Here is a 49,194-nt window from a genome sequence, read left to right as displayed (position 1 = left end):
AAAGGAATCGAACCTCTTCTTCTCTCGCCCAACCAAGGGATTTTATTTTTGTTATTTTAAGAACTCTTAACACTTGTTGTGTTAGCGGCTGCAAATGTAAAACCTTTTTTTCTTTCTGGCAAATAAAAAATGAAATAATTTATTTTTTATTTTCCAGAAAGCCAATCTCACAATGAACACACTCAACTCTATTTCGCTAAGCGGATGCAAAACTAATACTTATTTTTAATTAAACAAGCCTTTTTTGAAAATTAATTTTTTTTTATTTTTAACTCTCAAAAACAATCCTTAAAACTCAATGAACTACCGCGCTAAGCGGGGTGCAAATATACAACCCTTTTTCTCTAACCAACAAACAAAATCGCAACTTTTATTTAATATTTTCTTAATGCATTGATAATGAAAAGTGTGTAAGTGAAAAATTATTTTTCCCACCTCTCCTATAATTAAACTAAAGCTAGAATACTCCTATATATTATAAGAAAACTTAAAATCAAATAATGTCTACCACCAACCAATACTTATAGTATATACTATATAGTAGAAGTAATTAAATTTTAGTTCTTATTATATAAACTTAATTCTGTACAGTAATATTTATCTGAAAATAAAATTGACATTTCTAGAATTATTGCAACAGGTTACGGAGAGAAGTTTCCTATTATTTACTGTGAGACTGAAGAATCTTGTACATAAGAACAACATGAAATCAATAGAAGGTGTGAGTTTAAGATTTTAAATTTTGAGTAGAAATCAATTCCAACGTTTCATACTCTTAGAAAAATCAATATCAATGGCAGGCTCGCTTCTATTCAACTCGTTTTTTTGAAAACTCCTTCTCAATATATGTTCAATATAATAATCTTCTTTTACGTTTAAAGGATCATAAGTTTCTTTTAATGATATATTAAAAAGACTTGCTGTGGTGTTATACCAAAAAGCCCTCCATCCACTCTTTAACTCCTTAACTACATCAAAGGTGGTTTCACCTGTTTGTCGATACATCAATTTTACGAGAATTTGCCCTTCGGTTTTAGTGAGTTTTTTTAATTCTTCTGTAAACTCATCTTCAATATAATTTTGAACGATTCGTGTATATTTTCTTTTTTTAGATTTACTTTCTATAGAGTTCAGTCTTTCGTTTAATTGAGTTAATCTTTCAGATGCTAGAACAGCATAAGGCCAAACCTTTTTTGTTTTTCTTTGAAGAATCAAATACGTTCTTCGCTCTGTTCTATTTTTGAATTTAAAAGGACCAAGAAGTAGTACTTCATCTAGGTTTACAGCATCCACTGCTAAAGAATCATCTTGTATCATATAAAAGCCAGATGGCGTAGATACCAAATGTTTTTTTGTAGTGTCTTTTTCAAGCACCCTACGTGTATGTTGAGCTTGCAACACAAAGGAAAAGAGTAATATATATATAGAAAAAATGTACTTCAAGTGGTTATTTTTTACATAACTATTAGCCAAAATCGTTCCAAAATTAATTCCGCTTCAAGCGTTGTGACCTTAATTATTAGTATTTTCGTAAAAATGTAAAATTTAAGTTATGAGCAAAAATAGTATCCTTAATAAAAAGTCACTCACTTTTTTAGAAAATTATTTAAATAATGCAGCTCCAACGGGCTATGAATGGGAAGGACAAAAATTATGGATGGATTACCTAAAACCATATGTTGATGAATTTATTACCGATACTTACGGTACTGCAGTAGGAGTTATTAATCCCGATGCTAAATTTAAAGTTGTTATAGAAGGACATGCCGATGAAATTTCTTGGTATGTAAATTACATTACAGATAATGGTCTTATTCACGTCATTAGAAACGGAGGAAGTGATCATATGATTGCAGCCTCAAAACGTGTAAATATTCATACTAAAAACGGAATTGTAAAAGGTGTGTTTGGTTGGCCAGCTATACATACTAGAGATAAAAGCAACGAAGAGCATCCAAAAATAGAGAACATTACCATAGATGTTGGTTGTACGACTAAAGAAGAAGTAGAAAAACTAGGTGTTCACGTAGGTTGTGTAATTACTTATCCAGACGAGTTTTTTGTACTTAACAATGATAAATTTGTTTGTAGAGCCTTAGATAATAGAATGGGTGGTTTTATGATTGCCGAAGTTGCTCGTCTATTAAAAGAGAATAAGCAAGAGTTAGATTTTGGTCTATACATTACTAATTCTGTACAAGAAGAAATAGGTCTTCGTGGTGCCGAAATGATTTCGCAAACCATTAAACCAAATGTAGCTATTGTAACCGATGTGACTCACGATACTACTACTCCTATGATCGACAAGAAGAAGGAAGGTGACACCAAAATTGGTGCTGGTCCCGTGATTAGCTACGCTCCTGCAATACAAAACAAATTGCGTGAAATGATTATCGATACTGCCGAAAACAAAAAAATACCTTTCCAACGTATGGCAGCAAGTAGAGCCACAGGGACAGATACCGATGCTTTTGCCTACAGCAATGGCGGAGTCGCTTCTGCTTTAATCTCACTACCGCTACGTTATATGCATACTACTGTAGAAATGGTACATAGAGATGATGTAGAGAATGTAATTAAGTTAATTTACGAAAGCTTACTTCAAATTAAAAACGGAGAGACATTTAGTTATTTTGACTAAAATTTCGCTTCCGCGAAAATAAATACAAAGAGGCTGTCTAAAAAGTATTAAAACGTCATTCTGAATTTATTTTAGAATCTCATCCTGTTGATGTAAAAATTAATATGGGAACCTGAATCAAGTTCAGGTTGACGAATATTGACTTTTTAGACAGCCTCTTTTCATATAACAAATCTTTAAAATTTCATAAAAATTAATCCTTAAAGAAAAATTTCACTTTTTCTTATCAGTTGTGTTTTGTTTTTAGTTTTAAATTCAAAAATAAAAAATATAGCTGTGCGACTTTCACCTCAACAATTAAAAAAAATAATCACCGAACCCGAAGAGTTTACCAATATGGCAAATCTTGTCTATATTTCAGATGAAGATTTAACCATTAGTCGGCATAAAGTAGGTAGAGGTTATTATTATAAAAACAAGGAAGGAGAAAAGATCACCTGCAGTAAAGAGAAAGACCGCATTAAGAGTTTAGTAATTCCTCCAAATTGGAAAAACGTTAGAATTACGCATTTAAAAAATGGGCATCTTCAAGTAATCGGTCGGGATGATAAAGACAGGAAAGTTTATTTATACCACGAACATTGGACCAATTTTAAAAACCAAACCAAATTTTACAAAATAGCTGCTTTTGGTAAGCAACTTCCTAAAATACGAGAACAAATAGATAAGGATCTAAGAAAAAAAGGAATGCCTAAAGAAAAAGTAATCGCTTTGGTTATTCGGCTAATGGAAGAAACTCATATAAGAATCGGCAATCATTATTATGCAAAGAAGAACAAAACCTATGGTCTTTCTACCTTAAGGTCTAAACATGTACATATAAGTAAGGACATTCTCACTTTTAATTTTATTGGGAAGAAAGGAAAAGAACACCAAATAGACATTACCGACAAAAAACTAATAGAATTGGTGCAAAACTGTGAAGAAATATCGGGATGGGAATTGTTTAAATATTATGATGAATCGGGCAATGTAGAAAAAATTGACAGCGGGATGGTCAATGAGTATATTCAAAACAGTTGTGGTGATTTTTATTCGGCTAAAGATTTTAGAACCTGGGCGGCCACCAAAATATTCTTCGAAACTCTTCGAGATATTGGCCTTGAAGAAGATGAAAAGCAGCAAACTAAAAATTTAAATCTCGCTTACGCGGAAGCAGCCAGTGGATTGGGTAATACCAAAACGGTTTGTAAAGAATATTATGTTCACCCCATCATTCCCGACAAGTATCTTGACGGAAGTATAGCTAGTTATTTTAAAAAAGTTGACAATAACCAACCTTCCAAAATCAACAACCTTTCTAAAACTGAAGAAGTTCTTTTAGACCTTATGAAAGATTTTGAAATTGATTTTAAGAAATAAAGTCATTTGTATCTCCTATTACATAACAATATCACATAAATTTTATTAAAAGATGGTTTTTCGATGTAAAAATTGATGCTTTTAAAAATTATTTTATATTTACAGCAACTAATTAACATTAAACCTACAAAATGAAAAAACTTTTACTCGCAGTTGCTACCTTAGCATTTGCATTGTCTAGTAATGCTCAACAATTTTTAAGACCATTTGAAGGAATTTCTACCAAAAAAGTTTCCTACATAACTTTCGAAGATGGTACAGAGTTAGAAACTCCTATTAAATCTGTAAAAAGAAAAAAAAGTTTAATTAAAGGCTTTAGCTACAAGGACGAAAATAAAAACAAAATAGAAGTTCCCATAGAAGATATTGATTTCGTGTATATTCCACAAAATAATCTTGATAAACTAAATAAATTCACCGATTTCGCACACGATCCAGCTCAGTGGACTAGAAGTCCGTATGATGAGGAAAGATTCGAAAAAGGTTATGCCTATTTTGAAAAAGTACCTGTAATGATTAAGAAAAAGAAGATGGATTTACTTTTACAATTATTAAATCCTACCAATACTTCTAGGATAAAAGTATTTCATGACATGAGAGCTGGAGAAGCTGGTGGTTTCGGAATGGGAGGATTTCAAATTCAAAAATCTATAGATAAATCTTTTTATATTCAAAAAGACAATGCTACTGCAGAAAGAATGCATAAGTCTGATTTCAAAAAAGAAATTTTTCAAGAGCTTTTTGGCGATTGCGAAGCAACAGTTACCAAGTATGGAACCAAACCAAAATGGAAAGATTTTGATCAAATGATTTATTTTTACAATGAAAATTGCGCCAACTAAAATAAAAAAGCCAAGTTAGAAACTTGGCTTTTTTATTTATTTTAAGATCTCTTTGCCGAATAAGTACACCTGTAAAAGAGTCGCAATTTGTACTCATACTTTATTTATGATTAAAAAATTACCTTATTGGGATTTACGTACCCATACTATATTATATAGTTTTAGTATTTTGTTCTTCTTGAACTTTAATTTAATTTACGCACAAGAAACAGAAAACTTCCTTACTGATCATTTCTTTTTATCTGAAGTTTTAATAGGTAAAACGGTACCAGCAAACCTACATTTTCCTGATATACATATGCAAAGAGGCATCTCTATTGGTATAGGAAAAGACCATAAGAATAATAAAGAAGAATGGGCGTACCGACTTAACTATCCTAAAACAGGAGTTGCAATAGGACTAAGTAATATGGGAAACCGTGATGTCTTGGGATATCAATTTTCTATTCTCCCGTACGCTGAATTTCCCTTATTAACTTTAAACGAAAAAAAATTAAACCTTATGTTAGGTTTAGGTTCTTCTTATTTTACTGAAAAATATGACCTAAAGAATAATCCTATTAATAAAGCTGTTTCCACCAATATTACTTGGTCATTTAAACTTTTCACCTACTACCCCATTTTTCAAACCTCAACAACCAATATACGTTTAGGATTGGGTTATGCTCATCAATCAAACGGACATAAAAAATTACCCAATAACGGATTCAATTCTTTTTTAACTAGTGTGAATGCTAATATAAACTTTAAAAAAAATAAAGAGATTAAAGAGTCACCATCATTTCTTACATTTGAGAAAACACAAAACACCTATATCAATGTTGAAGCAGGTTGGGGAGAAAACACATTTTCACCTAGCTTTAACGATCCAAAAAATGTATACTCTTTTAGACTAGGAATAGGAAAAAAGGTAAATAACACTTTTAGATTAGGTACAGGTATACATTATCATTATTATCAACATTATTACGATTATATTAGTAATAATGAATCTTTGGTTCAAAAAGGAGAAGAATTCGAAACATTAAAAAACCACCCTGTTATTAACGCTTCAGCATTTGGTGTTTTTATTACTGGAGAAATGATTCTTCTTAATCACATAGGATTTTTAACTCAAATAGGTGTGAATTTACATAAGCCTTCTTATAGTATAGAGTGGCGATATAATGAAGGTTGGAAAGACACCCCGCAAGAAATACCAGAGGGGTGGCTTTTAGGAGACTATAACTCTAAGTACAAACTAAAGAAACTAGTTTCTACGAGGTTGGGAGTTAAATATTATTTCACCAGCATTGATTCTAATCCCAAACACAACGTATACTTATCTGCAAGTATCAACGCTAATTTAGGACAGGCTGATTTTACTGAATTTGGACTAGGGTATATTTACAACTTAAAAATTAATTAGAAATATAATCTAATATGTTATTTTCTATTCTTTCTTTAATATTAGAAATATCTGCTTTTACAAATTTCTCTCCAGTGATATTTTCATAAAGTTCAATATAGCGATCTGAGACAGAAGTGATGTACTCATCACTCATTTCGGGTAGTGTTTGCCCTTCTAAACCTTGAAAGTTATTTTCAATAAGCCACTGTCTTACAAATTCCTTTGAAAGTTGTTTTTGCTTCTCACCTTTTTCTTGTCTTTCTTCATAACCTTCAGCATAAAAATAGCGAGAAGAATCTGGCGTATGAATTTCGTCAATTAAAACAATTTTTCCTTCTTTAGTTTTTCCAAATTCATATTTAGTGTCTACGAGAATTAATCCGCGTGAAGCAGCAATTTCACTTCCCCTTTGAAATAAAGCATAAGTGTATTTTTCTAATTGCTCATAATCTTCAGCTGATACGATATTTCTCTTTAAGATATCTTCTCTAGAAATATCTTCATCGTGATCCCCTTGTTCTGCTTTAGTGGCAGGAGTAATAATGGGTTGTGGTAATTTATCATTTTCTTTTAATCCTTCCGCTAAGGCAACTCCGCATAATTCTCTTTTTCCTGCTTTATACTCTCTTGCTGCGTGACCAGCTAAATACCCGCGAATGACCATTTCTACTTTAAAGGTTTCACACATTTGTCCTACTGCAACATTTGGATCTGGAGTAGCTTCTAACCAATTGGGAACAATATCTTTGGTATCATTCATCATTTTGGTGGCTATCTGGTTAAGAATTTGCCCTTTATATGGAATTCCTTTTGGCATCACTACATCAAAAGCCGAAAGTCTATCGGTAGCAATCATTACTACCTTATCATTATCTAGCTCATATACTTCTCTTACTTTTCCTTTATAAACATTTTTTTGCTGCGGAAATTGAAAACTGGTTTCAGTTAGGGTATTGTTCATGAATCTAAATTATTCTACGTTTTCTATTTTTTTATATGCCTCTATAACTTTCTTAACCAAGCGGTGTCTTATGACGTCTTTGTCATCTAAATAAACGACACCAATACCTTTCACATCTTTTAAAACTAATAATGCTTCTTTAAGACCAGAAATGCTTCTTGGCGGAAGGTCTATTTGCCCAGGATCTCCTGTAATAATAAATTTAGCGCTTTTCCCCATACGGGTTAAAAACATCTTCATTTGAGCGTGAGTGGTATTTTGAGCTTCATCTAGAATCACAAAAGCATTATCTAAAGTTCTACCACGCATAAATGCCATGGGTGCAATTTGTATTACTCCTTTTTCTATAAAAGTATCTAACTTTTCGTGAGGAATCATATCTCTTAATGCATCATATAAAGGCTGCATATAAGGATCTAGCTTTTCTTTGAGATCGCCAGGAAGAAATCCTAAATTTTCTCCAGCTTCTACGGCTGGTCTTGTTAAAATAATTTTTCGAACTTCTTTTTCTTTCAGTGCTTTAACTGCAAGTGCCACCCCTGTATAGGTCTTACCTGTTCCCGCAGGACCCACAGCAAAAACCATATCATTTTTCTTGGTAAGCTCTACTAACTTACGTTGATTGGCAGTTTGAGCTTTTATTAATCTACCGCTTACTCCATGTACAAGCACTTCCCCACTTTCGGAAGAAGTATCATAATCTTCTTTCTTTTCGCTGGTAAGTACACGTTCAATAACATTTTCATCGAGCTTATTATACTTTCCAAAATGTTCTAGAAGCATATTAAATCTTTTATCAAACTCTTCTAGTAATTCTTCATCCCCAAAGGCTTTTATTTTATTACCTCTTGCAACAATTTTTAACTTAGGAAAATACTTCTTAAGTAGCTCTATATTTGCATTTTGTAATCCAAAAAATTCTCTTGGATTAATTTCTGAGAGTTCAATATCAAGTTCGTTCAAAAGCAAGTGTATTTATTAATCTTTTATAATTAAATTCGCATTACAAATTTAGACAAAAATACCTTCAAATCACACTAAAATATATTAACATCATTTCTTTATGGCGATTATAACTTTAACCACAGATTTTGGGCTTAAAGACCCTTCTACAGGTGCTGTTAAAGGTGCTATCCTAAGTGAGTTGGAAAGTGCAAATATTGTTGATATCTCTCATGATGTTTCTCCTTTTCACATTACTGAAGCTGCATACATTATTAAAAATTCATACAGCAGTTTCCCTAAAGGTAGCATACATTTAATAGGTGTAGATTCTGAAATTACTCCAGAAAATAAACATATTGCTATACAATTAGACGATCATTTTTTTATTTGTGCCAATAATGGGATTATGTCTTTAATCGCTTCAGAAATTAAACCACAAAAAATTGTGGAGATTAATATTCACGATGCGGTAGAGACCAATTTTCCTGTGCTAGATGTTTTTGTAAAAGTAGCTTGTCATATCGCTCGAGGCGGAACTTTAGAAGTTATAGGTAAATCTATTCCTACTATTAAACAAATTAAGAAGTTTAATCCGTTTATAAACGATAGTCAAGATCAAATCATAGGTCACGTCATGTATATTGATAATTATGGCAATGTTGTGACCAATGTTTCACGAAAGCTTTTTGAAAATGTAGGAAAAGGAAGAGCCTTTACTTTAAATGCTAGATCTACCGCATTTACTACTATACACGAAAGCTACAGCCACGCAATTGATTTTGACTCTCCTAAAGAGCAACGTGTGGAGGAAGGAAAAAAATTAGCTATTTTTAATGCTTCAAATTATATAGAAATTGCTATCTATAAGAGTAACCCAAATACAGTGGGCAGCGCTTCTACCCTATTTGGATTAAAATTAATGGATACTATAAATATTAAATTTACTTCATGATTGTTCGAATTGTAAAAATGTCTTTTAAAGAAGAAGAAATCGAAAATTTTTTGACACTTTTTCATAGTAAAAAACAATATATACGTGGTTTTGAAGGTTGTGATTTTCTAGAGCTTTATCAAGATAAAAATAATCCTTCTATTTTCTTTACGTATAGTTATTGGAAAAACGAAGAGGATTTAGAAAACTACAGACATTCTCCTTTATTTAAAGAAGTTTGGGCCAATACAAAAGTAAAGTTTAATGCTAAGCCAGAAGCCTGGAGTGTTGATAAGCTGGTAAGTTTAAATTAATCGTATGAAAGCAATTTTTTTTAAAGAAATAAACTCATTTTTTTCTAGTACTATTGGCTATTTAGTCGTTGGTATTTTTCTCATTGTTTGCGGATTGTTTTTATGGGTATTTACAGGAGAGTTTAATATACTAGATAATGGATTTGCTAATCTATCTCCATTTTTTCTTTTAGCTCCTTGGGTATTTTTATTTTTAATACCTGCTATTACTATGCGTAGCATTGCTGAAGAGAAAAAACAAGGAACTTTAGAAATACTACTTACACAACCCATCACCAAATGGCAATTAGTGTTAGGTAAATATTTTGGTGCTTTTGCACTTTCCATCTTAGCAATTATCCCCACCTTATTATATGTGTATGCTATTAGCGAATTGGGAAGTACGCCCGGTAATTATGATTTAGGCGTTATACTAGGTAGTTATGTAGGATTATTATTGTTAAGTGCCACCTACACCTCTATTGGTATATTCGCTTCTAGTTTAACTGAAAATCAAATTGTCTCTTTTATTCTGGCAGTTTTACTTTGTTTTTTACTCTACTTTGCTTTTGACGGAATATCAAACTTAGCTATTTTCAATTCAGAAACTTATGGCATAGAATACTTAGGCCTTAGTTATCATTATAAAAGCATAAGCCGTGGAGTTATCGATACTCGCGATCTTATTTACTTTATTAGTATCATTTTTTTGTTTTTAAGTTTGACCAAGTTTAACCTAGAAAAAGAAAACAAGTAATGACAAAAAATATAAAATCTATATTTGGAATTCTTTTGGTATTAATTGTAGTGAATGTTATTGCTACAATTTACTTTAATAGGTATGACCTTACTCAAAATAAACGCTATACACTTTCCCTGCCTTCAAAAGAGATTATAGAAAAGGTAAAAGATCCAATTATTATCGATGTCTTTTTAAAAGGAGATTTCCCTTCAGAGTTTAAACGCCTTCAAAACGAAACTCGATATTTACTTGAAGAATTTAGTGCCTATAATTCAGAAATAAAATTCAATTTCATTAACCCTTTAGAAGAAGGCATAGATGCTCAAACCATCGCCAATAACTTCTATAAAGCAGGAATGACTCCTGAAACTCTAAACGTAAATGAAAACGGAAAGATAAGTGAAAGTTTACTTTTTCCTTGGGCTGTAGCCTACTATGATGACAAATCTGTTCAAGTAAATTTATTGAAAAAGAAAATAGGTGATTCTAATGAGCAAATTGTAAATACCTCTGTAGAAAATCTAGAATACGCTTTCGCGGATGCTTTTAGCAGATTAATTTATGGGAAAGATAAAAAAATTGCCATTATGCGTGGTAATGGAGAATTGCCCGAAAAGAATATTGTAGACTTCGTAAAAACACTCAGAGACTATTATTATATAGCTCCATTTACATTAGATTCTGTAGAAGGTAATCCACAAAAAACACTACGTCAATTAGAGCAATATGATTTGGTTTTAGAAGCTAAACCTACTCAAAAGTATTCCGAAAAGGAAAAATTAGTTCTAGACCAGTACTTAATGCAAGGCGGGAAAATGTTATGGCTTACAGAAAATTCAGCTATAGAAAAAGACAGTTTGTTTACCAATGAAGACAATGCGGCATTGGCATATCCTAGAGATTTGAACCTTAATGATTTCTTTTTTAAATACGGAATAAGAATTAACACCTCATTGGTAAACGATATTATTTCAGCTCCTATTATTTTAGCTCAAGGCTCAGGCAATGAAACTCAGTTTAATCCTTTCCCTTGGTACTATTCTCCTTTAGCAGTTTCAGACAATTCACATACGATCATAAAAAATACCGAAGCAGTAAAGTTTGATTTTGCTAATAACATTGATACTTTAAAGAACAATATTAAGAAAACGATTTTATTACATAGCTCTCCTAAAACTAAGTTAGATGCTACTCCTTTATTAGTGAACTTAGATATTATAAATAAAAAACCTATTGAAGAAAGCTATAATGCTGGAAAACAAAATTTAGGTGTGTTGCTGGAAGGTGAGTTTACCTCTGTTTATAAGAATAGAATTTTACCTTTCTCACTAGACAAGTATAAGGAGAAAGGAGAAAACACAAAAATGTTGGTGATCTCTGATGGTGATGTAATTAAAAATGAATTTAATAGAGATGGCCCTGTTACACTAGGTCACGATAGATTTACGGGAGCTACGTATGGTAATAAAGAATTTTTACTTAATGCTGTCAATTACTTATTAGATGATACAGGTTTACTAGCTATAAGAGCAAAAGATATTAAATTGGCATTTTTAGACACAAAAAAAGTTGCTCAAGAAAGAACTTCTTGGCAACTTTTTACAATTATTTTACCACTTGTGGTTTTAGGTATTTTTGCTTTTGGCTTTAATACCTATAGAAAAAAGAAATATATTAAGAATTAAGAGCGTTAATGTCTTTTACAAGACTATGCGCTTTTTCTTCTAATTCTTTACCCACTGCTCTTAAATGTTTACCTCTATTTTCTACCGACTTATCGTTGATTTTAGTGATTAAATCATCGTAAGAAACCATTGCTTCTTCTACGATAGCATCAGACTTTGAGTGATCTTCTTTTGGATTTACCATTTGATGTAAGAATGCAGCTTCTATAATATCGCCCATTACGTAATTTACATCTCTTTTAAGCGTTTGTTTACTTGCCATAAGTATTTGTTTATTTTATGGAGCAAAATTACACTAAAATCTACATAGTAACGTGAAGTAATTTACAATTTTCAGATTTAATTTCAATTTCCTTCAAACTTGCCGGAATTAAAAGGCTTTCTCCTAATCTAATTTCTTCCTTTCCTAATTCGTATTCAATTTGCGCCTCTCCTTCTACACACATTAGGATAACAAAGCAATCTTCATTTATTGGTAGTTTAAAACTATTATGTTCTGTTATGTAAAGTAACTGAGTAGTAAAATAAGAACAGTTTACCAAAGAAGTTAGTTCATTTTTTTTAAGGTTATAATCTACCTTATAATCATCATTACTTTCATAATCTATAGTTTCTAAAGCTAAATCTGTATGAAGGTCTCTTTTCTCTCCATCTATTCCTTCTCGATTATAATCATAGATACGATAGGTTATATCTGATGTTTCCTGTATTTCAGCTAATAAAACTCCAGAACCAATAGCGTGAATTAAACCTGCTTTAATGAAAAAGGTCTCACCGCTTTCTACAACTTCTTTATTTAAAATCTCTTCTAAAGATTCTTCTTTTAAATGTAATAAATAGTCTTCTTTACTTATCCCTTTTTGAAAACCAGTAACTATTTTTGCTTGAGAATCGGCTTGAACAATATACCACATCTCCGTTTTCCCTAAAGAATTGTGCCTTTTTGAAGCTATCTCATCCCCAGGATGTACTTGAACAGAAAGGTTTTCTTTAGCATCAATAAATTTTATTAGTAATGGAAAATTATCTTTAAACTTGCGGTAAATGCTATTGCCAACAAGCTTTTCTTTATAAGTTTTAATTAGTTGTTGAAGACTCTCTCCTTTTAAAGGTCCGTTTTCTACAATAGAAATATCACCTTCAACTCCACTAATTTCCCAACTCTCTCCTATTTTATCTCCTACTTTGTCTTTTGCTAAAACTGTATGTAGCTTTTCTCCGCCCCAAACTTTTGGTTTTAAAATAGGTGTAAATTTTAAAGGATATAGTACTTTTTCTTTCATTCAAACTCTCCTTTATAAGAAACAAAATTTCGAGGAGTTTCGTATAAAACAACTTCTAAACTTAAGTGATTCTCTAATTTAGATTTTAATTTTTGCCAAATAAAAACTACGATGTTTTCTGCAGTAGGATTTAAGTTTTTAAATTCTAGAATATCTACATTAAGATTTTTATGATCTAAATAATCTTCTATTTCAGTTTTAATTAAATCTTTTAATACCTTCAAGTCCATAACAAAACCCGTCTCTTCATCGATGTTTCCAGTAACAGAGACAATAAGTTCATAATTGTGACCATGGTAATTAGGGTAACTGCATTTACCAAAAACCTTTAGGTTTTTTTCATCGCTCCAGTCTTTTCTAAACAATCTATGAGCGGCATTAAAATGTGCTTTTCTGCTTACGGTTACTGCCACTACGAAATGAAATTATAATATTTATCGAAAATAATTTTAAACCAAGCTGTATATTTTTCTGGATGATTATTCATATCCTTTTTGATATCCTCTAAACTCATCCATTTCCAACTGGCAACCTCATCTGGATTAATTTTAGGCTCTTCATTGTAATGACCTACAAGTATGTAGTCATATTCATGTTCGCTTAAGCCATTATCAAAAGGGGCTTTATAAATAAAAGACGTTACTTCTTTTAGATCGGTTTGGAAACCCATCTCTTCCATTAATCTTCTTTTTCCTGCCTCTACATTGGTCTCTCCCTCTTTTTGGTGGCTACAACATGTATTGGTCCATAAGCCTGGGGAGTGGTATTTTGAGAGTGCTCTTTGCTGAATCATGACTTCATTCTTGTCATTATATACAAAAACTGAAAATGCACGATGTAGTAGTGCTTTTTCATGAGCTTCAATTTTCTCCATCAAGCCAATTTGCTCATCATTTTCATTGACTAAAATTACTTTCTCTTCCATAGAAATCAAAAGTACAAAATTGTATTTCTATTTCATAGGAATAAAAGAAGGCTTATCGTTAAAAACGTTCTTTCCCACGAAGACCTACAACAAAAGCGCCATCAAAACCTTTTTTTCTTAATTCTAGTTTATAAGCATCTGCTTCTTCTCGGGTTTTAAATTGTCCAGAAAAGTATCTTCTATAACCATCGGGATACGAATAATAGAATACGCTAGTCAAAGATTTGTGCTTAATTACAGGGTTTTTACTACTCCCAGCTACAATTTGAACTGTAAATACCTCTTGCGGATTTGAGCTCTCAAAATCATAACCTTTAGTAGTTAACATTTTTTCCGAGGCATCGTTACTTCTATTAACCTCTTCATTGTTACGAGCTACAATTTCTCTTCGCATTTCTTTTGGAGTTTCATTCTCATTAAGAATAATAAACTCTGACCTTCTATTAAGTTGATGCTGCTCTTCGGTACAATCGGCATTATTATCGCAACCGTTGATCAATTGGGTTTCTCCATATCCCTTTCCTGTGACTCTGCTTTTATCAATTCCTTTTTGAACTAGATAATTAACGGTTGCTTTTGCTCTTTTGTCTGAAAGCAACAAATTATAAGCGTCACCACCACGACTATCACTATGAGAACGGATATCAATTTTCATTTGAGAATATTTCCTTAATACCGCTAAAACTTTTTGTAGTTCTACCTCTGCATCGGGTCTAATATTGGTTTTATCTAAATCAAAATAAATAGGGTCTAATTGTAACAAGTTTCTTAAATCATCTCCTTTTCCTGCTTTAGTAACTCCGAGTTCCTCTCCTCTTTCCATATTAACAGAAGGAATTTGAATATTCTTTTCAAACTCAGATCCAGACCTTAATAATTCTTCAGCGGTTTCATAACTTTCTTTAGAAACTCTAATGATATAACGCGTATCACAATCTAATGTAAATTCGTATTCACCATTTTCATTAGTTTCGGTATCTTTTAAAAAGTTTAAATCTTCATCAAATAATTCTACCTTCACTCCAGGAATTGGAGTTTCAGTTTCAGTTTCGGTAATGGTACCATTTACATATTGCTGGCAAGAAGTAATAAGATCTTCATTTTGTTTGAAATAGTAGATATCATCTTCACCCATTCCTCCTTCGCGGTTACTTGCAAAGAATCCATTTTTATCATTTTTCCCTAAGACAAAATTAAAATCATCCTTAGAACCATTGATGGGACGACCAACATTAAAAACCTCTCCAAATGACCCATCTTTTTTAAGAACGCTTACAAAAACATCTAATCCGCCAAGGCCAATATGACCATTGCTGGAGAAATAGAGTTCATTTTTTTTATTAATATAAGGAAATGTTTCTCTTCCCTCTGTATTTATTTGATTTCCTAAATTTTTTGGTTCTCCAAAAGTACCATCTTCATTGATTGAAACCACATAAATATCTGACATACCAATGGTTCCTGGCATATCTGAAGAAAAATATAATTTGGTTTCATCTACATTTAATGTAGGGTGAGCTACAGAATATTCATCATTATTAAATGGAAGTTCTACTGGTGTTTTCCACTCAGCTGAAACGCTATCTCGCTCTGCTTTATATATCTTTAAGAAATTGATTCCTTCATCACTCTTACCGTACTTTTTATTGTTATAGTTATTTCTGGTAAAATATATAGTAAGTTGATCTTGAGTAAGGCAAGCCGAAGATTCGTGGAATTTTGAGTTAATTACTTCCGACATTAAAGTAGGTTCACCTTCTAATTCATTTTCATCGTTAATTGGTATTGTATATAAATCTAAGTAAGGTTGTTTGTTCCATTCGTGAATACGCTTTACGGAAGAAGGCGTTTCTCTATTAGATGCAAAAATTAATGTTTGATTATTTATTTGCGGAGAAAAATCGGATAGTTTTGAATTTATGGGTGCTATCTCAACATCGAATTTTCCTGACTGAAGCTCTATTAATTCTAAGTAATTACGTTCTCCTTTTAATAATTCTACCCTAGAATCTGTTTCACTTAACTTTTCAAACTCTAATAAAACCTCATCAGATTTTTTGTATTGCTGATCGCTTTTTAAGGCCATTGCATATCTAAAAAGATACTCTTTTTCTAATTCTGAATTTTTAAGTACGTATAATTCTTCATACCATTTTAAAGCGTTGGGAAGGTCACCATTAAAGTAATAAGAATCGCCTAGTTTTTTAAATAAATTTTCAGATTTATACCCCGCTTCAGCTACTTCTAGATAGATTTCTCGTGCATCAATAAAGGCGTATCTATCAAACATTTTATCGGCTTCTTTCAATTTTTCTTCTTGTGCTTCAGTAAAAAAGCAGCTTAAGAAAAGTGAAAAGAAAACTAAATATTTATATATATTTTTACTCATAGCAATAAGTTTAGAAAAATCGAGGAGTTAGCATCTTGTTGTATTTTTTAAACAACTCAAACCTTAGAAAAACTTCAAAACTCCCATCATTATAATTTGTATATTTTGTCGTATCTGTATCATAAGCAAAACCCAACATCCAAGCATCTGTAAATTGGAAAGCTACCAATCCACTTAAAGCAGCATCCCATCTATAGGCAGCTCCTAAAGTCAATTTCTCATAGAGTAAAAAGTTAGCCGAAACATCTACTTGCAGAGGAGCCCCTTCTGTCATTTTGGTTAAAAGAGTTGGCTTTAATTTTAAATCACTTGAAAGGTCAAACACATAGCCTCCTGTTAAATAATAACTAATCCTTTCTTTAGCAACCGTATTAGAGTTACTATTATTAGACTGGTCAAAATGTTTGGTTTCTAAAACATTTGGTACACTTAAGCCTACATAATAATTCTCTGCAAATAATAAAGCACCCAACCCAAACTGCGGAGAGAATTTATTATCTACATTGCTCTGAAAATTTGGGTCTGTATTATCAAAAATATCTAGTTTAGAATAATCTACATCCAATAAATGAGCTCCAGCTTTTATTCCAAAATTCAATTGACTTTCTCTTCCTACTTCTATCCCGTAACTGTAACTCGCATCTATATAGGTTTGGCGAGAAGGTCCTATGGCATCATTGGTTATATTTAAACCTATTCCCATTAAGTTTTTGGTAATGGGTGTATGAGCACTTAAGGTTTGAGTTGTAGGTGCGCCATCTACGCCAACCCATTGTGAACGATGAAGTAATACCGCACTCAACACCTCACGTGAACCAGCATAAGCAGGGTTTATGCTCAATGTATTGTACATATATTGAGTATATTGGGCGTCTTGCTGTGCCTTTACGGAAGAAGAAATTCCCACACAAAAAGAGATTGCTATAATGATACCAATTAGCTGACGCATAAATTGTGATTCTTTTTAATTAATATATAAGTATCCATCTATCTTTTTTAAGTCTCCAAGTTCATCTCTATACTCCATAAAGTAGAAGTACGTTCCTGTAGGAAGCTGCTCATCTTTTCCTAAAGTAGCTCTTCCTTCACTTAGACCTTTAAATAATTTTCCGTTTTGGCCATAATTTATTGCCTCATAAACCACAACTCCCCATCTATTCAAAATAGTCATTTTATTATCTGGATATCGATCAATTCCTTGAATGTATAAGAAATCATTCTTTCCATCATTGTTGGGAGTAATTGCATTAAAAACTTTTAATCGCTCTAAATAAAAGCCATCTAACTCATTATTTACATCTCCTGAAGTTACTGTAATCATGGTTGGGTTGCTTCCTTGAGTTTGAGTAGTGTATTCTGGAAAATCTAAATCATTTGTTTGTATAAAACTTAATGCGTTACCTAAAGGCACTAGAGCTTCCCAATCCCCATTCACATCTGACTCTACCGTTTGAGTAATTCCTAAGGCATCTGATATTTCTACATCAATATTCGGAATACTAGGTTCATTTGAATCTTGCATGCTATTCCCGTTAACATCCTCGTAAATATGACCCGTAATACGCTCTGTAGACAACTCAGTTACATAAAACCCGTCTACTTCCATCAAAGAAGTTCCTAATACAATAACATTACTTGTTGGATTATCACCTTCTGTCTGAACAGCATTAGCAGGGAAATCTATATCATTAGTTTGTATGGTAGTGGTTACATTTCCTAATGGAAGAGATATGCTCCAATCTCCATTAGCATCAGATGTAACAATATGAATTGCATTATTAGCGTCTATTACTTTAATATCTATATTTGGTAGATCTGGTTCATTTGGATCCTGACTAAAGCTGCCGTCTAAATCTAAATAAATATGTCCTGAATAATTTTGATTATTAATAGGTACCTCAAAACCATCATCTGGCTCATTGGTGTTAACATTGTTTACTACCACTGTACTGGTGGGGTTCGTTCCTTCAGTTTGTGTGGCTCCTATTGGAAAGTCTGGATCTGAAAAATCTATGTCGCTTGTTGCTACTCCTTCTGGTAAAATAGCCTGCCAATTCCCGGTAACGTCGGTAACTACAGTTTGAATAATCCCAAGGGCATCCGTAATTTCTACATCTATATTTGCTAAATCTGGTTCTCCTGCCTCTTGATTTCCGTTTCCGTTAAGGTCATTATATAAATGTCCATTTAAAGTTCCTGTTTGAGTTCCTGTAAAATTAAACCCATCATCTGGCTCATTAGTTGTAACATTAAGTACCACTACAGTAGTCGTAGGGTTAGTTCCTTCGGTTTGAGTAGCTCCAGCTGGAAAATCGGGATCTGTAAAGTCTATATTACTTGTTGCGGGACCTTGTGGTAAAGATGCTTGCCAGTCTCCATTAGCATCTGTTACTACTATTTGCACAATCCCTAAAGCATCGATAATCTCTACATCTATATTTGGTAAATTTGCTTCGCCAGGTTCTTGATTTCCATTAGCATTAACGTCATTATATAAATGTCCCTTTAAAGTTCCTGTAGTAGAAGTAGGAATTGTAAAACCATCATTTACCTCCGCAGTAGTAATATTAGCTACCACAAGTGTAGTGGTAGGATCTGTACCTTCGGTTTGTATAAATAATGGGTTATAATTTGGATCATTCTCATCTATATTTGAAATGGTATTTCCTACTGGAACATTAACACTCCAATCTCCATTTACATCAGTTGTCAAGATTTGGATTACTCCTAATACATTTGTAATTTCTACATCAATATTAGGTAAGTTTGGCTCTCCCGTGTCTTGAGTACTATTACCATTAAGGTCTTCATATAAATGGCCTGTTAATGTACCTACAGCTAAACCTGAATCTTGAAAACCATCGTTTACTTCGTTAGAGGTTGTATTTGCGACTACATTTGTTGTGGTAGGATCTGTACCTTCGGTTTGTACAAAAGCAGGGTTAAAATCGGGGTCACTTTCATCTATATTTGAAATAGTATTCCCTACTGGAACTGTAATCGACCAATTTCCATTTACATCGGTTGCAATAGTTTGAGCTAAGCCTAGAACATTGGTAATCATCACATCTATATTAGGTAAATTTGGCTCACCTGAATCTTGAGTTGCATTTCCGTTAAGGTCTTCATATAAATGTCCTTCTAAGATCCCGTTTTGTAAATTAGGAATGGTAAATCCATCTGGTGTTTCGGCAGTGCTATTATTTGCAATAACATTTGTTGTGGTTGGATCTGTACCTTGAGTTTGTATAGCACCTAAAGGGAAATCGGGATCGGTTTGATCTATATCTGAAATCGTATTGCCTTCAGGAACCACAATACTCCAATCTCCATTAGCATCAGATACTACCGTTTGCATTATCCCTAGAACATTTGTAATTTCTATATCTATATTGGGTAAATTTGGTTCACCCGCATCTTGTATTCCATTTCCATTTACATCATAATAAAGATGGCCTGTTAAAGTTCCATTTGTTAATGTAGGTATTACAAAACCATCATTAGTTTCTGCAACTACCGTATTACCTATTACCAACGTTGTGGTAGGATCTGTACCTTCAGTTTGCATAGCGCCAGTTGGAAAATCGGGATCGGTTTCATCAATATTTGATGTTGTATTGCCTTCAGGAACTACAATTCCCCAATTCCCGTTCACATCAGTGGTTACAGTTTGGGTGATCCCTAAGACATTTGTAATGTTTACATCTACATTAGGCAAGTTAGGTTCTCCTAAATCTTGTGTTCCATTACTATTGGTATCATAATATAAGTGTCCCGTTAACGTACCATCAATTAAGGTAGGTACCACAAAACCATCATTGGTTTCAGCAATTGTATTATTGGGAGTTACTAAAGTAGTTGTAGGATCTGTACCTTCAGTTTGTATAGCGCCAGCAGGAAAATCGGGATCGGTTTCATCAATATTTGATGAGGTGTTACCTATAGGAACATTTACACTCCAGTTTCCAGCTATATCGGTTACTACAATTTGCACAATGCCCAAGGCATCAGTAATTTCTACATCAACGTTAGGTAAATTAGGTTCTCCTGGATCTTGAGTTCCATTACTATTGGTATCATAATACAAATGTCCTGTTAAAATACCTTCTTCAAAAAAGCCATCATTTAACAATCCATCGTCACTTACGGTTTGCCCTGTAATCACGTTTGTAATTGTAGGATCTGTACCTTCCGTTTGCATAGCGCCAGTGGGGAAATCGGGATCAGATTGATCAATATCTGACTCTGTTGAACCTGCAGGTACGTTAACTGACCAATCTCCATTCGCATCTGTTACCACAATTTGTTGATTGTTTAACGCATCTGTAATCATTACATCGACGTTAGGCATATCTGGCTCTGAAGTATCTTGAGTTCCATTTCCGTTAAGGTCAAAATACAAATGTCCTTCTAAAGTTCCTACCTCGTAAAAACCGTCATTTAATATTCCGTCGTCACTTACGGTTTGGTTTATTAAAACGGTTGAAATGGTTGGATTCGTTCCTTCGGTTTGCGTAGCTCCTGTAGGGAAATCTGGATCATTTACATCTATTAATGCTGTAGTATTTCCTACAGAAGTTAAAATACTCCAATTTCCATTAGCATCAGTGGTAACCGTAATTATTTGCCCTGTTGAAGTGGTTATTATTACATCTACATTAGGCATATCTGGCTCGCCAGCATCTTGTTGTCCGTTACCATTAACATCAAAATAAACGTGACCTTCTAAAGTTCCTGATTCATAGAACCCATCATTCAACACGCCATCATCACTTACTATTTGAGCATTTATTACCGTAGTGGTTGTTGGGTTAGTCCCTTCAGTTTGTGTAGCTCCTGTAGGGAAGTCTGGATCATTAATATCTATGGTTGAAGTTGTAGGTCCAGCCGGCAAAACAATTGACCAGTTTCCATTAACATCTGTTACTACAATATGAATATTTCCTAATGAGTCTACAACCTCTACATCTACATTAGGCATATTTGGTTCACCAGCATCTTGCGTTCCATTTCCGTTAAGGTCAAAATAAACATGTCCTTCTAAAACTCCTTCTAGATAAAAACCATCGTTATCTGTAAAGTTATTTTGATTAGAAATAACCGTTACCGTTGTAGGATCTGTCCCTTCGGTTTGAATGGCGCCTGTAGGAAAATCTGGATCGGTTTGATCTATCGCGACTGTAACATATACTGCTGCGACGGTTGCCATCCAATCTCCATTAGCATCTGTAGTTACTGTAATGACAGTTCCAAATTCATCGGTAATATCAATATCTACATTAGGCATGTTGGGTTCACCTGGGTCCTGCTGACCGTTTCCATTAATATCGAAATATAAATGACCGCTTACTTGCCCTTCAAAATAATAACCGTCTTTGCCTGCATTATTATTTATGTTTGCTACAGCAGTAAGCACTTGGGGATCTACCCCTTCAGTTTGAATATAACCTAAAGGTAAATCGGTATTATCGATACTTACATTTACAGTTCCCGGAGCGACAACAGCCATCCAATCTCCATTAGCGTTTGTAGTTACCGCTTGAGATGTGCCTGCAGAATCAAAAATGATAACATCTATGTTATTAAGCCCAGGATCCAAAGTTTCTTGTATACTATTGCCGTTTCTATCTCGGTATACCCGACCAGAAACAGTAGTTACCACCATTAAATCACTAGGTAGTGATAGAGAGCTAGAATTAAATATTGGGGAGATATTAATTTCTTGATCTTGACTTGCTAAATTTTCAATTCCTAAAAATAAAAATGTAACAAAAAAAAAGACACTTTGTAAAAATCCTTTCATAGAAAGAAAATATTTAGTCGTTATTAAAAAATGACTTTCAGCATATTAATCTTTTTGTATTTGTAGTACATAAAAGATTCTCGGGGCATCTACATAGTCTCAAAATTGCAGGATAAAGGTAAATAATTTTTAACAGAATTTAAGAAAATAACATTTAAATAATAGTCAATATTATATTTTCTTTAAGCCTTTTGTAAGAAACTTTGCTCCAGCTTTTTAAAAACAATACATTTGCAAAATGAAATTAATTGACGAAATAAATAAAAGGAGAACCTTTGGTATTATCTCCCACCCCGATGCAGGTAAAACCACTTTAACTGAAAAACTACTTCTTTTTGGAGGAGCTATTCAAGAAGCTGGTGCTGTAAAATCTAATAAAATTAAAAAAGGGGCTACAAGTGATTTTATGGAAATTGAACGCCAAAGAGGAATTTCTGTAGCTACCTCTGTTTTGGCTTTTGAATACCGAGATATTAAAATAAATATCCTAGATACTCCAGGACACAAGGATTTTGCCGAAGACACCTTTAGAACTCTTACCGCTGTAGATAGTGTAATTGTGGTGATAGACGTTGCAAAAGGAGTCGAAGAACAAACCGAAAAACTTGTGGAGGTTTGTCGTATGCGAAATATCCCAATGATTGTTTTTATTAATAAAATGGACCGCGAAGGGAAAGATGCTTTTGATTTATTAGACGAAATCGAGCAAAAGTTACATCTTAGAGTTACCCCTCTCAGTTTCCCTATCGGTATGGGCTATGACTTTAAAGGAATCTACAATATTTGGGAGAAAAATGTAAATCTTTTTACTGGAGATCCAAGGAAAGATATTGAAGAAACTATAGAAATTTCTGACTTAAGCAATCCTGAACTTGATGACCTTATCGGAAATAAAGCCGCAGACACTTTAAGAGAGGAAGCCGAGTTAGCTCAAAGTGTCTATCCTCCTTTTAATCAAAAAGAATATACCGAAGGACATTTGCAACCTGTATTTTTTGGATCTGCATTAAATAATTTTGGGGTTCGTGAGCTTTTAGATTGTTTCGTAGATATTGCTCCAGCTCCCCGACCAAAAGAAAGCGATACAAGAATCGTAAATCCTGAAGAAAAAGAATTTACTGGTTTTGTGTTTAAAATACATGCTAATATGGATCCTAAGCACAGAGATCGATTGGCTTTTATAAAAATTGTTTCAGGAAAGTTTGAAAGAAATGTCCCTTATTTACACGTTAGGCACAATAAAAAATTACGTTTTAGCAGTCCCAATGCTTTCTTTGCGGAAAAAAAGGAGATTGTAGACGTTTCTTATCCTGGTGATATTGTGGGTCTTCATGATACTGGAAATTTTAAAATTGGAGATACACTTACACAAGGAGAAGAATTAAATTATAAAGGAGTACCTAGTTTTTCACCAGAACATTTTAGATATATTAACAATGCTGATCCTATGAAATCTAAGCAACTGGAAAAAGGAATTGACCAGTTGATGGATGAAGGAGTGGCTCAGCTGTTTCGCTTAGAGTTAAATAATAGAAAAATTATAGGTACGGTTGGTGCATTACAATATGAAGTAATTCAATACCGCTTAGAACATGAATATGGAGCAAAATGTACTTACGAAAACCTAAATGTACATAAAGCTTGCTGGATTGAACCTGAAGATGAAAAAAGCGAAGAGTTTGCTGACTTTAAACGTGTAAAAGCTAAATTTTTAGCCAAAGATAAGCGTGGACAATTGGTGTTTCTTGCCGACTCTCAATTTTCTTTACAAATGACAGAACAAAAATATAAGCATATTAAATTCCATTATACTTCGGAGTTTTAAGCTTTATATTCGAATATGAATTAAAAAAACCTAACTATTACAGTTAGGTTTTTTATTTTTAGCACAGTCTCTCGTTCGGAAATAGCGACACATTATATCTTTGTGTATCGCTATTCTGGAAAGAAAAAACTTTAATATAAAAAAACTCCGAAGCTTTCGCTTCGGAGTTTTTTATTTTTATGCTTGTCCCGTTGGACCAAAATTTAACGGAATAGGTGGTTTATCATAATCTTTTATTTCGCCGTGAGCTTGTTCAAACCTTTGAATATTATCTCCTAAAGCTTTTAAAAGCCGCTTTGCGTGTTGTGGAGTTAAGATAATTCTAGACTTCACTTTACTTTTTGGTGCTCCAGGCATAATATTTACAAAATCAACAACAAATTCAGATGGAGAATGATTAATAATCGCCAAGTTACTATACGTTCCTTGTGCGGTTGCTTCATCTAACTCAATATTAAGTTGATTTTTTTTATTCTTGGTTTCTTCACTCATAACGCTATATTAATTATAGTTTACCTCTTGTTTCTTTTCCATCATTTCGTTTAACTCTTCTTTAGAACCTACAATAATATTATCGTATTCTCTAAGACCTGTTCCTGCTGGGATTCTATGTCCTACAATTACATTTTCTTTCAATCCTTCTAAGGTATCTACTTTACCACTTACCGCAGCTTCGTTCAATACTTTAGTCGTTTCCTGGAATGATGCTGCAGAAATAAATGACTTGGTTTGTAGAGATGCTCTAGTAATACCTTGTAAGATTGGTGTTGCAGTTGCTGGCTGTGCCTCTCTTGCTGTTGCCAACTCTTTATCTGCTCTTCTTAAGATAGAATTCTCATCTCTTAATTCTCTAGCAGTAACGATTTGACCTGGCTTAAGGTTTTCACTATCTCCAGCATCTTCAACAACTTTTTTACCGAAAATCTCATCATTCTCTTCAATAAAGTCTGATTTGTGAACCAATTGATTTTCTAAGAAAATAGTATCTCCAGAATCTTGAATCTTAACTTTACGCATCATTTGACGTACTACTACCTCAAAGTGCTTATCGTTAATTTTCACCCCTTGTAATCGGTAAACCTCTTGAACTTCATTCACTAAATACTGTTGTACAGCACTTGGCCCTTTAATGTTTAAGATATCTTCTGGAGTTATAGAACCATCAGATAATGGCATTCCCGCACGAACATAATCGTTTTCTTGAACTAAAATTTGATTAGAAAGTTTAACTAAATACTTCTTAACCTCTCCTAGTTTAGACTCTACGATAATTTCACGGTTACCACGCTTGATTTTACCAAAAGAAACCACACCATCAATCTCACTCACTACTGCAGGGTTAGAAGGATTACGTGCTTCAAATAATTCTGTTACACGTGGAAGACCTCCTGTAATATCACCTGCTTTAGAAGACTTACGAGGTATTTTAACTAAGATTTTTCCAATCTTAATTTTCTCTTCATCATCCACCATTAAGTGAGCTCCAACTGGTAAGTTATAAGAACGAATTACTTCGTCTCCTTTACCCATAATTAGTAAAGTTGGAATCTTTTTCTTGTTTCTTGATTCAGAAATTACTTTTTCTTGGAAACCGGTTTGCTCATCAGTTTCTACTTGGTAAGTAACTCCTTGTTCAATATTTTCGAATTTAACTCTACCTGCAAATTCAGAAATAATAACACCGTTATATGGATCCCATTGGCAAACTACATCATCACGCTTAATTTTGTCTCCAGCCTTGATAAATAATTGAGCACCATAAGGAATAACGTTTGTACTTAAAACGATATTAGTTTTAGGATCTACAATTTTTAATTCTGAAGTTCTAGAGATGATAATTTCAGCCGTTTCACCTTCTGTATTTTCACCTTTAACAGTCTTAAGATCTTCAATCTCTGCAATACCGTCAAACTTAGCTATTAATTTATTTTCTTCGGAAATGTTTCCTGCAATACCTCCTACGTGGAATGTTCTTAACGTAAGCTGAGTTCCAGGCTCCCCAATAGATTGAGCAGCAACAACACCTACAGCTTCTCCTTTTTGAACAGTTTTTCCCGTTGCTAGGTTTCTACCGTAACATTTTACACAAATACCTTTTTTAGCCTCACAAGTCAATGCAGATCTTACATCTACACTTTCTAAAGCTGAAGCATCTACTTTTGCAGCAATATCTTCGTCGATCTCTACTCCTGCAACAGCAATTACTTCTTGGGTTAAAGGATCTACGATATCATTTAAGGCAGTTCTACCAATGATTCTTTCTGCTAAAGACTCAACGATTTCTTCGTTTTTCTTTAAAGCACTTACATCAATTCCTCTTAAAGTACCACAATCAACTTCACCAACAATAACATCTTGAGATACATCTACTAAACGACGTGTTAAGTAACCTGCATCGGCAGTTTTTAATGCGGTATCGGCAAGACCTTTACGTGCACCGTGTGTTGAGATAAAGTATTCTAAAATTGAAAGACCTTCTTTAAAGTTAGATAAAATTGGGTTTTCAATAATTTCACCTCCACCAGAGTTAGATTTTTTAGGCTTTGCCATTAATCCACGCATACCAGTTAACTGACGAATCTGTTCTTTAGATCCACGTGCCCCAGAATCAAGCATCATATATACTGAGTTGAAACCTTGGTTATCTTCACGAATTCGCTTCATAGCTAATTCAGTAAGATTAGCATTGGTTGCCGTCCAGATATCAATTACTTGGTTATAACGTTCGTTGTTAGTAATAAGACCCATATTATAATTGGCCATAATACCTTCAACTTGCTGATTAGCATCGTCAATCATTTCATATTTTTCTTCAGGAATAATAATATCTCCTAAAGAGAATGAAAGACCACCTCTAAATGCAAATCCGTAACCTAATCCTTTAATATTATCTAAGAATTCTGCAGTTTCAGGAACGCTAGTTACCTTAAGAATATTACCAATAATATCTCTTAAAGATTTCTTGGTTAATACCTCATTGATAAATCCAGCTTTCTCTGGTACTTCTTCGTTGAAAAGTACACGCCCCACCGTAGTTTCAATAATTTGGTAAACTAATTCACCTTTATCATTAAAATCTTTAGCTCTTACTTTTATTGGACTATTTAAGTCTACTTGTTTCTCGTTGTAAGCGATATTAACCTCTTCTGCCGAGTAAAAAGTAAGTCCTTCTCCTTTCATCTTACGCTCTGGAGTAGAAACTCTCATCTTGGTCATATAATAAAGACCAAGTACCATATCTTGAGAAGGTACCGTTACCGGAGATCCATTCGCAGGATTTAAAATATTATGAGAAGCTAACATTAATAGCTGAGCCTCTAAAATAGCTTCTGGTCCTAATGGTAAATGAACCGCCATTTGATCCCCATCAAAATCGGCGTTAAATGCCGTACAAACTAATGGGTGTAATCTAATTGCTTTTCCTTCAATTAATTTTGGTTGAAAAGCTTGAATACCTAAACGGTGAAGCGTAGGAGCACGGTTTAGTAATACTGGATGTCCTTTAAGGACGTTCTCCAAGATATCCCAAACTACAGGCTCTTTTTTATCTATAATTTTCTTTGCAGATTTTACCGTTTTTACGATTCCTCTCTCAATTAATTTTCTAATTACGAAAGGCTTGTAAAGCTCTGCAGCCATATCCTTAGGAAGACCACATTCAAACAATTTCATTTCTGGTCCAACAACAATAACCGAACGTGCTGAATAATCTACACGTTTACCTAATAAGTTTTGACGGAAACGACCTTGTTTTCCTTTTAATGAATCTGATAAAGATTTTAAAGGACGGTTAGAATCTGTTTTTACTGCTGAAGATTTTCTTGTATTATCAAATAATGAATCTACAGACTCTTGAAGCATACGTTTTTCATTACGTAAAATTACTTCAGGAGCTTTAATCTCCATTAATCTCTTAAGACGGTTGTTACGAATAATAACACGTCTATAAAGATCATTTAAATCTGAAGTCGCAAAACGACCTCCATCAAGTGGAACTAATGGACGCAATTCTGGTGGAATTACCGGAACTGCTTTCATTATCATCCACGCTGGTTTATTTTCTTTTCCTTTATTAGCATCACGGAAAGCTTCAACAACTTGTAAACGCTTTAAAGCTTCAGTTTTACGTTGCTTAGAAGTTTCGTTATTTGCTTTATGTCTTAAGTCATAAGAAAGCTCATCTAAATCTAAACGGTTTAAAATATCAATAAGACATTCTGCACCCATTTTTGCGATAAACTTGTTAGGATCTGAATCATCTAAATAAAGATTTTCTTGTGGAAGGGTATCTAATATATTTAAATATTCTTCTTCCGTTAAGAAATCCATTTTTTGCAATGCATCTCCTTCTTCATTCTTAGCAATACCTGGCTGAATTACTACGTATCTTTCGTAGTAAATTATCATATCTAATTTCTTAGAAGGTATTCCTAATAAGTATCCTATTTTGTTTGGTAAAGAACGAAAGTACCAAATATGAGCTACAGGAACCACTAAATTAATGTGTCCTACTCTATCTCTACGTACTTTTTTCTCGGTTACTTCTACACCACAACGGTCACAAACAATCCCTTTGTAGCGAATTCTTTTATATTTACCACACGCACATTCGTAATCCTTTACAGGACCAAAAATACGTTCACAAAACAGTCCGTCACGTTCTGGTTTATGAGTACGGTAATTAATGGTTTCTGGTTTTAACACCTCACCTCTCGATTCAGCCAAAATCGATTCTGGAGAAGCTAAACCTATAGAGATTTTATTAAATCTCTTTTGTTGTGTATTCTTATCGTTATGTCTTGCCATAATATATGGTACTAAAGAATTATTTTAATTTTAGCCTTATAAGAGATGCCTTCACCGTAGTGAAGGCAATCCTTATTACTCTTCTAACTTAATATCTAACCCTAATCCTTTTAATTCGTGCATTAATACGTTAAAAGATTCTGGCAATCCTGGTTCTGGCATTGGCTCTCCTTTTACGATTGCTTCGTAAGTTTTAGCTCTACCAATTACATCATCAGATTTTACTGTTAAGATTTCACGTAAGGTAGCAGAAGCACCGTATGCTTCTAATGCCCAAACTTCCATCTCTCCAAAACGCTGACCTCCAAATTGAGCTTTACCTCCTAATGGTTGTTGTGTGATTAACGAGTAAGGTCCTATTGAACGAGCGTGCATTTTGTCTTCAATCATATGCCCTAATTTCAGCATATAAATAATTCCAACAGTTGCTGCTTGATCAAAACGATCTCCTGTTCCTCCGTCATATAAGTAAGTATGTCCAAATCTTGGAATACCTGCTTCATCTGTAAGCTCATTAATTTGATCTATAGTAGCACCATCAAAAATTGGTGTTGCATACTTTTGACCTAATTTTTCTCCGGCCCAACCTAAAACAGTTTCATAAATTTGTCCGATATTCATACGTGAAGGTACCCCTAATGGGTTTAACACGATATCAACTGGAGTTCCATCTTCTAAGAATGGCATATCTTCTTGACGAACGATTCTTGCAACAATACCTTTGTTACCGTGACGTCCTGCCATCTTATCACCTACTTTAAGCTTACGCTTTTTAGCGATATAAACCTTAGCTAATTTTATAATTCCAGAAGGTAATTCATCTCCTACAGAAATCGTAAACTTCTCTCTTCTTAAGTTACCTTGAAGATCGTTTTCTTTAATTTTATAGTTGTGAATTAAATCTGCCACTAATGCATTGGTATGGTCATCTGTAGCCCAAGTACCTTGCGTTAAATGCGTATAATCATCTACAGAGTTTAACATTTTAAGTGTATACTTTTTACCTTTTGGTAAAACATCTTCACCTAAATCGTTCTTTACTCCTTGTGCCGTTTTTCCTCCAACGATAACAAACAACTTGTCGATTAATTCATTTTTAAGTGTCTCAAACTTAACTCTGTACTTATCTTCAAGTCTTGCAATATCTTCTTTATCTTGAGCTCTCTTACGCTTATCTTTAACTGCTCTAGCAAATAACTTTTTGTTAATTACTACACCATTTAATGATGGAGAAGCCTTTAAAGAAGCATCTTTTACGTCTCCAGCTTTATCTCCAAAAATAGCACGTAAAAGTTTTTCTTCTGGAGTTGGATCTGATTCTCCTTTTGGAGTAATTTTTCCGATAAGGATATCACCAGGTTTAACCTCTGCTCCAATACGAATCATACCATGCTCATCAAGATCTCTTGTGGCATCTTCTGAAACGTTAGGAATATCATTAGTTAATTCTTCATTACCTAATTTAGTATCTCTTACTTCTAAAGAGTACTCATCAATATGAATAGACGTAAATATATCTTCTCTTACTACTTTTTCAGAAATTACAATCGCATCCTCAAAGTTATACCCTTTCCAAGGCATAAAAGCTACTTTCATATTTCTACCTAAAGCTAATTCTCCAGCTTCTGTAGCATAACCTTGACAAAGTACTTGTCCCTTAGCTACTCTATCGCCTATGCGAACAATTGGCTTAAGGTTTACTGATGTACCTTGGTTAGTTTTTCTAAATTTAATTAGATTATAAGTTTTAGAATCAGATTCAAAACTTACCATTCTTTCTTCCTCGGTACGGTCGTACTTTATAGTTACTTTTTGCGCATCTACGTATTCTACTGTTCCATCTCCTTCTGCATTAATCAATACACGTGAATCTGAAGCTACTTGACGCTCTAATCCTGTTCCTACAATTGGAGAATCTACTCTCAATAATGGTACAGCTTGACGCATCATGTTAGATCCCATCAATGCACGGTTGGCATCATCATGTTCTAAGAACGGAATTAAAGATGCCGAAATAGATGATATTTGATTAGGAGCAACATCTGTAAAATGAATCTCTTTAGGATCTACTACAGGAAAATCTCCTTCCATACGAGCAATTACCTTATCGGTATTGATCGTACCATCATCTGTTAACGGAATATTTGCTTGTGCAATTAATTTTCCTTCTTCTTCTTCAGCAGAGAAATAAACCGCTTCATTAGTAATATCAATCTTCCCATTCTCCACCTTACGGTAAGGAGTCTCAATGAATCCCATTCCGTTTACTTTTGCATAAACTGAAAGAGATGAAATTAAACCAATGTTTGGTCCCTCTGGAGTTTCAATAGGACAAAGACGACCATAGTGTGTATAGTGAACATCTCGAACCTCGAAACCTGCTCTTTCTCTAGATAGACCTCCAGGCCCTAATGCAGATAGACGACGCTTGTGCGTTATTTCTGCCAATGGGTTGGTTTGATCCATAAATTGAGAAAGCTGGTTGGTACCAAAGAAAGAATTAATTACAGAAGAAAGTGTCTTCGCATTAATTAAATCTATAGGTGTAAACACTTCGTTATCACGTACATTCATACGCTCACGAATTGTTCTTGCCATACGAGCTAAACCTACGCCAAATTGTTGAGACAATTGCTCTCCTACAGTTCTAACACGACGATTAGAAAGGTGATCGATATCATCTATCTCTGCCTTTGAGTTAATTAACTCAATAAGGTATTTTATAATAGTAATGATATCTTCTTTGGTAAGCACTTGCTTATCCATAGCAATATCAAGACCTAATTTTTTATTCATTCGGTAACGCCCAACTTCACCTAAATTGTAACGTTGGTCTGAGAAGAATAATTTATCAATAATTCCTCTAGCCGTCTCTTCATCTGGCGGCTCTGCATTACGTAATTGTCTGTATATATGTTCTACCGCTTCCTTCTCTGAGTTGGTAGGATCTTTTTGTAAAGTATTGTGAATAATAGCATAATCACCAGTAGAATTATCCTCTTTATGTAAAAGAATAGTTTTCGTACCAGTTTCTAAAATTTCTTCGATGTGATCTTTTTCAAGTTCAGTATCACGATCTAATACAATTTCATTACGCTCAATAGAAACTACCTCTCCTGTATCTTCATCTACGAAATCTTCATACCACGTATTTAAAACACGTGCGGCTAGTTTTCTACCTAAAACTTTTTTAAGTCCAGACTTAGAAACTTTTACTTCTTCTGCAAGATCAAAAATTTCTAAAATATCTTTATCTCTTTCAAATCCGATAGCACGGAAAAGAGTGGTAACAGGTAATTTTTTCTTTCTATCGATATAAGCGTACATTACACTATTAATATCGGTAGCAAATTCTATCCAAGAACCTTTAAATGGAATTACTCTAGCAGAATATAATTTAGTTCCGTTAGCATGGAAAGACTGTCCAAAGAAAACTCCAGGAGAACGGTGTAGTTGAGAAACGACAACTCGTTCAGCTCCGTTGATACAGAAGGTACCACTTGGAGTCATATAAGGAATAGTACCTAAATACACATCTTGCACGATAGTTTCAAAATCTTCATGCTCAGGATCGGTACAATAAAGCTTTAACCTAGCTTTTAAAGGCACACTATATGTTAACCCTCTCTCAATACATTCTTGAATTGAATAACGTGGAGGATCTACGAAATAGTCTAAAAATTCTAATACGAACTGATTACGGGTATCCGTAATAGGGAAATTTTCCATGAAGGTATTGTATAATCCTTCATTCCCTCTTTCTTCTGATTTTGTTTCTAATTGAAAAAAGTCCTGAAATGATTTTATCTGGATATCAAGGAAATCCGGATAATCAGGTCTGTTTTTAACAGAAGAGAAATTCAATCTTTCAGTTTGCGTTTCTAACATCTATGGACGGAATTTGAGGTTTTTAATATTTGAGGCCACATCAAAATATCAAAAGCCTAATTAAATATAAAAAATGTTTGCGAATAAACGCCGCGTATAAATACGCAAAATGGTTTAGACCTTCAAGCCAAAGCTTGGAGGTCTAAACCTAAATAATATTGCTTGTTAAGCTTACTTAAGCTCAACCTCAGCTCCTGCTTCTTCTAATTGAGATTTTAATGCCTCAGCTTCGTCTTTAGCAACACCTTCCTTAATTGGAGCTGGTGCACCATCTACTAAACCTTTAGCGTCTTTTAATCCTAAACCAGTTAATTCTTTAACTAATTTTACAACTGCAAGTTTAGAACCTCCAGCGGCTTTAAGGATTACATCAAACTCAGTTTGCTCTTCAGCAGCATCATCACCACCAGCGGCTCCACCACCAGCTACTACAGCAGCAGCTGCAGGCTCGATACCATATTCTTCTTTTAATATATCAGCTAACTCGTTTACTTCTTTTACTGTTAAGTTAACTAATTGTTCTGCGAAATCTTTTAAATCTGCCATTTTCTATCGTTTTAAAATGTGTAATTTGAATTATAATTGTTAAAAAGTGCGTACGTTTTATCCTTCTTTTTCAGAAAGAGTCTTAAGAATTCCTGCAATTTTACCACCACCTGACTTAAGTGCTGATACAACATTTTTAGCAGGAGATTGAAGCAATCCAACGATGTCTCCAATAACTTCTTCTTTAGACTTAATGTTAGAAAGAGTTTCTAAATACTCATCTCCTACATATACAGCCTCATTAATGAAAGCTCCTTTTAAAAGTGGCTTTTCAGCCTTTTTTCTGAATTCTTTGATTACTTTAGCTGGTGCATTACCAGTTTCTGCAATCATAATTGAAGTATTGCCTTTTAAAGTTGACGGTAAGTCACCAAAATCCTTTTCGGTTACTTCCATGGCTTTAGCCAACAATGTATTTTTAACTACCGATAACTTAACGTTAGCCTTAAAACAAGCTCTTCTTAAGTTAGAAGTCGTCCCAGCATCTAAACCAGAAATATCTGCTAAATAGATGATAGATGTATCAGTTAACTGGGCAGTTAAATCTTTTATTACTTGTGATTTTTCTTCTCTTGTCATAATATCTAATTATTGCTCAGTAAACCTTTTTGTATCAATCTCAACACTTGGGCTCATAGTACTAGACATATAAATACTTTTAATATAAATACCTTTAGCTGCCTGAGGTTTCAATTTTACTAGCGTAGTTAATAATTCTCTTGCATTTCCTGCAATTTTCTCTGCATCAAAAGAGGCTTTACCAATTCCTGCGTGTACAATACCAGTCTTATCTACTTTAAAGTCGATTTTACCTGCTTTTACATCAGAAACTGCCTTAGCAACATCCATAGTAACTGTACCAGTTTTTGGATTAGGCATTAAACCTCTAGGACCTAAAACTCTACCTAAAGGACCTAATTTACCCATAACACTAGGCATGGTGATGATTACATCAACATCAGTCCAACCACCTTTAATTTTATCTAAGTACTCATCTAGACCAACATAATCTGCACCAGCATCTTTAGCTTCTTGCTCCTTATCTGGAGTTACTAAAGCCAACACCTTTACATCTTTACCAGTTCCGTGTGGAAGTGTCACCACACCTCTAACCATTTGGTTAGCTTTACGTGGATCTACATTTAAACGAACTGCTAAATCTACAGACGGATCGAAGTTTACGTTAGATACTTCTTTTATTAAAGCAGAAGCTTCAGCTACAGTATAGGTTCTTGTAGAATCTATTTTTGACTGAACTTCCTTTTGCTTTTTTGTTAATTTTGCCATTTTTACTTTCTTTTTGGATTAAAATGGTGCATCACCTTTTACTGTTACTCCCATTGAACGTGCAGTACCAGCTACCATTTTCATAGCAGACTCGACAGTAAACGCATTTAAATCTTGCATTTTATCCTCAGCAATAGCTCTTACTTGATCCCAAGTTACGCTTGCTATTTTCTTTCTATTTGGCTCTCCCGAACCTTTCTTTGTTTTTGCTGCTTCCATAAGTTGAACAGCCGCTGGAGGAGTTTTAATTACAAAATCAAAAGACTTATCTTTATATACTGTAATTGCAACTGGTAATACTTTACCAGCTTTATCTTGGGTTCTACCATTGAATTGCTTACAGAATTCCATGATATTTACTCCGGCAGCACCTAAAGCAGGTCCAACTGGTGGCGACGGGTTTGCCGCGCCTCCTTTTACTTGTAGCTTTACAACCTTACTTACTTCTTTTGCCATTTCTTAAAAATTTAGTTTGAATTATTTTTAAAGTGGAAGCATTAACAATAATTCTAATATATATATGTAACAATTTATATTTTCTCAACTTGCATGTAGCTCAATTCCAATGGTGTCTTTCTTCCAAATATTTTCACCATTACCTCAAGCTTGCGTTTTTCTTCATTCACCTTCTCCACAGTACCATTAAATCCGTTAAACGGACCATCGACCACTTTGATAGTTTCTCCTACATTGTAAGGAATAGCCACACTATCTGCCTTAACAGACAACTCATCTACCTTACCTAACATTCTATTAACTTCTGATGTTCTTAACGGAACAGGATCACCTCCCTTTGTCTCGCCCAGAAAACCAATTACTCCATTAATACCCTTTATAATATGAGGTATTTCCCCACCTATATTAGCCTGAACCATTATGTATCCAGGGAAATATACTCTTTCTTTATTGATTTTTTTTCCGTTACGGATTTGAATAACTTTCTCCGTAGGAACCAAGACTTGCTCTACAAAATCTTCTAAACCTTGATGAGCTATTTCTTTTTCTATATAATCCTTAACTTTATTCTCTTGACCACTTACAGCACGAACAACGTACCATTTTTTCAAATTCCCTTCAGACATATCGCTAGTTGATTCTTAAGATTTTACCCATTCAAAATATTGCTCGATCGCAGAACTAAAAACGGTATCTACACCCCATATCGCTAAAGAAAATAATACTGAAAAAACAAGCACAATAACCGTAAGCCTCTGAGCCTCTGCATAAGGAGGCCAAGTTACGTGGTTTTTTAACTCGTTATAAGACTCTGAAATATAATTTACGATTCCTGCCATGATTATTTTATTTGCACGGGTTGAGAGACTCGAACTCCCGACACCTGGTTTTGGAGACCAGTGCTCTACCAACTGAGCTAAACCCGTATCTATAAGCCAAGGTGTTTCGAAAACCGAAACACCTTAAACTTATAATATATATTCAAAATTAGTCTAAAATTTCAGTAACCTGACCAGCACCTACTGTTCTACCTCCTTCACGGATTGCAAAACGAAGACCAACATTCATTGCAATAGTTTGGATTAACTCAACAGTAATAGTTAAGTTATCTCCTGGCATAACCATCTCTACTCCATCAGGTAAATTAATAGTACCTGTAACATCTGTAGTTCTAACGTAGAACTGAGGACGGTAATTATTATGGAATGGAGTATGACGTCCACCTTCTTCTTTTTTAAGGATATAAACCTCAGCTTTAAATTTAGAGTGAGGAGTTACAGATCCAGGCTTAGTAATTACCATACCTCTAGAAATCTGAGACTTCTCAATACCTCTTAATAAGATACCTGCGTTATCTCCAGCCTCACCCCTATCAAGGATCTGACGGAACATTTCAATACCAGTAATAGTAGAAGTTAATTTCTCTGCACCCATACCGATGATCTCAACTGGATCTCCTGTATTTGCAATACCAGTTTCGATACGACCTGTAGCAACAGTTCCACGACCTGTAATAGAGAATACATCTTCAATTGGCATTAAGAATGGCTTATCAACATCACGCTCTGGTAACTCGATCCAAGCATCAACAGCTTCCATTAATTCTAAAACTGTTTTTGTCCACTTATCATCTCCTTCTAAAGCTCCTAAAGCAGATCCAGAAACAACAGGTCCATTATCACCATCATACTCGTAGAAAGAAAGTAAATCTCTAACTTCCATTTCAACAAGCTCTAATAATTCTTCATCATCTACAAGGTCAACCTTATTTAAGAATACAACAATTCTTGGAATACCAACCTGACGACCTAAAAGGATGTGCTCACGAGTCTGAGGCATTGGACCATCAGTCGCAGCAACAACTAAAATAGCACCGTCCATTTGAGCAGCACCAGTAACCATGTTCTTCACGTAATCGGCGTGACCAGGACAGTCAACGTGTGCGTAGTGACGATTTGCTGTAGAATATTCAACGTGAGAAGAGTTAATTGTAATACCTCTCTCTTTCTCCTCTGGAGCGTTATCAATCTGATCAAAAGCACTAGCCTCTGAATAACCAGCATCTGCCATTACTTTTGTAATCGCTGCTGTTAAAGTTGTTTTTCCGTGATCTACGTGTCCAATTGTACCTATATTCAAGTGCGGTTTGGAACGATCATAAGTTTCCTTTGCCATAATTAATACTTATTTAATCTTAGTTATATATTAGTGTTCAATTTTATACAATACAAAAAAACAACAACCCGAAAGTTTTGTTTACGAAAAGCAAACGCCTCACAAATAGAGCCAACGACGAGAATTGAACTCGTGACCTCTTCCTTACCAAGGAAGCGCTCTACCCCTGAGCTACGTCGGCATAAAACTTATTTTTGCTTTATGCAAGTTAAGCCCCATCCCCACCAAGTTGCCTTAGTGAAAATAGAGCGGGAGACCAGGTTCGAACTGGCGACATTCAGCTTGGAAGGCTGACGCTCTACCAACTGAGCTACTCCCGCATTCCAAAATTTTGCATTCTAAACTTAATTTTAAATTAAGTTTTTAGTGGGGAGAGCAGGATTCGAACCTGCGAAGACGTAGTCAGCAGATTTACAGTCTGCCCTCGTTGGCCGCTTGAGTATCTCCCCATTGGTTTTTTAAATAAAAAAAACCTTCAAAATTTCATAGAACAGAGCCGATGGAGGGACTCGAACCCACGACCTGCTGATTACAAATCAGCTGCTCTAGCCAGCTGAGCTACATCGGCATCTTTTACTTTTTCTATTTTCTAAAGAACTACCGCTTTTCTAACGGAATGCAAATATAGAGGAGTTTGTGAATTACACAAAATATTTTTGCGTTTTTTTTCATCTTTTTTTTGAATAAAAAAACATCTTATTGATTATCAAAATATTAGTCAAAATTATTTTTCACTTTTATTTCTAGGATGCGATTTCCCATATACCTTTTTTAGACTATTAATGTCATTATAGGTGTAAACCTGAGTAGAAGCCAAACTATCATGCCCCAAGAGTTCTTTTACTTCTTGTAAGTTAGCACCATTGGCTAATAAATGGGTTGCAAAAGAATGTCTTAATACGTGAGGACTTTTTTTTGTTTTAGTAGATACTAATGAAAACACTTCATTAATCTTCCTATAAAGCAACGTAGGATAGACCTTTTTAGCTTTTTCTGTTAAAAAGAGAACATCTGTTTGTTTAGATAAGCTCTGTAAAAGTTTTTCTCTAAAATTTAAATACACCTTAATGCTATTTACAAGAGTACCAATTATAGGAACCACTCGTTCTTTATTTCTTTTTCCTATGAATTTTAAAGTTCTATTTTCCAAATTTAGATTGCCTAAGGTTAATGAAATCACCTCTGCCCTACGCATACCTGTAACATACAGCAACTCTATTAACAATCGGTCCCTTGAAGTTTGAAAAGAATCTACCTCTATTAATTGAAGTACCTCTTGAATCTCTGATTTAGAAAAAGGAACTTGAATTTTTTTAGAAGTCTTTAGCGCTTTATGTTTAACCAAAGGAGAGACCTTAATTGTTTTTGTTTTAAGTAAAAATCTATAAAAAGCATTAAGTGATGAAATTTTCCTATTGATAGAGTTGTTAGAAATACCCCCTTCAGACAACTCTATAATCCAAGTTCTAATAATAGAGTAATTAACGTTTTTTAATTCACTCTCTTGAAACTGACTTTCAACAAATTTTCTAAATTTTAATAAGTCGTTTTGATAGGCAATAACCGTATTCTCTGAATAGTTTTTCTCTAATCTTAAATACTCTACAAATTTATCTATGGATGCCATATAAAAGAATTGACCATAAAGTTACTTACTTTATGGTCAATTTTTGGATTTTCGAAAAATTAAATATTCTCTTGATCTCTTAGCTCCTGAATGTATTGAGCTTTTTGAATTTTCTCTCTATTTGTAACAGAAGGCTTTATGAATTCTTGTCTAGATCGTAATTGATACATCGTTTTCGTCTTATTAAACTTTTGCTTGTAACGCTTTAACGCTCTTTCAATATTTTCACCGTCCTTTATTTGTACTATCAACATCTATTTACCACCTCCTTTCTTTAAAAATTTGCGCAAATATATTATTTATTGAGAATGTAGACTACAAACTTTTTAAAATTATGATATCGCAAATATTTATTATCTATAAAAAAAGACCCAACCATTGGCTGAGTCTTTTTTTTTTAAATTCCGTGGCAACGAAAATAATATTATTAATTTAAGTTGCTAGTTTGTACTTTATTTTGTCGATAATCATTTTAGCGTAGAAAAACGGAATTTTCGCCAAAACGATTCTCTCTAATCTAGGTTGCTGGTTTATACTCTTTTTTGTCGATAATCATTTTGGCGTAGAAAAATGGAATTTTCGCCAAAACGATTCTCTCTAATCTAGGTTGCTGGTTTATACTCTTTTTTGTCGATTATCATTTTGGCGATAATCTCTCTAAGAATTTCAGAAGTACCACCTCCTATTGGACCAAGTCTACTATCACGAAGCATTCTAGCTAATGGATAATCTTCCATATAACCATAACCTCCTAAAAGTTGTAGACAGTCATATATACCTTGATCGGCAATTTTTGTAGAAAGTAATTTAGACATACTCGCCTCTTTTACTACATATTCACCTTGATTTAGTCTTTTTGCGATAGAGTAATTAAACTCTTTACACATCTCTACTTCACTTGCAATATCGGCTATTTTATGTCTTAAGGCTTGAAATTTATCTATAGATCTACCAAAAGCAGTTCTTTCACTCATATACCCTAAAGTATACTGCAATGCATGTTCTGTTCTTGCATGTGCATTAATACCCATAATCAATCTCTCTAACGCAAAGTGCTGCATAATGTATGGGAAGCCTTGACCTTCTTCACCCATTAGGTTTTCAGCAGGAATTCTTACATCGGTGAAAGAAATTTCTCCAGTATCTGAAGCTCTCCAACCCAACTTATCTAATTTTGTAGAAGCAATACCTGGTGTATCTCTGTCCATTACAAAAATACTCATTCCCTTATTTCCTAATTCTGGTGAAGTCTTCGCTGCTACTACCAAGTAATCTGAATAGATTCCATTAGTAATAAAAGTTTTTGAACCATTAATAATATAAGAGTCACCATCTTTTACTGCTGTACTTTTCATACCTGCAACATCAGATCCGCCGAAAGGCTCTGTAATACAAAGGCAACCTATTTTTTTACCTTCAATACTTGGAGTTAGATATTCTTGCTTTATTCTCTCATCTCCTTCTTTGTTTAAGTGCGTCATCGCTAAGTAAGCGTGCGCCCACATTGCTGCTGCAAAACCTCCAGAATTGATCTTTTGTAATTCTTCTAAGAAAATAACTGTATAGAAAAGGTCTAACTCTAAACCTCCATATTTTTCTGGGTAGTTGATACCAAAGTAACCCATTTCTCCAAACTTCTCCCAGATGAACCTTTCAATAGTACCTGTCTTCTCCCACTTATCCAGATGAGGCACCACTTCTTTTTGTAAAAAATCTTTAAGACTTTGCCTAAAAAGTTCGTGTTCTTCAGTAAAATACATATTATTCATTTATTTATACTTTTATTGACTTTTTAAAAATTAAAAAGCCCTTTTATCATTAATTACTCAATGGTCAAATATAATTGTATTCTATCTATTTTATGACTAGGAAAACCATCTATTTTTATTAATTCTTCAAAAGTTGTGATTTTTTCATTCAATTTCCTATAATTAATTATTCTTCTCGCAAGTTCGTAGTCGAAATAAGGTATTTCAGTTAACTGAATAACTGTAGCAGAATTAATATTTAACAGTGTAGGTTTATTTTTAGTCTTTACCGTAAACTTATCTAAAAGGTTTTGCTCTGTCTCGTAAGGCAATCCGTAAATATCTTTAATTTGAATATCATCAATAAAACCTCCAATACGAACTCTATATCTAATAATTCGATTAGATAAGGTCTGCCCTATTCCGTTAACGGAAATTAAATCTTTTTCCGTAGCGTGATTTAAATCAGATTTTAAATGATGAGGAGTGGCACCTCTTTTATGCGAAGTATTTTTCTTGTTTTCTTTTACCCATTCTGGAAATTTAAAATAAGGTGATATGGTATTGAGCAACGAATCTGAAACCTGAGTAACTTTTTTAAAATCTTGAATGGAATTGATCCATTTATTTTGTTCTCTGTATTGATGAAGCCTGTCAATTTCATCCAAGCTCATTCCTAAAGTATAACCTTTGTGATCGCTTATATAGTTAGGATTAAAAGGAAAGATTTTAAATTTTTTCTTTGTTTTTGCTTCCGCTAAGGAATCTATTTTATGTTGAATTAGCTGAGCTTGCTCATCTTGTACAATTTTATTTTCGGGAAGAGGAAAAAGAGTGTCTTGATAACAGATTCCTATAAAAATCAAAACAATAACTACCCAAAAGAACAAAATCCCATTTCGTTGTTTTTTATTTAAACTGAAATGGGATTGTGTTTTCATATGTTATATGTTGCTTAAGAAGTCACATTTTGCTTCTTAAATAGTTCACCTGCTTTTAATTTTCTGAAGTATTCACGTAGATCTTCTCGTACTTCTCCTGAAAGAATATACAATCCTATAATATTAGGGAAAGACATGGCTAGAATCATCATATCTGAAAAGTCTAGAACTGCTCCCAAACTTACAGAAGATCCTATTACTACGAATATTAAAAATAACATTTTATATACAAATTCGGACTTGTTGCTTTTTCCGAATAAATAAGTCCAAGCTCTCATTCCATAATATGACCAAGAGATCATGGTAGAAAATGCAAATAAGAATACTGCTGCTGCTAGTACATACGGGAACCAAGAAATTACACTTGCAAAAGCCTGAGAGGTTAATTGTGCTCCTCCAACTCCTTCAACTTCGTGCATCCCTGTGAAGATTAATACTAATGCTGTTAAAGTACAAACTACAACTGTATCGATAAAAGGTTCTAACAAAGCTACGAATCCTTCTGAAGGTGGATGATTTGTTTTTGCTGTACTGTGGGCAATTGCTGCCGAACCAACACCTGCCTCATTAGAAAATGCTGCACGTTGAAAACCAACAATTAAAACTCCTATAACTCCTCCTTTAAGAGCGGTTGGATTAAAAGCTCCTTCAAAGATTGCACTAAATGCAGGACCGATGTTTTCAATATTAATTCCTATAACTGCTAATGCACCAATTACATATACTGCTGCCATAAATGGAACTACTTTTCCTGTAACCTTAGCGATACTATTAATCCCTCCAATTATAACAACACCTACAAGTACAGATACAATGATACCAAACCAGAAACCGTTCCCTATTAATGCTGGAAATTGACCTGATAAAATTTCAAAAGATTGATTTGCTTGAAACATGTTTCCTCCTCCAAAAGAAGCTCCTACACCTAATACCGCAAAAAATCCTGCTAAAAATTTACCTAAACCGCTTAAGTTTCTTTTTTCCAAACCATAGCGAAGGTAATTCATAGGACCTCCAAATATTTTACCCTCTTTATTTATAAACCTATATTTTACTCCCAGAGTACACTCTACAAATTTTGATGACATTCCCATTAAACCTGCCAACACCATCCAAAATGTAGCACCCGCTCCACCTAACGAAATTGCTACAGCAACCCCTGCAATATTTCCCAAACCTACTGTGGCCGAGACCGCTGTAGATAATGCCTGAAAATGTGTAATACTTCCTGGCGCATTAGGATCATCATATTTACCTTTAGCTAAATCTAGTGCGTGTTTAAATCCTCTAAAGTTAATGAACCCCATTCTTATGGTAAAGAATGCAGCTCCCAATACTAACCATACTACAATAAAAGGTATGTTGTGAGTTTGAGGATCTCCGTTAGGGTGTGTTAGAATTACAGGTTCATCATATTGTATACGTGCAAAATAATGAGCGCCAGATTCTATTAAATCTGCCGTATTTGTATAGTCAAAAATACTGTTTCCTTCCTTTACTAAATGTTGAAGTTTTCCACTTGTTGAGGATTTCACTTCTATATCTCCTTCTTTTTCTGATGTGATTATTGCAATAACATCTCCTTTAGCGATATGTTGTCCTTCTTTAGCTTCCCAAGATTTAAGAGTAAATTTATCTTCAGTTTCACTCGTCCAATTAGGAATAGATACATTTTTAACGTCAGCATACACAATAGGATCATAAACACCTAAAGCGGTGAATGGGTCCCAAAAAAGAATTGCTCCCATACTTTGAACAATAGGAGCAAATGTGCCGTTAAAATTTTCTGTAATAGACTCCGCAGGAATGCGGTAAGACTTAGTGACTGTGTTTTGATTAGCATCAGTAATAATCACAGTATAATCAATACCTTCAACTAAATTGTCTGCTTTATTAGACTTTAATGAAGTTTCTTGGTTACTCCACTTATAAGAATATGGAGGCGTTCCACCACTAACATTAAGAGTTATTCTACCGTCGTTAATAAGACTAGATGGATTAAGTAATTCTGTCTTTACTTTTAAAGCTTGACTATCACTATCACCCGTATTATCTTGTGCCTTTACATTAACTTGGGCTTGGATTGTAAGTATAGTTGTACATAAAAACAATGCTGAAAGTAGGTACTTTCTCATAAGGTATAATTATTTATTATAATAAATTTTGGAAAATTGAAATTAAATCTGCAGCAATATCAAAAAAAAACTCACTATATCAAAGGGATTACTCACGAAATGTAAAGAATTTGTTAATCATAACGCTATATCAATAATTTTATTTTAAGTATAAATCTTGCATTTTGCGTATTTGTTCTGTACTTCCTACCAATATTAACTTGGAGCCTTTTTTAATTATCAACTTAGCTTCTGGGTTTACTATATAATCTCCTGTAGGTGATTTATAACCTATAATTGAACAACCTGTTTGTTTTCTCAAATCAAGCTCTGCAATACTTCTTTCTCTTTCATCTGGACAAATAAACTCAAAAGCAATTTGCTCTATATTAATACTATCTTTTTCTCCTGTTACAGATAAATTATCCAAAAATTCGATTAAATCTGGATTAACCACTAAAGACGCCATATGGTCACCCCCAATTCTATCGGGCATAATTACATTATCTGCGCCAGCAAGCTTAAGTTTTTTTGTACTGTTCTCTCTTGAAGCTCTACTTATAATTTTTAAATTATGGTTAAGCTGTTTAGCAGAAAGCACTACGAATAGATTATCAGAATCATTGGGTAGTGCACATAATAATGTAGATGCTCGTGTTATACCAGCTTCTTCTAAAATTTCATCTTCGGTTGCGTTTCCTTCAATACAGGAAATTCCTTTTTCTATTAAATCATCAATAACCTCCTTATCGGAATCTATGATTACAAATTGTTTGTTGTAAGCTTTTAGTTTTAATGCAGCCTGCCTCCCATTTCTCCCGTAGCCACATATTATTACGTGATCCTCATACGTGTTTATTGTTTTTCGCATCCTACTATATCTTAAATTACCTATATTACTTTTTCTTAATAAATGTTCTGAAATTACAGATAGAGCATAACCCACTATAATAATACTTAATAAAATAAATATTGAAACATAGAATTTTTCTACCGCACTAAGGGGTTGCACTTCACCAAAACCAATGGTTGTAATAGTAATAACCGTCATGTAGACAGCATCTATCCAGCTATAACCAGACAAAACCCTAAAGCCTAATATTCCTAAAATAAATATTCCGAAAAGTAGAAATATGGCAACATTTATTTTAGCGTGAAAAATCTTACGGACTAAACTTGACATTTTACATTAGTAGATGATTTTTATAAATCGAAAACAGAGGTTCGTTTGGTATACACCAAATCTTTTAATTTTAACCAAAAAGCTAAAGTTAAATATACCGCAAAGCCTATTCCAAGAGTAGCAAATGACAAGTATATAAAAAAGAGACGCACGCTTTTTACTTTCATTCCCAAGCGATCTGCAAAACGAGAACTTACGTAAAACCCGTTACGCTCAAAATAATATCTTATACTCGAAACCATAAAATTTGACTTTAACAAATATAACATTTAATCGATTGCAATGATAAATTCTTCATAGAATAGAAAACTACACCTTCTTTTTTAATAAACTTAAGCCTATTTCGCATTGTAAACACCTGTTTTTATCACAGTAATTAGGTTTTAAATGAAGTAATGCCTGAGATTCTAATGCAGATATAGCTATTTTTGGCCTTATCACATTAAAGGATTGAATTATAGAGTTTTGCTCTTTTGGAAGTTCTTTTAAGAGAGATAAACAATCTTCTAAATCTAAATCTCCTTTTAATTTTTTATAATGAAATTTAAGAGGAACAATCGTATTTATAATTAGTAAATCTATAAAGCTTGACGATAACACTTTAGTGCTTCGCTTACTTTCTTTTCCAAAAGTAAAATGGGTTTTCCAGTAGTTTGAAACTTCTACTTTTAATAGTTTATGAATTTCCCCTCTTGATCTAGCTTCCATTAATTGCATAAAAATCTGGGGAGTATTTGCATATAAAGTAGCCAATTGAGATAATCTAATGGTTGGAAAGTTAGGAGGCCTTAACCTAAAATATTCTACTTGCTCAAAATGAAAATCAAGCTGATATTTCTTTTGTAAATAATCAAAATCTTGTCTTAATTTTATAGTGTATACATCACCATCATCTTTAGGGATCATATTTAATAGCCCATAAAATAATGCTTCCAAAGTTTCTACTTTATTGGTTTTTCTAATTATTGAAAAAGGAACTATTGATGCCATTTTAAAAAAGGCCACTCCATTAATATTTAATCCAAAATTTTTTGCTAGTAATTGAAAACACACGGCTTCCCAATCATTCTTAGAGTTTTTAAGAGCATTTTCAATCGCTATAGATTTTTCTTGAAGACGCTCTATATACAATCGCTCTATCCAGTTTTCTACGGTAAAGGACGAAACAGATTTTAAATCTTTTTCACAATTAATCCATTTATAATCCTGCCTTTCAAGCAATTTCCTATAGTTTTTTAACGCTTCCGCGGAAGCGAAATCACTAAGTTTTAAAGTAGCTATAACCGTATTGTCTTTTCTAAATACCTCAACATCATCTTCCCATACCACGTGTAAGATCACATTGTCATAAGCTAGATCTTTTTGATGCTGATGCGCATACCAATCACTAGATTTTAGATGTATCTCAACATTCCCCGCCCACGTTTGATTACCTATTTGAAGTTTTGCATTAAAAAAATCTGGACCAGAATTTTGAGTATTATGAGTGCCACAATTTAAGATTTCTACTTTTTGACCATCGGTAGTTACTAAATTTAAAACATCAAACTTTTTAAATTTCCACAAATAATGTAAAAAGTCTTCTTTCATCTTTTAATTGTTAAGTAAATCTTTTACCTGAGGCAAAATTCTAACCACCCATCGACGATACATTTTTTCGCTAGGATGTAAACCATCGTTAGCTACTAAAGTTTTATTTGTTTCCGCTTCAAGCGAAATATCTGTAATGTTATAAAATGGAATCTCTAAACTTGCACAAATTTCTTGAGCTATTTTATCATACTCTTTCAACTCTTCTCCAATATTTTCTTTTCCCGAAGTTAACCCAAAAGGCGTTACTCCGTAATTGGGAATACTAAGCATAAATACGCTTTCATTTCCTCTTTTAGCATACAAAATAGCATTCTCTAAAATCCTCTTAAGCTCTTTCTTATATTGTTCTAGTTCTTTATTTTGATATTGATTATTTACTCCAATTAATACCGAAACTAAGTCGTATTGCTCCTTAGCTGGTTCATCTTTCATTGCTTGAAACAAATCATCTGTTCTCCAACCTGTTTGGGCAATAATTTTTGGTGGGTTAAATGAAAAATTGTCCCCATTTAATTCTTTAACCAATTGTACAGGCCATCTACCATCTTCTTCTACACTTTCTCCTATTGTATAAGAATCACCCAATGCTAAATAGTTAAGATTATCTTTTGTAGCCAGTTTTTGCTGACTAACCTTGCAGCCGAATAAACTCAAAACCGAAATGATGATAAATATTTTTTTTAACCCCATAATACACGAATATCTTTAAAGTTAATTCATTTTTTTTAATCTAGATATTTTCGCTAAAGCGGAATTATAATTAGAAACAAAAAAAACCCTTTAAAGATAAACTCTAAAGGGCTTTAAATTTCTTATATACAAAGACTACGAATCTCTAAATTTTGGATTTATAAAAAGCTCTCCTGCTTTAAGTTTCTTTAAATAAGCTTTCATATCTGCTCTTACTTCTGATGATAAAATATATAATCCTATAATATTTGGGAAAGACATGGCTAAAATCATCATATCAGAAAAGCTTAACACCGCTCCTAAACTCGCCGACGCTCCTAGTACTACAAATATTAAAAACATTACTTTATAAATAACTTCAGATTTTTTACTCTTTCCAAAAAGGTAGGTCCAAGAACGCATCCCGTAATAAGACCAAGACACCATCGTTGAAAATGCGAATAAAAAGACCGCAAAAGCCAATACTGCAGGAAACCAAGAAATTACGCTTCCAAATGCATCTGAGGTTAATTCTACGCCTCCTAAACCATCTACTTCGTGCATTCCTGTAAAGATAAGAACCAAAGCAGTCATCGTACACACTACCATGGTATCAATGAAAGGTTCTACTAAAGAAGTAAATCCATCTGCGATAGGATTATTAGTTTTAGTTGCACTGTGAGCAATTGCTGCAGACCCCACACCGGCTTCACTAGAAAATGCTGCCCGTTGTAAACCAACTATTAAAACCCCAACAAAACCTCCTTTGAGTGCTGTAGCAGAAAAAGCCCCATTAAATATTGCTGAAAAGGCATTACCAATATTTTCAATATTAAAACCGATAACGATAAGACAACCTATAATATATACAGCTGCCATAAATGGCACTATTTTACCTGTTACTTTAGCAATACTGTTAATTCCGCCAAGGATAACAGCTCCAACTAACACAGCAAATCCTACACCGAACCAAAACCCTTGGCCTTGTAGAAAAGGTATTTGCTCTGACACTATTTTAAATGCTTGATTAGACTGTAACATATTACCTCCTCCAAAAGAAGCAACTACTCCCAATACAGCAAATAGAATAGCTAAGAATTTTCCCAAGCCTTTTAAGTTTTTTTTCTCCAAACCATAACGTAGATAGTTCATGGGACCTCCAAAAATTCGACCTTCTTCGTTTATTGTTCTATATTTAACTCCTAAAGTACACTCCACAAATTTTAAAGACATTGCGAAAAAACCAGCCGTAAACATCCAAAATGTTGCTCCAGCTCCACCCAATGAAATGGCAACTGCTACCCCTGCAATATTCCCTAAACCTACCGTTGCTGATACTGCTGTAGCCATCGCTTGAAAGTGAGTAATCCTCCCTGGAGCATCTGGATCATCATATTTTCCTTTTGCCAAGTCTATAGAATGTCTAAACCCGCTAATGTTCACAAAACCTAATCTAAAGGTAAAAAATATGCTCCCTAAAATAAGCCAAATTACGATAAAAGGAATCGTATTTAGTTTGATATCTCCATTAGGGTGTTTTAAAGGCTGCGGGCTATCATATTTAATTTGAGCTAAAAAATGTGCTCCTTGCTCAACTACATCACTAGTACTATTAGGATCATAGATAACTTGATTTTCTTTCACCAAATAACCTACTTTTCCTGAAACTGGGGAAATCACTTTTATTTCCTTTCCTCCATCACTGGTGACTATAGCTATCTCATCACCTTCTTTTACATCATCATTTTCAGCAAATTTCCATTGTGCTAATTTATATGCATCTTTACTCGTGGCGTCCCAATTAGGAATAGGAACTTGCTCATAATCTGTATAAACTACAGGATCATAAATTCCTATGCTAGAAAATGGATCCCAAAATAAAATACTTCCTAAAAAATTTACTGCTGGTTGAACACCACTATTAAAAAACTCTGTAATAGATTCTGTAGGAATTTCAAATTCTTTGGTTACTGTTTTTCCGTTAGCATCAACTACTTTAACCGAGTAAGGCATTCCTTCAATTAAACCTTTCGCTTTTATTGATTCTAAACTTGTTTCTTGATTTGACCATTTATACTTGTAAGGAGGTTGACCTCCTATAACTTTAATGCTAGCTGTTGCGTCATTTATCGTCTTTGATGGAT

Annotated in this window: 39 protein-coding genes and 5 tRNA genes (1 of these 44 cut by a window edge); 9 read left to right on the top strand and 35 right to left on the bottom strand. The window is 33.8% G+C overall.

All coding sequences use genetic code 11. The features are described from left to right. Positions 1–753: 753 nt before the first annotated feature. Positions 754–1,443 carry a DUF4294 domain-containing protein gene (locus LX95_RS12645; protein WP_394340390.1) on the bottom strand — a complete coding sequence of 230 codons (690 nt, stop codon included), beginning with the start codon at positions 1,441–1,443 and terminating at the stop codon, positions 754–756. A gap of 109 nt (positions 1,444–1,552) precedes the next feature. Here LX95_RS12645 and LX95_RS12640 point away from each other — a divergent pair, with 109 nt between their 5' ends. The 4 genes from LX95_RS12640 to LX95_RS12625 all read left to right on the top strand — a co-directional run bounded on the left by LX95_RS12640 (position 1,553) and on the right by LX95_RS12625 (position 6,253). Further along, positions 1,553–2,641: a M42 family metallopeptidase gene (locus LX95_RS12640; protein ID WP_111541817.1), complete on the top strand. Its 1,089-nt coding sequence runs from the start codon at positions 1,553–1,555 to the stop codon at positions 2,639–2,641. A gap of 276 nt (positions 2,642–2,917) precedes the next feature. Next, positions 2,918–4,003 (top strand): DNA topoisomerase IB, encoded by a 1,086-nt coding sequence (locus LX95_RS12635; protein ID WP_111541829.1) that lies wholly within the window; start codon positions 2,918–2,920, stop codon positions 4,001–4,003. 131 nt (positions 4,004–4,134) lie between these two features. Beyond that, positions 4,135–4,845, top strand: a complete 711-nt coding sequence (locus LX95_RS12630) for a hypothetical protein (protein ID WP_111541816.1) — start codon at positions 4,135–4,137, stop codon at positions 4,843–4,845. Positions 4,846–4,951: 106 nt separating this feature from the next. After that, on the top strand, positions 4,952–6,253 hold the full coding sequence (locus LX95_RS12625) for an acyloxyacyl hydrolase (protein ID WP_111541815.1): 1,302 nt from the start codon (positions 4,952–4,954) through the stop codon (positions 6,251–6,253). Here the strand turns inward: LX95_RS12625 and LX95_RS12620 are convergent. Together LX95_RS12620 and LX95_RS12615 are read right to left on the bottom strand one after the other, a co-directional pair. Then, on the bottom strand, positions 6,246–7,196 hold the full coding sequence (locus LX95_RS12620; protein WP_111541814.1) for a phosphoribosylaminoimidazolesuccinocarboxamide synthase: 951 nt from the start codon (positions 7,194–7,196) through the stop codon (positions 6,246–6,248). The genes LX95_RS12625 and LX95_RS12620 overlap by 8 nt on opposite strands. A 9-nt stretch (positions 7,197–7,205) precedes the next feature. After that, on the bottom strand, positions 7,206–8,159 hold the full coding sequence (locus LX95_RS12615; protein ID WP_111541813.1) for a PhoH family protein: 954 nt from the start codon (positions 8,157–8,159) through the stop codon (positions 7,206–7,208). 100 nt (positions 8,160–8,259) lie between these two features. On the opposite strand from LX95_RS12615, the gene LX95_RS12610 reads away from it, so the two are divergent. The 4 genes from LX95_RS12610 to gldG are packed head-to-tail and all read left to right on the top strand — an operon-like array spanning position 8,260 to position 11,792. Continuing rightward, complete coding sequence (locus LX95_RS12610; protein ID WP_111541812.1) at positions 8,260–9,093, top strand: SAM hydrolase/SAM-dependent halogenase family protein; 834 nt, start codon at positions 8,260–8,262, stop codon at positions 9,091–9,093. After that, positions 9,090–9,386 carry a putative quinol monooxygenase gene (locus LX95_RS12605; protein WP_111541811.1) on the top strand — a complete coding sequence of 99 codons (297 nt, stop codon included), beginning with the start codon at positions 9,090–9,092 and terminating at the stop codon, positions 9,384–9,386. Before LX95_RS12610 ends, LX95_RS12605 begins: the two co-directional genes overlap by 4 nt. 4 nt (positions 9,387–9,390) lie before the next feature. Next, a complete protein-coding gene (gldF, locus tag LX95_RS12600) occupies positions 9,391–10,122 on the top strand; it encodes a gliding motility-associated ABC transporter permease subunit GldF (protein WP_111541810.1) in 732 nt (243 codons plus the stop codon). Next, the gene (gene gldG / locus LX95_RS12595) at positions 10,122–11,792 is read left to right on the top strand and encodes a gliding motility-associated ABC transporter substrate-binding protein GldG (protein WP_111541809.1); all 1,671 of its coding nucleotides are present in this window, start codon (positions 10,122–10,124) and stop codon (positions 11,790–11,792) included. The genes gldF and gldG overlap by 1 nt, the downstream gene beginning before the upstream one ends. Here gldG and LX95_RS12590 read toward each other — a convergent pair. From LX95_RS12590 to LX95_RS12560, 7 genes are read right to left on the bottom strand one after another with little or no spacing between them, the layout of a single operon-like run. After that, complete coding sequence (locus LX95_RS12590) at positions 11,782–12,054, bottom strand: hypothetical protein (RefSeq protein WP_111541808.1); 273 nt, start codon at positions 12,052–12,054, stop codon at positions 11,782–11,784. The two genes, gldG and LX95_RS12590, sit on opposite strands and share 11 nt — an antisense overlap. Positions 12,055–12,094: 40 nt before the next feature. After that, a complete protein-coding gene (locus tag LX95_RS12585; RefSeq protein ID WP_111541807.1) occupies positions 12,095–13,075 on the bottom strand; it encodes a type I phosphomannose isomerase catalytic subunit in 981 nt (326 codons plus the stop codon). After that, the gene (locus LX95_RS12580; protein WP_111541806.1) at positions 13,072–13,488 is read right to left on the bottom strand and encodes a 6-pyruvoyl trahydropterin synthase family protein; all 417 of its coding nucleotides are present in this window, start codon (positions 13,486–13,488) and stop codon (positions 13,072–13,074) included. Before LX95_RS12580 ends, LX95_RS12585 begins: the two co-directional genes overlap by 4 nt. Next, positions 13,488–14,000, bottom strand: a complete 513-nt coding sequence (idi, locus tag LX95_RS12575; protein ID WP_111541805.1) for an isopentenyl-diphosphate Delta-isomerase — start codon at positions 13,998–14,000, stop codon at positions 13,488–13,490. Before idi ends, LX95_RS12580 begins: the two co-directional genes overlap by 1 nt. A gap of 58 nt (positions 14,001–14,058) precedes the next feature. Then, a complete protein-coding gene (locus tag LX95_RS12570) occupies positions 14,059–16,389 on the bottom strand; it encodes an OmpA family protein (protein WP_111541804.1) in 2,331 nt (776 codons plus the stop codon). 10 nt (positions 16,390–16,399) lie between these two features. Further along, positions 16,400–17,338 carry a PorP/SprF family type IX secretion system membrane protein gene (locus tag LX95_RS12565; RefSeq protein ID WP_111541803.1) on the bottom strand — a complete coding sequence of 313 codons (939 nt, stop codon included), beginning with the start codon at positions 17,336–17,338 and terminating at the stop codon, positions 16,400–16,402. Between the two features lie 15 nt (positions 17,339–17,353). Next, complete coding sequence (locus LX95_RS12560; RefSeq protein ID WP_111541802.1) at positions 17,354–22,192, bottom strand: T9SS type B sorting domain-containing protein; 4,839 nt, start codon at positions 22,190–22,192, stop codon at positions 17,354–17,356. A 238-nt stretch (positions 22,193–22,430) separates the two neighbouring features. Here LX95_RS12560 and LX95_RS12555 point away from each other — a divergent pair, with 238 nt between their 5' ends. Next, entirely contained in the window at positions 22,431–24,017 is a 1,587-nt protein-coding gene (locus LX95_RS12555; RefSeq protein WP_111541801.1) for a peptide chain release factor 3, read from the top strand. Positions 24,018–24,194: 177 nt separating this feature from the next. On the opposite strand, the gene LX95_RS12550 is transcribed toward LX95_RS12555, so the two are convergent. The 25 genes from LX95_RS12550 to LX95_RS12430 form a co-directional block, all read right to left on the bottom strand. Then, a complete protein-coding gene (locus LX95_RS12550) occupies positions 24,195–24,509 on the bottom strand; it encodes a DUF3467 domain-containing protein (protein ID WP_111541800.1) in 315 nt (104 codons plus the stop codon). Between the two features lie 9 nt (positions 24,510–24,518). Continuing rightward, complete coding sequence (rpoC, locus tag LX95_RS12545; RefSeq protein WP_111541799.1) at positions 24,519–28,823, bottom strand: DNA-directed RNA polymerase subunit beta'; 4,305 nt, start codon at positions 28,821–28,823, stop codon at positions 24,519–24,521. A 75-nt stretch (positions 28,824–28,898) separates the two neighbouring features. Beyond that, positions 28,899–32,711 (bottom strand): DNA-directed RNA polymerase subunit beta, encoded by a 3,813-nt coding sequence (rpoB, locus tag LX95_RS12540; RefSeq protein ID WP_111541798.1) that lies wholly within the window; start codon positions 32,709–32,711, stop codon positions 28,899–28,901. Positions 32,712–32,882: 171 nt separating this feature from the next. Continuing rightward, positions 32,883–33,257 (bottom strand): 50S ribosomal protein L7/L12, encoded by a 375-nt coding sequence (gene rplL / locus LX95_RS12535; protein ID WP_111541797.1) that lies wholly within the window; start codon positions 33,255–33,257, stop codon positions 32,883–32,885. Positions 33,258–33,314: 57 nt separating this feature from the next. Further along, positions 33,315–33,836 carry a 50S ribosomal protein L10 gene (rplJ, locus tag LX95_RS12530; RefSeq protein WP_111541796.1) on the bottom strand — a complete coding sequence of 174 codons (522 nt, stop codon included), beginning with the start codon at positions 33,834–33,836 and terminating at the stop codon, positions 33,315–33,317. Between the two features lie 9 nt (positions 33,837–33,845). Next, on the bottom strand, positions 33,846–34,544 hold the full coding sequence (rplA, locus tag LX95_RS12525; RefSeq protein WP_111541795.1) for a 50S ribosomal protein L1: 699 nt from the start codon (positions 34,542–34,544) through the stop codon (positions 33,846–33,848). A gap of 18 nt (positions 34,545–34,562) precedes the next feature. After that, positions 34,563–35,000, bottom strand: a complete 438-nt coding sequence (rplK, locus tag LX95_RS12520; protein ID WP_111541794.1) for a 50S ribosomal protein L11 — start codon at positions 34,998–35,000, stop codon at positions 34,563–34,565. 74 nt (positions 35,001–35,074) lie between these two features. Beyond that, positions 35,075–35,626, bottom strand: coding sequence for a transcription termination/antitermination protein NusG (nusG, locus tag LX95_RS12515; RefSeq protein WP_111541793.1), 552 nt, complete (start codon positions 35,624–35,626; stop codon positions 35,075–35,077). Between the two features lie 15 nt (positions 35,627–35,641). After that, complete coding sequence (secE, locus tag LX95_RS12510; protein WP_111541792.1) at positions 35,642–35,839, bottom strand: preprotein translocase subunit SecE; 198 nt, start codon at positions 35,837–35,839, stop codon at positions 35,642–35,644. Positions 35,840–35,853: 14 nt separating this feature from the next. Further along, a tRNA-Trp gene (locus LX95_RS12505) sits at positions 35,854–35,926 on the bottom strand. A gap of 61 nt (positions 35,927–35,987) precedes the next feature. Continuing rightward, positions 35,988–37,175 carry an elongation factor Tu gene (gene tuf / locus LX95_RS12500; RefSeq protein ID WP_111541791.1) on the bottom strand — a complete coding sequence of 396 codons (1,188 nt, stop codon included), beginning with the start codon at positions 37,173–37,175 and terminating at the stop codon, positions 35,988–35,990. 109 nt (positions 37,176–37,284) lie between these two features. Further along, positions 37,285–37,356 (bottom strand) — tRNA-Thr (locus LX95_RS12495). Positions 37,357–37,422: 66 nt separating this feature from the next. Continuing rightward, positions 37,423–37,495, bottom strand: a tRNA-Gly gene (locus tag LX95_RS12490). 47 nt (positions 37,496–37,542) lie between these two features. Beyond that, a tRNA-Tyr gene (locus tag LX95_RS12485) sits at positions 37,543–37,624 on the bottom strand. A 45-nt stretch (positions 37,625–37,669) separates the two neighbouring features. Next, positions 37,670–37,743 (bottom strand) — tRNA-Thr (locus tag LX95_RS12480). A gap of 156 nt (positions 37,744–37,899) precedes the next feature. Further along, positions 37,900–38,802: a tyrosine-type recombinase/integrase gene (locus LX95_RS12475; RefSeq protein ID WP_111541790.1), complete on the bottom strand. Its 903-nt coding sequence runs from the start codon at positions 38,800–38,802 to the stop codon at positions 37,900–37,902. A 59-nt stretch (positions 38,803–38,861) separates the two neighbouring features. Continuing rightward, a complete protein-coding gene (rpsU, locus tag LX95_RS12470) occupies positions 38,862–39,056 on the bottom strand; it encodes a 30S ribosomal protein S21 (protein ID WP_111541789.1) in 195 nt (64 codons plus the stop codon). A gap of 348 nt (positions 39,057–39,404) precedes the next feature. Continuing rightward, entirely contained in the window at positions 39,405–40,571 is a 1,167-nt protein-coding gene (locus LX95_RS12465) for an acyl-CoA dehydrogenase family protein (RefSeq protein ID WP_111541788.1), read from the bottom strand. A gap of 53 nt (positions 40,572–40,624) precedes the next feature. Beyond that, positions 40,625–41,491 carry a ComEA family DNA-binding protein gene (locus tag LX95_RS12460; RefSeq protein WP_111541787.1) on the bottom strand — a complete coding sequence of 289 codons (867 nt, stop codon included), beginning with the start codon at positions 41,489–41,491 and terminating at the stop codon, positions 40,625–40,627. Between the two features lie 14 nt (positions 41,492–41,505). Next, the gene (locus LX95_RS12455; protein WP_111541786.1) at positions 41,506–43,626 is read right to left on the bottom strand and encodes an amino acid carrier protein; all 2,121 of its coding nucleotides are present in this window, start codon (positions 43,624–43,626) and stop codon (positions 41,506–41,508) included. 139 nt (positions 43,627–43,765) lie between these two features. Further along, complete coding sequence (locus LX95_RS12450) at positions 43,766–44,788, bottom strand: potassium channel family protein (RefSeq protein WP_111541785.1); 1,023 nt, start codon at positions 44,786–44,788, stop codon at positions 43,766–43,768. Between the two features lie 20 nt (positions 44,789–44,808). Then, complete coding sequence (locus LX95_RS12445; RefSeq protein WP_245924777.1) at positions 44,809–45,030, bottom strand: PspC domain-containing protein; 222 nt, start codon at positions 45,028–45,030, stop codon at positions 44,809–44,811. A 67-nt stretch (positions 45,031–45,097) separates the two neighbouring features. Beyond that, positions 45,098–46,378 carry a DUF2851 family protein gene (locus tag LX95_RS12440; protein WP_111541783.1) on the bottom strand — a complete coding sequence of 427 codons (1,281 nt, stop codon included), beginning with the start codon at positions 46,376–46,378 and terminating at the stop codon, positions 45,098–45,100. A gap of 3 nt (positions 46,379–46,381) precedes the next feature. Next, entirely contained in the window at positions 46,382–47,071 is a 690-nt protein-coding gene (locus LX95_RS12435; protein WP_111541782.1) for an SGNH/GDSL hydrolase family protein, read from the bottom strand. A gap of 135 nt (positions 47,072–47,206) precedes the next feature. Next, positions 47,207–49,194 carry the 3' portion of an amino acid carrier protein gene (locus LX95_RS12430; RefSeq protein WP_111541781.1) on the bottom strand. It continues 115 nt past the right edge of the window, so the window shows 1,988 of its 2,103 coding nt (coding positions 116–2,103); its start codon lies beyond the right edge, outside the window — the gene reads right to left on this strand; the stop codon is at positions 47,207–47,209.

This window comes from Mesonia algae (assembly GCF_003253545.1).
Classification (GTDB): domain Bacteria; phylum Bacteroidota; class Bacteroidia; order Flavobacteriales; family Flavobacteriaceae; genus Mesonia; species Mesonia algae.
This window is presented reverse-complemented; position numbering and strand designations above follow the sequence as displayed.

Bases quoted from the DNA above. Each gene is read 5' to 3' on its own strand.
- LX95_RS12640 (WP_111541817.1), top strand. From the start codon at position 1,553: ATGAGCAAAAATAGTATCCTTAATAAAAAGTCACTCACTTTTTTAGAA.
- LX95_RS12630 (WP_111541816.1), top strand. From the start codon at position 4,135: ATGAAAAAACTTTTACTCGCAGTTGCTACCTTAGCATTTGCATTGTCT.
- LX95_RS12625 (WP_111541815.1), top strand. From the start codon at position 4,952: ATGATTAAAAAATTACCTTATTGGGATTTACGTACCCATACTATATTA.
- LX95_RS12620 (WP_111541814.1), bottom strand. From the start codon at position 7,196: ATGAACAATACCCTAACTGAAACCAGTTTTCAATTTCCGCAGCAAAAA.
- LX95_RS12610 (WP_111541812.1), top strand. From the start codon at position 8,260: ATGGCGATTATAACTTTAACCACAGATTTTGGGCTTAAAGACCCTTCT.
- LX95_RS12605 (WP_111541811.1), top strand. From the start codon at position 9,090: ATGATTGTTCGAATTGTAAAAATGTCTTTTAAAGAAGAAGAAATCGAA.
- gldF (WP_111541810.1), top strand. From the start codon at position 9,391: ATGAAAGCAATTTTTTTTAAAGAAATAAACTCATTTTTTTCTAGTACT.
- gldG (WP_111541809.1), top strand. From the start codon at position 10,122: ATGACAAAAAATATAAAATCTATATTTGGAATTCTTTTGGTATTAATT.
- LX95_RS12590 (WP_111541808.1), bottom strand. From the start codon at position 12,054: ATGGCAAGTAAACAAACGCTTAAAAGAGATGTAAATTACGTAATGGGC.
- LX95_RS12585 (WP_111541807.1), bottom strand. From the start codon at position 13,075: ATGAAAGAAAAAGTACTATATCCTTTAAAATTTACACCTATTTTAAAA.
- idi (WP_111541805.1), bottom strand. From the start codon at position 14,000: ATGGAAGAGAAAGTAATTTTAGTCAATGAAAATGATGAGCAAATTGGC.
- LX95_RS12570 (WP_111541804.1), bottom strand. From the start codon at position 16,389: ATGAGTAAAAATATATATAAATATTTAGTTTTCTTTTCACTTTTCTTA.
- LX95_RS12565 (WP_111541803.1), bottom strand. From the start codon at position 17,338: ATGCGTCAGCTAATTGGTATCATTATAGCAATCTCTTTTTGTGTGGGA.
- LX95_RS12560 (WP_111541802.1), bottom strand. From the start codon at position 22,192: ATGAAAGGATTTTTACAAAGTGTCTTTTTTTTTGTTACATTTTTATTT.
- LX95_RS12555 (WP_111541801.1), top strand. From the start codon at position 22,431: ATGAAATTAATTGACGAAATAAATAAAAGGAGAACCTTTGGTATTATC.
- LX95_RS12550 (WP_111541800.1), bottom strand. From the start codon at position 24,509: ATGAGTGAAGAAACCAAGAATAAAAAAAATCAACTTAATATTGAGTTA.
- rpoC (WP_111541799.1), bottom strand. From the start codon at position 28,823: ATGGCAAGACATAACGATAAGAATACACAACAAAAGAGATTTAATAAA.
- rpoB (WP_111541798.1), bottom strand. From the start codon at position 32,711: ATGTTAGAAACGCAAACTGAAAGATTGAATTTCTCTTCTGTTAAAAAC.
- rplL (WP_111541797.1), bottom strand. From the start codon at position 33,257: ATGGCAGATTTAAAAGATTTCGCAGAACAATTAGTTAACTTAACAGTA.
- rplJ (WP_111541796.1), bottom strand. From the start codon at position 33,836: ATGACAAGAGAAGAAAAATCACAAGTAATAAAAGATTTAACTGCCCAG.
- rplA (WP_111541795.1), bottom strand. From the start codon at position 34,544: ATGGCAAAATTAACAAAAAAGCAAAAGGAAGTTCAGTCAAAAATAGAT.
- rplK (WP_111541794.1), bottom strand. From the start codon at position 35,000: ATGGCAAAAGAAGTAAGTAAGGTTGTAAAGCTACAAGTAAAAGGAGGC.
- nusG (WP_111541793.1), bottom strand. From the start codon at position 35,626: ATGTCTGAAGGGAATTTGAAAAAATGGTACGTTGTTCGTGCTGTAAGT.
- secE (WP_111541792.1), bottom strand. From the start codon at position 35,839: ATGGCAGGAATCGTAAATTATATTTCAGAGTCTTATAACGAGTTAAAA.
- tuf (WP_111541791.1), bottom strand. From the start codon at position 37,175: ATGGCAAAGGAAACTTATGATCGTTCCAAACCGCACTTGAATATAGGT.
- LX95_RS12475 (WP_111541790.1), bottom strand. From the start codon at position 38,802: ATGGCATCCATAGATAAATTTGTAGAGTATTTAAGATTAGAGAAAAAC.
- rpsU (WP_111541789.1), bottom strand. From the start codon at position 39,056: ATGTTGATAGTACAAATAAAGGACGGTGAAAATATTGAAAGAGCGTTA.
- LX95_RS12465 (WP_111541788.1), bottom strand. From the start codon at position 40,571: ATGAATAATATGTATTTTACTGAAGAACACGAACTTTTTAGGCAAAGT.
- LX95_RS12460 (WP_111541787.1), bottom strand. From the start codon at position 41,491: ATGAAAACACAATCCCATTTCAGTTTAAATAAAAAACAACGAAATGGG.
- LX95_RS12455 (WP_111541786.1), bottom strand. From the start codon at position 43,626: ATGAGAAAGTACCTACTTTCAGCATTGTTTTTATGTACAACTATACTT.
- LX95_RS12450 (WP_111541785.1), bottom strand. From the start codon at position 44,788: ATGTCAAGTTTAGTCCGTAAGATTTTTCACGCTAAAATAAATGTTGCC.
- LX95_RS12445 (WP_245924777.1), bottom strand. From the start codon at position 45,030: ATGGTTTCGAGTATAAGATATTATTTTGAGCGTAACGGGTTTTACGTA.
- LX95_RS12440 (WP_111541783.1), bottom strand. From the start codon at position 46,378: ATGAAAGAAGACTTTTTACATTATTTGTGGAAATTTAAAAAGTTTGAT.
- LX95_RS12435 (WP_111541782.1), bottom strand. From the start codon at position 47,071: ATGGGGTTAAAAAAAATATTTATCATCATTTCGGTTTTGAGTTTATTC.